This is a genomic window from Mesorhizobium sp. CNPSo 4670, assembly GCF_057784235.1.
Genome location: NZ_JBWJFQ010000004.1, coordinates 169,456 through 225,628 on the forward strand (window position 1 = coordinate 169,456; position 56,173 = coordinate 225,628).

Consider the following 56,173-nt stretch of genomic DNA (forward strand, 5'->3'; position numbering starts at 1 on the left):
TTATGTTTCGTATCAATTGTTACGTTATGCGGAGAGAGCGAGTCAACGGGTTTCGTATCGATCACTATGGAAAATTTGGAAAAGCCAAGGGGTGGCCGGCCACGCGCGTTCGATCCCGACCGGGCACTGGATGCCGCGATGCATCTGTTCTGGGAGCATGGCTATGAGGCGACGTCGCTGGCCATGTTGCGCGAGGCGATGGGGCTGACGCCGCCGCAGATCTACAACGCCTTCACCGACAAGGAGACTTTGTTCCGCAAGGCGCTGACGCGCTACCACCAGACCGAGATCGGTTTTGCGCTGGACGCGCTGAGCGCGCCGGTGCCGACGGAAGAGGCGATCCGGCGGTTGCTGCTCGGCGCGGCGCAGGCCTATTCCAGGCCCGGCAAGCCGGGTGGCTGCCTGTTCGTCAGCGGTGCGCTCGCAGTCTCGCCGCAGGCGCAGGCCATCGCCGATGAACTGAAGGCGTATCGCAAGACAAGTGAAGCGGCGATCGCCGAGCGGCTGGCCAAGGGCCGGGCAATGGGCGATTTTCCGAAAGGTCTCTCCGTCGAGGGCTTCGCCAAATACCTGGCCGGCGTCATGAACGGCATGTCGATCCAGGCGCGGGACGGCGCTTCGTTCGAAGAGTTGCGCACTTTGGCCCAAACCGCTCTTGCGGCGTTGCCGGCCGAAGGGCAAAAACAGGGCGCATCATCCAAGGAATGAAGCCGATGCTGGATCTCTTCCCCGAGGCTGAAAAGCCGATCGAAATCGTCCCGGCGCGAAAGCTTGCCGCCAAGGTGGCAGCGCTTTATCTGGCGCCATCGGATCATTTCGAAACGCGCCCGGTCGATGCGTTGCGGCTGGGCTTCGATGGCATATCAGGCGATTTCCACGCTGGCGCGACGCGGCGGTCGGGCGGGCGCGAGCCATGGTATCCGCGCGGCACCGAAATGCGCAACGAGCGGCAATTGTCTGTGGTGGCGGCGGATGAACTGGCCATCGTCGCCGAACGCATGGGCCTGGCCGAGATCAAGCCGGAGTGGATCGGCGCAAACCTTTTGATCGAGGGTGTGCCGCATTTGTCCATGCTGCCGGCCGGCACGCTGCTGTTCTTCAAGGACGGCGTGACCATCAAGGTCGACGCACAGAACGGGCCTTGCCGCCTCGCCGGGCGATCGATCGCCGAACATGCAGGGATGGCCGACGTTGAGGCCGGCGCGCTGCTATTTCCGAAATCGGCGAAGCGCCTGCGCGGCCTCGTGGCCTGGGTCGAGAAGCCGGGAACGATCAAGGCCGGCGAGGAGATATCGGTGCGCGTGCCGGAGCAGTGGATCTATCAGAGCTAGACTCTCGCCCGCATCGGAATAGGCATCTCCGCATGGGGGCTACGCCGCCGGGGGCGGCGTAGCAAAAAGCGCTGGCCTTAGGCCTTGCGGTTCTTCTTCGCGCCCTGCGCCATGATGGAAACGTCGTCCCATTTTTCCCAAGTGGCGATGCGGTTGGCGTATTCCTGCTTGATCATCGGCAGGCCGCCATCGCCGAAGAACACCCTGAGCGGCGGCTCGGCGGCGTCGACGATGGCCAGCATCGCCGGTCCGGTGGCCAAGGGATCGCCGGCGACCGAATTGGCGCGGCGCTCGGCCATCTTGGCGCGGGCGGGCGCGTAGGCCTCGATCGGCTTGGAGACCTTGGCCGACGGACCGGCCCAGTCGGTGGAGAAGCCGCCCGGTTCGACCAGTGTCACATGGATGCCGAATTCCGCGACCTCGATGCCGAGCGACTGGCTGAAGGCCTCCAGCGCCCATTTCGAGGCGTGGTAAAGACCGAGCGAGGCAAAGGCATTGACGCCGCCGATCGACGAGATCTGGATGATGTGGCCGGAGCGCTGCGCCCGCATGATCGGCAGCGCGGCCTGGGTGACCCAAAGGGCGCCGAACACATTGGTTTCGATCTGGTCGCGGGCTTCCTGTTCGCTGACTTCCTCGATGGCGCCGAAATGGCCATAGCCCGCATTGTTGATGACGATATCGAGCCGGCCAAAGCGCTTGTGCGCCTCGGCTATCGCGGCGTCGACGGCTTTCTTGTCGGTGACGTCGAGCTTTATCGCGGCGATATTGTCGCCGTATTTCTCGACGAGATCGGCGAGCGTGCCGGCATCGCGGGCGGTCGCCGCGACGCGATCGCCACGGGCGAGTGCGGCCTCGGCCCAGACCCGGCCAAAGCCCTTCGACGATCCGGTGATGAACCAAATCTTGTTTGTCATGATGTGGAGTCCTTGCCCCTGCGGGCGTGATTTCGGGTGAAAGCGGAGGCTTCTCCGCTTTGGGGCATATACGGACGATCCGGCGTTTTTCCAGAGGCGAAGGATATCTTTTTGAACAATCCGCCTTGTTGATCAGGGGTATTGCACCGGGCTCGACCATGCCGGGTCGTCGTGCTTTTGCCAATAGAGCGCCACCAGGCGGCTGGTGATCGGCCCGACCTTGCCGTTCGCGATCCGGCCGCCGTCGATCTCCGTCACCGGCATGATGCCGCCGGCGGTGGAGGTGATGAAGACCTCGTCAGCCTCGTGCAAAGCGGCGACACTGACATCGGTGGCGACGGCGACGAGACCTTGTTCGGCGCAGAGATCGAAAACGGTGCGCCGGGTGATGCCGGGCAGCACGCCAATGGCCGGCGTCGACAGTTTGCCATCCTTGACGCAGAAGACGTTGAAGCCCGGGCCCTCGGCGACATTGCCGTTGAAATCGAGAATCACTGCGGTCTCGGCGCCGCGGTCATAGGCATCGTAGAGGCCGCGCACCAGATCGAGCCAGTGATAGTTCTTGATCGCCGGATCGATCGAGGCCGGCGGGATACGCACCTTGTCGCTGATGGCGACGCGCAGGCCACGCTGCAACTGCTCGGCATTGGCGACCGAGCCGAACGGCACCGCGAACGCCATGAAGCGGTTGACCGCCTGGCGCGGGTCTCGGCTGAAGGTCGGCGAGGCGCCGCGCGTGCACAGCATTTCGACATAGGCGCTACGATGTCCCGACAACGCCACGCAATTGAGCAGGATCTCGGTCACGCCTTCACGGTCGAAGGGGATCGTCATGCGCAGTTTTTCGAGCCCGCTGAAGAAACGGTCGAGATGCAGGTCGAGGCGGAAGAAGCGGCCATTCCAGACATGCACGGTGTCGTAGGTGGCGTCGGAATGCAGAAAACCCCAATCCAGCACCGAGACCTTGGCTTGCGACATCGGCAGGTACTGGCCGTCGAGGAATGCGACCCCGTCGGGATAGGAATGCGGGTCTACGTGGCGGTCGCTGACCGTCGGTAGTGGGTTTGCATCCTGTCTTGCCTTCGTCTGGCTCATCGGGGCGTCCTGTCGCGCAAGGCGGATCAGCAGGCTATCGGCGCCACGCTGAAGGCATAGAGCCAGCCGAAAGGTGCTGTTCGTCCTCGATGGCGATCCGGCCGATACATTGGACTGGACTTGCCTTATGTTGCGAACTCTGACCGGGAGGGGGACATGGGCAGGTTCGGGACCGTCATCGCAGCCATGATGATTTTTGCCGCCACAGGCCAAGCCAGTGCCCAATGCGCTCGCGAAGGCGAGGAACTGTGCCAGAGCGGCCAGACCTATCGCTGCGAGAAAACCGGCAGCGAATTGACGCCGATCTTCCAGAACGTGCCTTGCGCGGTGAATGCGCCGACGCTGAGCGGCACCTGGGTCGGCAGCGGCCACCAGAGCCCGGCCGGGGCCACCGGCGCCGACTGGTCGATCGCCATGACGATCAATGATGGCGGTGCATCGATCGACTATCCGTCACTTGGCTGCGGCGGATCCCTGTCCCAGACGTCCAGGGACGAGACATCAGCGGAATACCATGAGAGCATCACTTACGGTCAGGACAAGTGCATCGACGGCGGCAACATCACCGTCAGGTTTTTCAAGGGAAATCTGTCCTGGACATGGACCGGCCAGGCCGACGGCCAGCCCTACAATGCGGTCGCCGTGCTGACGCGGCAATAACAGGCCTCTGCCTCATTCCTCCTCGTCGTCGGCGTCAAGCAGGCGTGTCGCGCGCCAGCGGGTGAGTATCATGTTGGTCTGTTCGATGACGAAAAAACGCGCCGAGTCGCGGTCGTAGCCTTCGCCCAGCAGTTTTTCGTAATCGGTGTGCACGTGGCGGATGTGGGCAATGGTCGCCAGCCATACGGCGATGGTCGGCGGCAATGTCTTCATGTGAACCGAGCCGGCATCGGCGCGGATCTTCTCCATGTCGGCATAGGGCGCCAGCGGCAGCAGTGCCGTCAGCGCCTTGGCGATGGCGCGGCGGCGTCCGGTCGGCGCTGCTTTCATCGCCGAATCCGATTGGGCTCGTCGCGCCCTGCGATGGTCGCGTCGGCGAAGGCATCGGTCGAGGCGAAGTAGGGTTTTATGTCGATGACCGGCGTGCCGTCGAGCACGTCGATGGCGTCGAGATCAAGGCGTCCGGCGCCGATGTCAAGCCCGACCAGCCTGGCCACATGCAGGCCGACCGGGTTCGGCCGGGCAGGCGAGCGCAGCGAAAATACGCCTTTGGCTTCAGCCGCATGGCGGGGTTTCTGCACAATCAGAGTCCTCGGCGCGTGGTGCAGCCAGGACAGGATGATGATGTGGCTGGCGCGCTCCAGCCCCTGCAGGCCACTGCGATAGGGTGCGTCGATGGTCAGCACTGCCGGCTGCCAGGTCTCGCGCGCGGCGCGCATATTCTTCGGGCAGGTCTCCCGTGTCGTCCATGGCGAGGTTATGCGGCCGATGAAGACGATACCGCCGTCGGCTGGCATCAGCGCCGGATCGGTATCCAGCTCCTGCTCTCCGTCGCGCACCTCGAACATCTCACGCGGTCCGGTCATTCCGCCCTCGCATCTGTTTGATCGGGATCACGCAAGCGGCATTTTCTTGTCCGGAAGCGACATAGCGCTTGCAAGGATGTGAAAATCGACATAAACATATGTTTATATCTTTTTCAAAGAGAATACGCTGATGCATGTCTCGCTCGACACCATGGTGGACACATTGAAGGCGGCGGCCGAATCCAGCCGCCTGCGCATATTGGCACTGTTGTCGCGCGGCGACCTCACCGTTTCCGATCTTACCGAAATTCTCGGTCAGTCGCAGCCGCGCGTTTCACGGCATCTGAAGCTGTTGCTGGAGGCCGGGCTGATCGGCCGCTACCAGGAAGGGTCGTGGGCCTTTTTCCGCCTGTCGGATACGGATTCGGCGCGCGACTTCGTGCTGGGGCTGGTTTCCAGCATTCGCGGCGCCGACCCCCAGGTCGAGCGTGATCAAGAGCGACTGGGCTCGGTCAAGCGCAAGCGGCAGGACCGCGCGGCTGAATATTTTTCGGTGAATGCGGCAAGCTGGGACCATATCCGCTCGCTGCATGTGCCGGACCGCGCCGTCGAGGCCGCGATGCTGAAGCTGGTCGGCAAGCGGCCGTTCCAGTCGATGCTCGACCTCGGCACCGGCACCGGGCGGCTGCTCGAAATCTTCTCGCCGCTCTACCGGCGCGGTGTCGGCATCGACATGTCGCGCGAGATGCTGACCGTGGCGCGCGCCAATCTCGACAAGGCAGGGGTTTCGAATGCGCAGGTGCGGCAGGGCGACATCTTCGCGCCGCCGGTCGAACGTGACGCCTTCGATCTCGTCACCATCCACCAGGTGCTGCACTACCTCGACGATCCCGCCCGCGCCATCCACGAGGCGGCCCGGCTTTTGCGGCCGGCCGGGCGGCTGGTCATCGTCGACTTCGCGCCGCACACGCTGGAATTCCTGCGCGACGAGCACGCGCATATGCGGCTGGGCTTTTCCGACCGGCAGATCGCCGACTGGTTTACGGAAGCCGGCCTCGATCTCGAGGACAGCCAGGAGTTCGAGCCACGCGGCGGCAACGAGGCCAGGCTCACCGTCAAACTCTGGCTTGGCCGCGACCGACGCCTGCTGATCGCCGATCCTTCCAACGACACAAGGCAGATAAGGGAAATTGCCTGATGAACCAGTTCCGCTTTTCCCGCCGCCCAGACATTGGCGACAAGGTCAGGGTTTCCTTCGAGTTCTTCCCGCCCAAAACCGACGAGATGGAGGCACGGCTGTGGGACACGGTGACCCGGCTGGAGCCGCTGAAGCCGAAATTCGTCTCGGTGACCTATGGCGCCGGCGGCTCGACGCGTGAGCGCACCGCACGCACGGTAAAGCGCATCCTGACGGAAACCGGCATTCCGGCCGCGGCGCATCTGACCTGCGTCGGTGCAACGCGCGACGAGGTCGACGCGGTCATCCAGGATTGCAAGTCGATCGGCATCAACCGATTCGTGGCGCTGCGCGGCGATCCGGCCTCGGGTGTCGGCGAATCCTATCGCCCGCATCCCGGTGGCTACGAGAATGGTGCGGAACTGGTCGCCGGACTCAAGAGGATCGCGGATTTCGACATCTCGGTCGCGGCCTATCCGGAGAAGCATCCGCAGAGCCCCGATTTCGCCACCGATATCGAGATGCTGAAACGCAAGGTCGACAATGGTGCGACGCGCGCCATCACCCAGTTCTTCTTCGACAATGATCTCTACGAGCGCTATGTCGAGCGCGTCCGCCGCGCCGGCATCTACATCCCCATCGTGCCGGGCATCCAACCGGTTCACAGTTTCAAGCAGGTCGCGAACTTTTCCGCGAGGGCGGGCGCGCATGTGCCCGGCTGGCTGGCGGAGCGGTTCGAGGGCCTGGACCAGGATCCGCAGACGCATGCGCTGGTGGCGTCGGCGGTGGCAGCCGAACAGGTCATGGACCTGGTCGAGCGCGGGGTCGGCGAATTCCATTTCTACACGATGAACCGAGCCGATCTGGTTTTTGCCATCTGCCACATGATCGGCATCCGCTCACACGAAGCCGAGCCGGCCGGTACCGCCGCAGCTTAGAGCAATTCCCCGTTCGGAATCGCGTCAAGCAAAGATATTCAAAAGGGCTTCCGAAATGCAAAAAGGCCGGGTAAAGACCCGGCCTTTTTCGATGGTTTTGACTATGTGGTGCTGGTCTTCCCCGTCTTGGCGGGTCAGGGAAGAAAGCCCATAATGAGGGCTCCGATGAAGGCGAACGCAGCACAGATCATCAATGCGTTGATAGGCCTCGTAAGTCCCATGACATAGCCTCCTCTTAAAGAGCTATATCCGAGAGTCTAGGTTCATTTGTGCCACAGGCAAGCGAAAAATGTGCTGCATTGCGACGTGATTGCTAGATTTGCGACCCGCCTTTTGCCGTTAGGCATTGAAACTCTTCGGCAAAAACCCGCTTCAGACCTGTGAACAAAATGTGGCGGCGATGTGTCACTATCGTGTCATGGCAGCGCTACCGCGGCGCTCTAACGCCTTCCGAACAGCCGTCCGTCGATGGTGACGAGGCCAAGTGCGATCAGCACCACACCGCAGATTTCGAACAGTTCGAGCCGTTCGCCGAGGAACAGGAAGCCGAGCAGCATGGCGCTGGCCGGCACGATGAGCGTGACCAGTGAGGCATTGGTGGCGCCGGCCGAGGCGACGAGGTTGAAATAAAGGATGTAGGCGAAGGCGGTGGACAAAAGCGCCAGCGCCAGCACCGCCGCCCAGACCGGAGGCGAGGCGGAGAACAGACCGGCCGGGCCATAAGTGAAGAGCACGATCGGGATCATGATGATGGTCGAGGCGGTCAATTGTCCGGTGGCGATGACTGGCGAGGGGACGGCCTTGAAGCGGCGGGCGACCATCAGCGCCACACCATAGGACAGCGAAGCGCCGATCAGCGCGAATTTGGCCCAGACCGGACCGCCGAGCCCGGCAAGCAGGCCGGGGCCGATCATCACCGCCGTGCCGGCGACGCCGAGCGCAATGCCGGCGAGCTTGTTCCAGGAGAGCTTTTCGTCTGATGTCAGCGCGTTGGCGAGGATCAAGGTCCAGAACGGTGTCGTTGCGTTGAGCACCGAGGCGACGCCGGCGCCAAGCTGGGTCTGGCCGGCGAAGATCAGCGAGAAGGGGATGACATTGTTGGTGAATGCCAGCAGGAAGAACAGGCCGGCATGGGGAAGCGCGAGGCGAAAGGACGGTCCGCGGAGAGCCAGATACAGTTGCAGCGCAATCGCCGCGATGGCGACGCGAAACAGCACCAGCACCAGCGGATGAAGTTCTGCCACCGCTATGCGGGCAAAGAAGAACGAGCCGCCCCAGATTGCACCGAGCAGCAGAAGCTGCCCCCAGTCCTTGAGCACCATCGGCCCGCGTGATGCGGATGTCGCGGCCATTGCCATGTCAATTGTCCTCCCCAGACGGCCTCAATGCCGGCCGGTCAGCCAGAACGCATATCGGGTCTGGCGACAAGGGCCACCCGAAACCTGACTAATGGCAAACGTTGCTGCCAAAAATCTAGCGCCGCTGCGTCAGTGCCACGAGACACAGAATTGTTTTCATTAGCCGCTAGCTTGGATTAATTGTGCGCAGCCGACATGAGGATTCGTCCATGCAGCGATTCGAGAATGCCCGCGAGGCGGCACTGGCGCTTCGCCCGGACGATCCGGTCTATTGCTTCCGACCGCAAGTGCTGATGGCGGATGCCAGGCAGTTCATGGGCATGTTCCCCGGCAAGACCGCCTATGCGGTCAAGACCAATGGTGAGCCAATCGTACTCAAGGCGCTGGTCGAGGCCGGCGTCTCCGCTTTCGACGTCGCTTCGCCCGGTGAGTTCGCCGCCGTGCGCGCGGTCTCACCCGATGCCGAAATGCTCTACATGCATCCGGTCAAGGCGCAGTCGGACATCAAGCTGGCGCTGGAAAAGTACGCCATCCGTGTCATTTCGCTCGACCATGAGGACGAGATCACCAAGCTGACACGGGTGGTGCGGGCGCTCGACATCGATCCGGGCGCAATAGCCGTGTTCGTGCGGGTCCAGACGAAAGGATCGGCCGCCTATGAACTGTCGAAGAAGTTCGGCGCCGGGCCGGCCTATGCGGTCGAACTGGCGGAGCGGCTGAACCGCACCGGGTACAAGGTCGGCCTATGTTTCCATGTCGGCAGCCAGATCGAGGATCCCGATACCTATGAGCGGGCGCTGGCGTCGGCCGACTGGGTGCGCAACCGCCTGACCTTCGACATTGCCGGGCTCGATGTCGGCGGCGGCTTTCCAGCCGAGTACGGCCACGACCCGAACCGCAAGCAGATCGAGATGCCGTCGCTCGGCCAGATCATGTCGCGGCTTTCCGGCGACCTGAAGGAATACCAATTCGACCAGATACCGCTGGTGGCCGAGCCCGGCAGGGTGATCGTGGCGCGCTGCCTGTCGCTGATCGTGCGGGTGCTCTTGCGCAAGGGCAAGCGGCTCTACATCAATGACGGCATCTGGGCGTCGCTGTCGGACTCATGGACCGGCAAGATCACGCTGCCGGCGCGTTTCATCCCCGATCCGGCGATTCGCTCGCGCAATGGCGAGGAAAAGAACATCGTGCCGTTCAAGGTCTGCGGCGCGACCTGCGATTCCGTCGACATCCTGTCGCGGCCGTTCTGGCTGCCGGAAACGGTCGACACCGGCGACTGGATCGAGATTGGCCATATTGGCGCCTATTCGTTGTCGCTCCGGACCCGCTTCAACGGCTTTTACCCCGACACCTTCGTCGAAGTGACGACCCCGTTCGACGAAGGCGACGCGCCGCAAGGATTTGCGAGTTTGGAGACGATGGCGAACTAGCCGTTTGTTTCCGCCCTTTGAAACGGAAGCCGCTTCACACTTTTTCCTGGAATTGCGCTAAGCAACGCCGCCTCCGGCCTGGATGTTCTCGCCGGTCAGCCAACGCGACTCCTCGCTGGCCAGGAAGACCGCGACATCGGCAACGTCGCGAGGCGCTCCGATACGGCCGAACGGCGACATGCCGGCCGCTACTGCCCGATCGCGCTCCGGGAGCAGATCGGTGTCCGTGAAGCCCGGCGACAGCGCATTTACCGTTACGCCGCGCGGCCCGAGTTCACGCGACAGGACGCGCACGAACTGTTCGATGGCCCCCTTGCTGCCGAGATAGAGGGCTGTCTGAGTGAAGAACATCTTGGTGCCACCAGTTGAGACGGCGATGATGCGGCCACCATCGCGCACGCGGTGCGCTGCCTCCTGAAGCGTGAAGAACGTGCCCTTGGCGTTGGTGCCGAAGACGAGGTCGAAATCGGCTTCGCTGGCCTCGATCAGCGGCTTGATGACAGCGATGCCGACATTGGCAACGACAAAATCGATCGCGCCCAGCTGACTTTCGGTCTCGTCGAACAGACGGCGGACATCGGAAACACTGGATATGTCGGCCTGGATGGCGACCGCCTTTCCGCCCCTGCCGGCGATGGCGGCCACCACCTCGTCAGCGGCTTTCCTGTTGGCGACATAGTTGATGACGACGGCCGCACCGCTTGCAGCAAGCCCCTCGGCGATGGCGCGGCCAATGCCGCGCGAACTGCCGGTGACGAGTGCGGTTTTGCCTTGCAACGACAGAGACATGATCCATTTCCTTCAACTATTTCTGGGCCATATCGGTTTCGTATGACGAGGCCTGCTGGGAAAATAGCGATATGCAATTAATCATGTAATAGCCTATTATTTGATTGGCTTGTTAATCCAGGAATACACAATGCGCGGATCCGAATTCACTGAGCTCAAGGCATTTTCGGCGATCGTGGAGGAGGGGAGTTTCGTTCGTGCGGCCGCCAGGCTGCGGGTGTCGCCGCCAGCACTCAGCCAGTCGATTCGGCAGCTGGAGGAGCGGGTCGGCGTCAGATTGCTCAATCGCACGACGCGCAGTGTTTCACCGACCGCCGCTGGCGATAAGCTGTTTGCCCGTCTTGCCGTAGCGTTCGGCGAACTCGACGGTGCAGTCGCCGACGTTCATGCAGCGCGTGACCGGCCGGCGGGCTCGCTGCGCATCAACGTGCCGCGCATCGCCGCGGTGCGCTTCATCGCGCCGATCCTCGGTGACTTCCAGCGCACATATCCCGATATCGCGCTGACGGTCATCGTCGACGACATGCTGACCAACATTGTCGAAGGGCGGTTCGATGCCGGCATCCGGCTCGGCGAACGGTTGGAAAAGGACATGGTGGCGGTCAAACTGAGCGGGGACCTGCAGATGGCTGCTGTCGCCGCTCCCATTTATTTCGAGAACCGGGCGATCCCTCGCCGTCCTCAGGATCTCCACCAGCACCAATGCATCAAATTCCAGTGGCCCGGCGGCAACATTTACCGATGGGAGTTCTCGCGCGGCAAACGGGCTCTGGAAATCGCCGTCGAGGGTAACCTGACTTTCAACGAAACCGACCTGATGCTCAACGCCGCGCTAGATGGCGCGGGTATTGCCTACATGATGGATTACCAAGTCCAGCCATGGATCGAGAAGGGCAAGCTGGTCCGTTTTCTCGAGGCTTGGTCACCAAGCTTTCCAGGTTTTTATCTATACCACCCAAGCGCACGCCACGTGCCGCCAGCCTTGCGAGCATTCATAGATTTTGTGCGGGAGAGGCGATGAATGCCGATGGCCTCTCGGTTGCGACGGGATAAGGTTAGGGTGTAGTTATTCTTTGGGTCGTAGAGGCTCATGTCTGACGTCTACAATACTTGGCGCCAACTTCAAAAATCATACCGGCAATTCACAGTTTCGCCAAAAGCTCCGGTGTCGGCCAGCCATCCACCGGTAGGCCAAGGCGCATCTGCTCCTTGCGGATGGCTTCGCGGGTGTTGGTGCCGAGGATGCCGTCGACCGTGCCGACATCGTAGCCCCTGGCTTCCAGCTTGGTCTGCAGCGCCTTCAGCTGCTCGTTGTTGAGGCCAGTCTCGGGATTGCGCGGATCGAACTGTGGCGCGCCCGCCAGCCTGGCGGCGAGGTTGGCAGCGGTCAGCGCGTAGGTGAAGGACTGGTTCCATTCGAGATAGACGTCGAAATTGTCGTAGGTGAGGAAGGCTGGCCCCTTGCGGCCCATGGGCAGCGCGAGGCCCGCTTTCAGGCCGTTGTCGACCAACGGCGCGCCGCTGGGGTAGGTGACACCCCATTGCGCCCATTGCGTCAACGGGAGCTTATTGGTGCGCCCGGTCTGGTCCCACGGCATGTCGTCGGGCACGCGGACTTCCTGGATCCAGGGCTCGTCGCGTTTCCAGCCACGCGACAGCACCTTGTTGGCGGTGGTCATGATCACATCCGGCACGCTGCCGCGCAGGTCGACCTTGCCGTCGCCATCGCCGTCGACGCCGCGCGCCAGATAGTCGGAAGGCAGGATCTGGGTCTGGCCGATCTCACCGGCCCAGGCACCCCTGACATCGGCCGGCACGACGCCGCGATCGATCAATTCCAGAAGTGGCACGAGTTGAGGCCGGAACAGTTGCGGGCGGCGGCAATCATGGGACAGCGTCACCAGGGCGCTCAGCGTGTGGAAATCGCCCTGCACGGCGCCGAAATCGGTCTCCAGCGCCCAGAAGGCGGCGATGATCGGTGCCTGGACGCCGAATTGCTGGTCGGCACGGGCGAAGACATCGGCGTATTTCTTCATGTTCGCCGCGCCTTGCTTCAGCCGGTAGGCCGAGATCATGCGATTGGAAAATTCGGTGAAGGTCTGGGTGAAGACGCCCTGGGCGCGGTCGCGCGCCAGGACCTTGTCGTCGATGGTGGCATCCTCCAGCGCGTCCAGGCCCACGGCACCGACACCGGCCGCCTTGGCTTCCGCCGCTACGCCCTGCTTCCAGGCTTCGAAGTCGCCGCCACATTCCTGCGCCATCGCCGGCAAGGCCGTGGCGCACAAGAACAGCGCCGCGAGGGCTTGGGAACGCAGTCGCATCAGCTTCCTTTCGAACGAATGAGGGCATTTGTCGTGCCCCCCTCGGAAGCCCCAATGCCCTTGATTACCGCCGGTTGCACTCTTTGCCGCCGGCTGTGTCGAAAAGCAAGCGGCAGGCCCGGTGTCAACGGTGTTCTGCCGAAGCCCCTTATTCCGCTCTGCCGTTACACTGGGGTCAGCGGGTGTTCTGCCGCAACCACTTGTTCCACGCGGCTTCGCTGCCATTGAAGACGTTGATGTCGGACTTGCCGGTCATGCCCGGAACGATGCCGGTTCCGGTGTATTGCCAGAAGGTGAAGGGGTGACTGCCGTATTTTTCGCGCGGATGGCCGGCGACGGAACGCAGCCAGTAGGGATAGCCGCGGAAGGTCGATAGCTGGTTGTCATCGAAGAAGTCGACCGAGGTGTAGATGATCGGCTTCTTGCCATAGTGCCGTTCGACGATTTCGAGGAAGGTGGTCATCTCCGCGCGTACCGTGGCGGCATCGGGACGCAACCTGCAGGTTGGCGATTTCGGGTTCCACTCCATGTCGAGGACCGGCGGCATCGCCGAGCGATCGACCGGGACGTTCTGGATGAACCAGCGCGCCTGCTGGGCGGCGGGCGTGCAGAAGTAGAAGAAATGGTAGGCCGCGCGCGGAACGCCGGCGGCTTTCGTGCGGGCCCAGTGTTCGTTGAAATATTCATCGAACCGGTCACCGCCCTCGGTCGCCTTTATGAAGGCGAAGGAGATGCCGTTGGCCTTGGCCGCCGGCCAGTCGACCGAAGTCTGGTATTTGGACACGTCTGTGCCGTGGACGGCATAGTTCCACGGTGCGCCGCTTTCCCATTCATGCGGCTTGGAATCGGCAAAGCGCGGCGCGCGCACGGCAACCGTCGTCGGGCTGCTGGACGCAGACGGTGACAGTGGCGAGAGATCGTCCACCGTCGAGCAGGCGCTAAGCAGCGTCAGCATGATGAGGCCCGCAAGACGGCGCATCGCAACTCCCGAGCCGGATTCAGCCGGTCGCTGATGGGTCTGTGCACTGATGGCCGGCGCTTTGTCTGGCCCCCGACGAGCGATCGCCCCACAGCATCGCCCGGTATCTTCGCTTTCGTGCGTGTCGTTGTCCCAAAACCGCTGCGCACTTTTGGGCGACATGCATCCAGTGATCGCCGAACATGGTTGATATCAGGTTGACGGCGCTCGACAAGCACTGCGATTTGCGGAAGCAATGTCGGCAAATCGATGACATGAGCGTCAGGCACGGGGCCTGGAGGAAACAAATGCGGATCGTCGCCAAGATCGTCAGATGGCTGCTTGGCCTGGTCGCGCTGGCGATCGCCGCGCTCTTCGCCTGGCTTTACATCGCGCCGCCGGAAATGATCCGCGTCGGCTCCGGCTATTCGGCCAAGATCGTCTGCTCGAACGTCTTCATCGCCGGTCGCGACGCCAACGAGGTGCTCGCGGTCGACGTGCAGGCGCCTGGGCACCCGCTGCTACGGCTGATGCGGGTCTCGGTGGACAAGAATAGGGGAACGGTCTCGGCGGGCCTGCTCGGCTTCCTTGGCAAGAGCCTCGCCGTCGCCCGTGACGGGCTGGGCTGCGCCTCGGTTCCCGATGGCGATGTCGGCAAGGCGCGACGGACGGCGGTCTATGCCGAACCGTCGGCGGTCAGCCAGGACGCGCTGTGGCCGGAGGGCGAACGGGTCGAGCCATCACAGGACCCGGTGATTGCCAAGCTGCTCGACGATGCGGCGCTGACCGGCAGCGGCATGCGCGCGGTGGTGGTGGTCAAGAACGGCCGCGTCGTCGCCGAGCGCTATGGCGCGGGCTTCTCGGCAAAGACGCCGCTGCTCGGCTGGTCGATGACCAAGACGGTGAACGCTGCGATCGTCGGCACGCTGGTCAAGGACGGCAAGATGGCGGTCGACAACAAAGGCCTGTTCGCGCCGTGGAAGGCGGATAGCCGCGCCGCGATCAGCCTTGCCGACATGATGGCGATGTCGAGTGGACTGGAGTTCAACGAGGACTATGGCGACGTTGCCGACGTCACGCGCATGCTCTACCTCGAACCCGACATGGCAGGCTTCGCCGAAGCCAAGCCGCTGGCAGCCGAGGTCGGCAAAGTGTTCACCTATTCGAGCGGCACGGCGGTGATGCTGTCGCGCCTCTGGCAGGACGCGATCGGCGACAAGGGCAAGGCGCTGACGTGGCCGCGCACCGCGCTGTTCGAGCCGCTCGGCATGCACAGCGCGGTGCTCGAGACCGATGAACAGGGCACCTTCGTCGGCTCATCCTATCTCTATGCCACGGCGCATGACTGGGCCCGCTTCGGCCAGTTCCTGCTGCAAGGGGGCGTGTGGAACGGCAATCAGGTGCTGCCGGCCGGCTTCGTCGACTGGATGCGGGAGCCGGCGCCAGCCTCGAAAGTCTACGGCAAGGGCCAGTTGTGGATCGAGGCACCGGGAGACGAGAAGAAGCCCGGCGCCGGCGTGGCGGCGGGCCTGCCCAAGGACACCTATTGGATGGAGGGCCATGACGGACAGACGGTCACCATCATTCCCTCGGAGCAACTGGTGGTGGTGCGGCTTGGGCTGACGCCAGCCAAGCTCGGCTACCGCCCTCAGGCGATGGTCGGGGCTCTGGTGACCGCGCTACATTAGCTTCTACGAACGCGGCCCGATCACGGCCAGCCAGGCATAGCCGCGATAAAGCGTGCGGAAACGGACGCTTGCGCCGGTTCGCCGAGATTCCGATTCCAGAACCTCGCGCAGGGTCGAGCGCGGCGCGACATGGAACTTCTTGAGCCAGCCGCGCAGCAAGGCTCGGAACCAGCCTGGCAGGCCTTCCTGCTGGCCGAAATCGACGACGTGCAGCGAACCATTAGGTGACAGCGCAGCAAGTGCCGCCGACACCGTCTTTTCCCAGCCAGGGATCATCGACAGCGAATAGGATACGAAGATGCGGTCGAACCGTTCGACACCGTAAAGCGCGCCCGCGTCGAAATCGGTGGCGTCGCCCCTCGCCAGCGTGACGCGGCCCGACAGGCCTTCGCGAGCAATGGCATTGCCGGCCGTCTCCAGCATTTCGGCAGAAATATCGAGGCCGAAGAAGCGGGCGTCGGGATAGCGACGGGCGGCCTGGATGATGTTGCGGCCGGTGCCGCAGCCGAGTTCAAGCACGGTGCCGCCGGCCGGTACGTCGAGCCCCGAGATCATCTGGTCGCGGCCGAGCAGGTAGTATTTGCGGGTCAGGTCGTAGATGTGGCGCTGCCAGCGGTAGACGCCGTCCATCAGTTCGGCATGGCTGGCCGGCAGCTCGGTGGTGCTCATGCGGCGCGCTTCACGTAGAGGTGAAAGCCGCCATAGATGGCCGAACGGTCGCGGGCCGAGAATTCGCGCGAGGCCTCGTCCTGATAATTCCACTGGTCAAGCAGCGAACTGGAGACCCGGCCGGGCAACAGGCTGGGCTCGGCGGCGGTGCGGAAGATGACGCGGGCGCCGGCCGACGCGGTGCGGGTGATTTCCGACCATAGCGCATTGAGCTGGTCGTCGGTCATCCAGTCCTGCGCATCAAGCAGGATGAAGCGGTCGACCGCGCCGGCATCCTTGCCGGCAAGGAACTCGATCAGGTTGGCATGGTGGATGGTGACGCGGTCGACATTGCCGCGAATCGTCTCGTAATTCTGCTTTTCGAGATAGGCGGGCAGGGCGGCCTCGCCGGGGTTCGGATAGCGCCGGGCAAAAGCCTGCCAGGCGAAGTAGTTGTTCTCCAGCGGAAAATCGCAAGCAAGCTTTTCCAGCCGGGCCTTGAGCACGCTGGCCATGGTGCCGTCACCCGACGTGATCAGCGAATCGTACTGCGTCGGCGGAATGCCGAGGCCGAACAGCGAGGCCTTGCGCGACGTCGCCCATTTCAGCAGCGGCTTGTCGAAGACCGGCGCCAGTTTCTCGTTGAAGAAGCGGCGCTGCTCGCCGATGTTGCGGGCCTGCATGATGCCGGCAGGATCGACACCGAAGAACTTTGCCGCGCGATGGCCCATGGCGATGAACAGGCCGAGCAGGCCGGTCTGGTAGAAATTGCGGTCGAAGACGGCGATGCGCCGGCGGCCGCGCCAGTTCCGGCGCTCCCAGTAGTGACGGCTGACCGGGTCGAGATGTGGCGCGATGAAACGGTCGTAGGCTTGCGAATTGTGGCTGGTGTCGGCGGCGCCGAAGAAGCGGAACAGATCGCCCTGCGCAGGCAGGTGGCGCACGGCTTCCAGCTTCATGCGGTTCAACGCGATATGCGCGGCGTTGAGGTCGACGGCGTCAATTTGTGCCGGCGAACGGGTCAGGTAGGCGAGGATGTTGCAGCCGCCGGAGGCGATGGTGACGACGCGATGGCCCTGGCCAAGCTGCATCGCCTCCATGTCGACATCGGGGTCCTCCCAGATCTGGGGGTAGACGAGGCCGGAAAACAGGAAGGCGAACAGCCGCTCCGAGATGCCGGCTTTCGACAGCGGGCGGTTCTGGTAGACGGCCTTTCCAACTTCCTTGCCGCGGCGAAAAACCAGATCTGCGGAAACGTCCGTCATGGCAAGGTGATTCCCCATTTGCTTTGGCGCAAGCGGGTAGCCCAAGGTCATGACAGGCCGGTGACAGCCTGTTGACGTAAGTTCAGGCCTTGCCAAACCCGCCCGGCGTCGGTGTGGTCAGGATGACGGCGTCACCCGCCTGAAGCACGGTCTGGTCGCAGGCTTTCAGCACGTCGATCGCACCGTCCTTCCGGCGGACCTTGGTCGAGCCGACTTCGCCGTCGCCGCCACCGTCCAATCCTTGCGGCGGGCGGTTGCGATGCGAGGACAGGATCGCGCATTCCATTTTCTCGAGGAAACGGATGGTGCGCTTGGTGCCGTCGCCGGCGCTCCATCTGCCCTTGCCGCCGGAACCTTCACGGATGTGGAAATCCTCCAGCAGCACGGGAAAGCGCAGTTCCAGCACTTCCGGGTCGGTGAGGCGGGAATTGGTCATGTGGGTGTGGACGCCGGAAGTGCCGGCAAAGCCGCGGCCGGAGTTCATCTGGCCGGCGGGTGAGCCGGAACAGATCGTCTCGTAATACTGGTACTGCTTGTTGCCGAAGGTCAGGTTGTTCATGGTGCCCTGCGCATTGGCCATGGCGCCCATGGCACCAAACAGCGCGTTGGTGACGTGCTGCGAGGTCTCGACATTGCCGGCGACGACGGCGGCAGGGTAGGCGGGTTTAAGCATGCAGCCGTCGGGAATGATGATGTTGATTGGCCGCAAACAGCCGGCATTCATCGGGATCATGTCCTCGACCATGACGCGGAAGGCATAGAGGACGGCCGCGCGGGCAACCGGCTCGGGCGCATTGAAATTGTTCTTCATGACCGGCGACGTGCCGGTGAAGTCGACAGTCGCCTTGCGCCTTTGCCGATCCACCGTGATCTTCACCTTGATGAGCTGGCCGGTATCGGTCGGATATTCATATTCGGAAGCGTCCGGCAGCCGCTCCAGCACGCGGCGCACGCTCTCGGCGGCGTTGTCCTGGACATGGCCCATATAGGCTTCGACGACATCGAGGCCGAAATGCGCGACCATCTTGCGGAGTTCGGCGACGCCTTTCTCGTTGGCAGCGATCTGCGCCTTGAGGTCGGCGATGTTCTGATGCGGATTGCGGGCCGGCCACCGGTGTTCGGTGAGCAGCGTTTCCAGTTCCTTCTCGCGGAAGCGGCCGCGATCGACGATGCGGAAATTGTCGAACAGCACGCCTTCCTCGTCGACCGTGGTTGCGAGGGGGGTCATCGAACCGGGCGCCGTGCCGCCGATATCGGCGTGGTGGCCACGCGAGGCGGCCCAAAAGAGGATTTTCTGCTGAGCGTCGTCGAAAACCGGCGTCACCACGGTGATATCGGGCAGATGGGTGCCACCATTGTAGGGGGCGTTGAGGGCAAAGACGTCGCCGGGGTGGATGTCGCCGGAATTCAATCGGATGATGGTTTCGACCGAACGATCCATGGACCCTAGATGCACAGGCATGTGCGGCGCATTGGCGACCAGCGCGCCGTCGCGGTCGAAGATGGCGCAGGAGAAATCCAGCCGCTCCTTGATGTTGACGGAATAGGCGGTGTTCTGCAGCGTCACGCCCATCTGCTCGGCGATCGACATGAACAGATTGTTGAAGACTTCCAGCATCACCGGATCGGCCTCGGTGCCGAGCGCTGCCTGCCGCTGCTTCTCCTCGACGCGGCGCAACAGCACATGGTTCTTGGCGGTGATCTCGGCCTGCCAGCCCGGCTCGACGACGATGGTCTGGTTCGGCTCGATGATCAGCGCAGGGCCGGCAATTCTATGCCCGGGCTTGAGCTCTTCGCGGCGAATGATGCCGGCGTCGCGCCAGATGCCGTCGGAAAAGATTTTTCGTACTTCCAAAGGGCTTGCGGCGATGTCTTCGAGCGCGGAATCGCTTTCGTCGCGTCCCGTGCCACCGGTATCGGTCCCCTCGACGCCGACGGTCTCGACGATCATCGGCTTGTTGTCATAGACGAAACCGAACTGCGCCTTGTGGGCAATTTCGAAATCGCGCTTGGCCTTGAAAATCGAGTCTTCCTCGAAATTCACCGGCAGTGTCGTGTCGGTGCCGTCATATCGAATGTGAAGCACCGGCTTAGCGGCAACCATGTCTTCGGCGATGCCCTGCACTGCGAATTCGGCGAAGACGGCTTTTCTCAAGGTGGCGATCAGGTTGCCGATCTCGGTTCTGGACTCTTCCGCCAGCGGCTTCAGCAGCGCCTGCTGGCGCGAGGCAAAAACCGAAGACAGGCCAATGCCATAGGCCGACAGCAGGCCGGAAAAGGGATGAATCAGCACCGCTTCCATGCCGAGCGCGTCGGCAACCAGGCAAGCATGCTGGCCGCCGGCGCCGCCGAAGCAATTGAGCAGATATTCGGTGACGTCGTAGCCGCGCTGGACGGAAATCTTCTTGATGGCATTGGCCATGTTTTCCACGGCGATGGTGACGAACCCTTCGGCGACAGCCTCGGGCGTGCGGCCATCGCCGATTTCGGCGGCCAGTGCGGTGAATTTTTCGCGCACCGTCTCGACGTCGAGCGGCTGGTCCTGGGCGGGACCGAAGATCCTCGGAAAGAAATCGGGCTGCAGCTTGCCCAGCATGACATTGGCGTCGGTGACGGCTAGCGGTCCGCCGCGGCGATAGGCGGTCGGGCCAGGGTTGGCGCCGGCGGAATCGGGCCCGGCGCGGAAACGGCCGGCCTCGTAGTGCAGGATAGAGCCGCCGCCGGCGGCGACAGTGTGGATGCGCATCATCGGCGCGCGGATCCGTACGCCGGCGACCTCGGTGTCGAAGGCGCGCTCATATTCGCCGTCATAGTGGGCGACATCGGTGGAGGTGCCGCCCATGTCGAAACCGATGACCTTGCCGAAGCCCGCAAGCTTCGCCGTCTCGACCATGCCGACAACACCGCCCGCTGGCCCGGATAGCAGCGCGTCCTTGCCCTGGAACATATCGGCGGCCGTCAGCCCGCCAGAAGACATCATGAACATGAGGTGGGGAGATTGGCCGGGCGCCGCGCCCAATTCCCCAGCCACCTTCTGCACATATCTCGACAGGATCGGCGACAGATAGGCGTCGACCACGGCGGTGTCGCCGCGGCCGACCAGCTTGATCAGCGGCGACACCTCATGGCTGACGGAAACCTGGCCGAAGCCCAGCTTTCGGCAGACTTTTGCCACCGCCTTCTCGTGGTCGGGATATTTCCAGGCATGCATGAAGACGATGGCGACGGCGTCGATGCCATCGGCTTTCGCCTGCTCGATCGCCGGCCGGCAAGCGGCGATGTCGAGCAGCCGTTCGATGCTGCCGTCGGCGCGCACGCGCTCGTCGATCTCGATGACGCGCTCATAGAGCTGTTCTGGAAGGATGATCTCCTTGGCGAAGATGTCCGGCCGCGCCTGATAGGCGATCTTCAGCGCGTCGCGAAACCCCTTGGTGATGAGCAGCAGAACCCGGTCGCCCTTGCGCTCCAGAAGGGCGTTGGTGGCGACGGTGGTGCCCATCTTGATGTCGCCGATCAGGCCCGGCGGGATTGCGCCGCCGGAGGACAGGCCGAGAAGGTCGCGAATGCCCTGGATGGCGGCATCGGCATAGGCTTCGGGATTTTCGGAGAGAAGCTTGCGCGGATGCAGCCCGCCTTGCGGGTCGCGGCCGATGACGTCGGTGAAGGTACCGCCGCGATCGATCCAGAAATCCCACGTCGCGGTCATGGCAGCTCCCGGCAGTTTCAGTTCGATTTGTTCAACACATCCTGTTAGTTCGCCGTTGTCTGGCCGGCAATCGCAAACGGGCCAGATGATGTTACATATGGAAACGCAACGTTACGAAACTCATGGCCATCTGATGCATTTCCCCTTCGACCGTTCACCGCAACGTGAACGTGTAGTGAAGGAGAGATGTTATGAAAAAGCTCATTCTTGCGTCCGTTTCCGCTTTGGCGTTGCTCGGCGTTGCTGCCTGCAGCGACAGCGGCACGGACAACACCACCACCCAGAGCACCAATCCGCCAGCCGCCGAGCAGCCGATGAAGCCGGCGACGCCGGAAGCCACGCCGCCGGCCGCAACGCCTCCGGCAACCGATAACTCGACCACCAAGAGCATCACACCCGAGAAGCCTGCCGAGCCGGCTCCGGCAACACCAGCTCCTGCGCCCGCGCAGTAGTCAGCAAAGCAGTACTCGTGTGATGATTGAGGAAGGCCGGCTGCGCGCTGGCCTTTCTCATATTGTCTGCGCCCCGTCACTACATCCCCTCGGCGTCTGGCCGATCGGTTGCGCCAAGGCTGCGGCACTGTCCCGGCTTGATAGCAAGAGGCCGTAGCCCTAAGAAGCAGGCCATGTCGATTTGGGATCGCCTTGGCGAGTTCATCACGCGCGTTTCATCCTCAACCTCGTCGGGCGTTGCCGACGTCGTGGAGGCCGTGCGCACGGTTTTCTCCGGCGACGCTGACCTGCGCCGGCGTGTCGCCTTCTCGGTGGCGATGATCGCGCTGTCGGCCAAGATGGCCAAGGCCGATGGTATCGTGACCCAGGACGAGGTGCGCGCGTTCCAGGAAATATTCGAGGTGCCGCCGAAGGAGACGCGCAATGTGGCGCGGCTGTTCGATCTCGCCCAGCGCGACGTCGCCGGTTTCGAAACCTATGCCGAGCGGATGGCGCAACTGTGCGGCTCGGGCCATTCCAACTGCGTGATGCTGGAAGACATACTCGACGGTCTGTTCCACATCGCCAAGGCCGATGGGCTGGTGCATGAGCGCGAAGGCCACTTCCTGCATCGTATCGCCGAGATTTTCCGCATCGACGAGGCCCATTACGAGAGCATCATGGCGCGGCACGTCAATCTCGGCGCCGGTGATCCCTATGTCGTGCTCGGCATCGAACGCGGCAAGCCGTTCGAAGAGGTCAGGAAGCGTTATCGCAAGTTGGTCTCCGACAATCATCCGGACCGGCTGATCGCGCGCGGCCTGCCGCAGGAGTTCATCAAGATCGCAACGACCCGGGTGGCGGCGATCAACGCCGCCTATGAGATGATCGAGCGGGGCCTGCGGCACGCATGAGCGGCTTCCTGCCCGACGAGCCTAGCGCCGAGGTCAGGGTATCGCCGAATTTCGGTCCGCGGCGCGACACGCTCAGGCCCGACATGATCGTGCTGCATTACACTGGAATGGCGACCGGTGCTGGCGCCGAAGCTTGGTTGTGCGATCCGGCCAGCGAGGTCTCGTCGCACTATCTTGTGCATGAGGATGGCGACATCGTGCAGATGGTCAGGGAAAGCGATCGCGCCTGGCACGCCGGCATGAGCTCGTGGTTCGGACGCGCCGACATCAATTCATGTTCGATAGGCATCGAGATCGTCAATCCGGGACATTCGCTGGGCTATCCCGGTTTTCCCAGGCGGCAGATCGATGCGGTGATCGGCTTGTGCGCCGGGATCGCAGGTCGGCACTCGATTGCTGCCGAGCGAGTGCTGGCGCATTCCGACGTGGCGCCAGGGCGCAAGATCGATCCGGGCGAGAAGTTTCCATGGCGGACGCTGTTTGCGGCCGGCGTCGGCCATCTAGTGCCGGCCGCACCCGTCAGGCGAGGGGCCGTGCTCAAGACCGGAGACACCGGCGCCGATGTCGAGGCGTTGCAGTCGATGCTGGCGCTCTATGGCTATGGCGTCGAGATATCAGGCATTTTCGACCGGCAGACGGAGATTGTCGTCGAAGCGTTTCAGCGACATTTCCGGCCGCGCAAAGTGGATGGTGTTGCCGATGGCTCGACACAGCGGACGCTAGAAAGGCTGCTTGCTTCCGTAAGGTCTTGACCAGGGGGGAAGCCGCTCCCAAAGTGCTCTTTCCAGTCCTTAAGTTACAAGCTGTCACTCAAAGTGACTTGCCTGGCCTTGTTTGGCACCAATTCGAGCTTCAAACGGCCGGCGTGCAAGTTGTCGGACCCCCAGCCCCCCGGATGTTCCGATATTGATTAAGCGTTGCTGCGTGAACACCTTCACGTGGTTCAGACAGAACAGGATCACATGCAGAAATTGACCGTTTTAACGGCAGCTGTTGCTGCCGGCGTAATGACTTTTGCCTTCGGTGTCGCGAATGCCAGCCCTCGGGCTGATCAAGGGCTCGTCGCGGTATCTGCAAAACCCAGCAAGGCAGGCCATGACGCCAAGGCCACGAAGCGGTCTTCCGTGAAAATGGAAAAGGCAAGTTTTGCCAAGCCGAAGAAATCCGCCAAAAGGCAGACGAAGCGCGGCCGCAAGGCCTTGGACATGGCGACAACGGCGTCGATCGGCCTCAGGAACGCGGCTGCGTCGACGGCAGCAGTGGCCGGCGGCGGTCAGTATTCGGCGATCGTCGCGCGCTATGCCGCGAGCTACGGCGTACCGGTTTCGCTCGCTCATGCAGTCATCAGCATCGAGAGCAACTACCGGCCGAACATGGTCGGCAGCGCCGGCGAGATCGGCCTGATGCAGATCAAGCCGGCGACGGCGCGGATGATGGGCTACAACGGTTCGGCAAAGGGCCTCTTCGACCCCGACACCAACATCAAATACGGCATGAAGTACCTCGCCATGGCGCAGGACCTCGGCGGCGGCACCACCTGCGGCACGATCCTGAAATATAACGCCGGCCACGCCGCAACGCGGATGAACCCGGTGTCGGCCGCCTATTGCAGCAAGGTCAAGGTGCAGATGGCGGCGCTTTAGCCGACTGGTTGCGTGGAGCCGGCCGGAGCGGCCGGCTTTTTCGTTTGCGTTTTCGAGCGTGAACCCCTTTATACGCCTTGCCAGCTGGCCGGGCGGCCGCACCCGCAACAGCCGAAAGGCCGCGGGTGAGGAAAGTCCGGGCTCCATGGAGACACGGTGCCGGTTAATGGCCGGCGGGGGCGACCCCAGGGAAAGTGCCACAGAAAGCAAACCGCCACGATCTAATCGTGGCAAGGGTGAAAGGGTGGGGTAAGAGCCCACCGCGCGACTGGCAACAGGAGCGGCACGGTAAACCCCACCGGGAGCAAGACCGAATAGGGGCGGTGCGAGGGGAAACCCTCGAGGGCTGTTTCCGGCTCACCGTCCGGGTAGGTTGCGTGAGGCGTATGGCAACATGCGCCCAAGATGAATGGCCGCCACGTTCTCGCCTCGCAAGGGGCGAGGGCCATACAGAACCCGGCTTACAGGCCAGCTGGCAACTCTCTCCACGACATCGAAAAGAAGTCTTTTGAGATCAGAAGGTTGCGCCCTCGGGCGCGCCTGCTGATTCAAGCCATTCGGCCATTTGACTTTGCAGCGGGAGCCGACCGATTGCTTGAGATTGGTGCGATCGACAGCAGGCCGGCATTGGATGGGCCGCCACTCATGGAACGATTGCGCGTCAAATATCTGAAACTGTAGTCAACTGGTCAGCCGCTGATCTTGTCCAGCGACGCTTCGATCGCCTTCCAGAGCTCTTCCACCGGCTCGCAGCCGACCGAGAGGCGAACGAAACCGGCGGCAACCGCATCGCCTCTCTTTGATCGGCGTTCGGCGGAGCTGTGGACGCCGCCGAAGGATGTTGCGGCCTGCATCAGTTCGCAGTTGTTGATGAAATCCTCGGCCTTGTCTTCAGAGGCGAGCTCGAAAGAGATGAGAAAGCCGAAGCGCTCCATCTGGGCGCGGGCAAGGTTGTGCGAGGGGTCGCTCTCCAGTCCGGGAAAACGCAGGCCGCTGATTGCCCGGTGGCCCTTCAGCCGCCGTGCGATCACTTCCGCCGAAGAGCACATGCGGTCGAAGCGCACATCCAGCGTTTCGAGGCCGCGATGCACCAGCCACGCTTCGAACGGCCCGGGAATGCTGCCGGAGATTTCGCGCCAGCCGGTCACGGCGGTGATGATATCGGCATTGCGGCTGGCGACATGGCCGAACAGCACGTCGGAATGGCCATTGGGCGCCTTGGTGTCGGCGGCAACGACGATATCGGCGCCATGGTCGAGCGGCCGCTGGCCGAATGGCGTCATCGTCGTGTTGTCGACCGCAAGGAGCGCGCCGGCACTGTGAGAGGCTTTTGCAACGGCCGCGATATCGCAGATATCCAGTCCCGGATTGGCGGGGCTTTCGACAAACACAAGGCGGTAACCTTCGAAGCCGCCGTCGAGGAAGGTCGATGTCGGCCTCACATCATAGGTGACGCCAAAAGGCTTCAGGAAGCGATCGGCCAGGGCTCTTGTCGTGTGATAGCCGTCCGAAGGCAGCAGGATACGGTCGCCGGTCTTGAGCAGGCCGAAAAACAGCGAACAGATTGCGGCCATCCCTGACGGAAAGGCGACGCAGGGTGCACCTTCCAGATGCGCCAGCATATGTTCGACCGCATCCCAGGTCGGGTTGCTGAAGCGGCCGTACTCATCGAAACCGCTGGCGTCGCCGGGTGTGTGATAGATTGCGGCCATGGTCAGCGGCAGGGGGATCGGGTCGCCCTTGGCAAGCCCACTGTCGCGCAGATGGGGAAGTGCCGCAGCGCGTGCGTTCGCTGTTTCAGACATCGATTCTCAGACCCTCTTGGCGACCGACCGGATGCGGCGAGACGCTATGCCGGGCTTTGGCTCGCGGCAAGGCGCGTCCGGTTGTGCCAGGCGGCTCTAAACGGTTCGTTAGGCTTAATAGACGATAAAGACGAGACGTGCCGTCAAGGCTGCTCTCATTGGTCGCGGCGCGTGTGTTTGTGAAGCCGTTCCCGTTGACGCCCATAGTGCCCCATGATATCCCATTTCAATACTCAAGCCTTCGTTCCGCGTCAGGGTAAAGCGTACGCCAATCGGGCAGCCGCGGCGGCTGCGCGTTTGCCGGTTTTTGTCCCTGTGGACGAGGCTGATACGGGGCAGGGAACGCGCCGGGGCGGCGCGTGCTACAAGATGGAGAGGGGTGCGGCGGCGCAAGCGGCTGTGACGTTTAATGGACCGGTTTCTGTCAAACACGGTGAGCAGGATCGATGCGAAGGGGCGGGTGTCCGTTCCGGCGCATTTCCGTGCCGTCGTGCAGAAGCGCGGCTATTCGGAGCTCTATGGGCTGCGCTGCCTCAACCAGCCGGCGATGGATGTCGGGGGGCTCGACCTGCTCGACCGCTACGAGCAGCGCATCGCGCTCGAAGATCCCTTCCTGCAGACGGCGGACGACATGTCGTTCTTCTGTCATGGCGATGGCACCTTCCTGAAGCTCGACCAGGACGGCCGTATCACGATGAGCGATTTCATTCGCGAGCATACCGGCATTTCGGCAGAGGTGGCCTTTGTCGGGCGTGGCAATTTCTTTCAGATCTGGGAGCCCGGACGGCTAGCCGCCTATGGGGCTCAGGCGCGGGCCCGGCTTTTGCAACTTCGGCAGGGGACGAAGCCTGGGGAGCGACCGGAATGACAGTGGGCCACGGCGATGACCTTCACGCCGTTGGCGGATCGGCCCGCCACATTCCGGTCCTCCTTGGCGAAGTGCTCGAAGCGCTGGCTCCGGTGGCGGGCGACATCATCATCGATGGCACGTTCGGCGCCGGCGGCTACACCAAGGCCATTCTGGCGACGGGCGCTTCCGTCGTGGCGATCGACCGCGATCCGGATGCCATCGCCGCCGGGCGCGATCTCGAGGCGCAATCCGGCGGCCGATTGAGGTTGGTGCAGGCGCCATTCTCGACGCTGGACGAGCATGTCGAGAGCGCCGACGGCGTCGTACTCGACATCGGCGTATCCTCGATGCAACTCGATCAGGCCGAGCGCGGGTTTTCATTCCGCGCCGATGGGCCGCTCGACATGCGCATGGCGCAAGCGGGGCTTAGCGCCGCCGATGTCGTCAATTCCTTCAAGCCGGGCGATCTCGCCCGCATCTTCGGCTTCCTCGGCGAGGAGCGTCACGCCGGCCGTATTGCCCGCATGATCGAGGCTCGCCGCGAAAAGCGGCCGTTCGAGCGCACGCTGGAACTGGCTGACGCCATCGAGACACATGTCGGCCGCGCACCAAAGGACAAGATCCATCCGGCCACGCGCGTCTTCCAGGCGTTGCGCATCTTCGTCAATGACGAGCTTGGCGAACTGGCGAAGGCCTTGTTGGCCGCCGAACGCGCGCTGAAGCCGGGCGGGCGGCTCGCCGTGGTGACGTTCCATTCGCTGGAAGACCGCATCGTCAAGCGCTTCATCGCCGATCGCGCCGACGCCGTGACCGGCTCGCGCCATATGCCCGAGGCACAGGCGCGCACCGCGACCTTCCGCAAGGCAGGCGGCGGCGTGACTGCCGGCGATGCCGAGGTCGCGGCCAACCCGCGCGCCCGTTCGGCCCGGCTGCGCGCGGCCATCCGCACCGAGGCGCCCGCACGCAGCAGCGACTTTTCGATTTTCGGCCTTCCAAAGCTTCCCGGCATCGACCGGCCGGGGGAGAGGTAAGCACGTGTTTCGTACCAGCGACATCGTCCTGATCGCCGTCATGGTTTCGGCGGCGGCCCTTACCTACAAGACCAAGCGCGAGGCCGAGGAACAATTGGCAGCGGTGCAGAAGATCCATGAGCAGATCCGCTATGAGGAGGACACGATCGACCTGCTCAAGGCCGACTGGAGCCTGCTCACCCAGCCGTCGCGGCTGCAGAAGCTGGCCGACCTCTACAAGTCGCAGCTCGAACTCCAGCCGGTCAGCGCCCGCCAGATCGTCGGCATCGGCGACCTGCCGGCCAAAGCCCTGGACATTCAGGACATCCTCAAAGGACGCGAGGGCGGCATGGCCGACAATTCCGACAAGGCGCCCCTAGACGAAAAGGATCCCGTTGTGACCGGAGGCATCGCCCAATGATCGGCAAACTGCTGAAGCGCAGCACAAAGGCCGGTGAAGGCGGATCGATCGTGGTCGAGGGCGCCCGCAAGGCGACCGGCGGCAAGGGCAGGACGCGCATCGTGATGACGATGGCGGTGTTCTTCGGCATCTTCGCGACCATTTCCGGGCGGTTGGTCTATCTCGGCTTCCAGACCCCCGACATGTCGGGCGGCCCGCAGAGCCGGGTAACCGCGTCGCGGCCCGACATTGTCGATCGCAACGGCGAAGTGCTGGCGACGGACATCAAGACGGCCTCGCTGTTTGCCGAACCGCGGCGCATCGTCGATGCCGACGAGGCGATCGAGAAGCTGTCGACGGTGCTGCCCGAGATCGACTACGAGCAGACCTACCACAAGCTTAAAAGCGGCGCCGGCTTTGTCTGGCTGCAGCGGCAGCTGACGCCCAAGCAGCAGTCCGACATCATGCAGCTCGGCATTCCCGGCTTCGGCTTCCGCACCGAAAAGCGCCGCTTCTATCCGAGCGGTGAGACCTCGTCCTATGTTGTCGGGCTCACCAACATCGACAACCAGGGCATCTCCGGCATGGAGAAATATGTCGACGAGCAGGGCTTGAGCGATTTGCAGGCATCGGGCCTGGCGGTCGCCAAGGATCTGAAGCCGGTGAGGCTTTCGATCGATCTGCGTGTCCAGCATGTGGTGCGCGACGAGATCGCCGCCGGCCTGGAGCGTTATCGCGCCATGGGCGCTGGCGCCGTTGTGCTCAACGTCAAGACCGGCGAAGTGGTGGCGATGGCCTCGGTGCCGGATTTCGATCCGAACAATCCCTATAATGCACAGGAGAAGGACCGGCTGAATCGGATGTCGGCGGGGCTCTATGAGATGGGCTCGACTTTCAAGAGCTTCACCTCGGCCATGGCGCTCGATTCCGGCAAGGCGACGATGGCGAGCCGCTTCGACGCTTCGCATCCAATCCGGGTCGGCCATCAGGCGATCCACGATTTCCACGGCAAGAACCGTGTGCTGTCGTTGCCGGAGGTGTTCCTCTATTCGTCCAACATCGGGTCGGCCAGGGAGGCCGAGATGGTCGGCATCGAGGGGCACCGCGAATTCCTCCATCGCCTTGGAATTTTGGACAAGATGCAGACCGAACTGCCGGAAGTCGCCCGCCCGACTGAACCGAAGGTCTGGAAACAGGTCAATTCGTTCACCATCGCCTTCGGCCATGGCGTATCGACGACGCCGCTGCAAGCGGCTGTCGGCTGCGCGGCGCTGATGAATGGCGGCTACCTGATGAACCCTACCTTCCTGGTCCGCACACAGGCAGAAGCGATGGCGATGGCCAAGAAAGTGGTCAGCGAAAAGACGGTCGATGGCATGCGCTATCTCTATACGCTCAACGCCGAGAAGGGCTCGGCCAGAAACGCCAGAGTCCCCGGCTACCGCGTTGGCGGCAAGACTGGAACGGCCGAGAAAGTCATCAATGGCCGCTACTCGAAGGAATTGAATTTCAATACCTTCGTCGCCGCTTTCCCGATGGACGATCCGCAATACCTCGTGTTTACGATCGCCGACGCCCCGCACCCGGAAAAGCCCGGCATGACGGACGTCGCAGCCGCGAATGCAGGGGTTATCGCCGGCAATATCATCAAGCGATCCGCGGCCATGCTTGGCGTGAAGCCAGATTTCAGCCATGAAAATGGTGCAACGCTGGTTTCCTATCAGTGATTCTTAGGGCGCGCCGGCAACTGCGCGCTATTTTGTTGTGGTGAACGGGACTCGATGAAGCTCAGAGATCTAGCCGGTATCCTGCCAGTCGAAGGAACAGCTTCCGCCGATCTGGAGGTTACCGGGATTTCGTCGGATTCCCGCCAGGTAAAACCCGGCGTCGTCTTCTTCGCGCTCGCCGGTACCAAGGCGGATGGCGCGACGTATGCCGCCGACGCCGCCCAGCGTGGCGCCGCCGCAATCGTGGCTGGCAGCGCCATCGCCGGGTTGCCGGTTCCAGTGCTGGCGGTCGATGATCCGCGCCTGGCGCTGGCGCTGAGCGCGGCCCGCTATTTCGGCAAGCAGCCTGAGACCATGGTCGCGGTGACCGGCACCAGCGGCAAGACGTCGGTCGCCGCCTTCACCAGGCAGATCTGGGAGCAGGCAGGCTATGCCGCGGCTTCGATCGGCACCACCGGCGTGGTGGCGCCGGGTCGCAACGACTATGGCTCGCTGACGACACCGGATCCGGTCGCCTTGCACCAGCTGCTCAAGGAATTGGCGGATGCCGGCGTCACCCACGCCTCGATGGAAGCCTCCAGCCATGGGCTCGACCAGCGCCGCCTCGACGGCGTCAGGCTGGCGGCGGGCGGCTTCACCAATCTCGGCCGCGACCATATGGATTATCATCCGACCGTCGAGGACTACCATCGCGCCAAATTGCGCCTGTTCGACACGTTGCTGCCGAAAGGCGCGCCGGCCGTCATTTTCGCCGACGATCCGTGGTCGGCGCCGACGATCCAGGCGGCGCAGGCTGCCGGGCTCGACGTGCTGACGGTTGGCCGCCATGGCGATTTCCTCAAGCTGAAGCGGGTCGAGCACGAGCGCCATCGCCAGCGCGCCGAGGTCGAGGCCGGCGGCGTGCTCTACGAGGTCGACCTGCCACTGGCCGGCGATTTCCAGATTTCGAACGCGCTGGTTTCGGCGGGGCTTGCCATTTCCACTGGAACACCTGTCGCCAAAGCTTTGATGGCATTGGAGAAACTGAAGGGCGCGCCGGGCCGTCTCGACCTTGTCGGCACCACCACCAACGGCGCGCCGGTCTATGTCGACTACGCTCACAAGCCCGATGCGCTGGAAAACGTGCTGGCCTCGGTGCGCCCGTTCACCACCGGTCGCGTCATCGTCGTGTTCGGCTGCGGCGGCGACCGCGACCGCGGTAAGCGGCCGATCATGGGCGAGATCGCGACGCGGCTCGCCGATGTCGTCATCGTCACCGACGACAATCCGCGCTCGGAAGTGCCGGAAACGATCCGCGCCGCTATTCTTGCCGCCGCGCCAGATGCCATCGAAATCGGTGACCGGCGCCAGGCGATCCACGAGGCGGTAGCCATGCTGCATGCCGGCGACACGCTGATCGTGGCCGGCAAGGGCCACGAGGAAGGCCAGACGATCGGCACTGAAACGCTGCATTTCTCAGATCATGAGGAAGTCCGCGCGGCGCTGCGGGAGCGTGCCGCATGAGCTTGCTGTGGACCGCCGAGGCGCTGGTTGCCGGCATGGACGGGCGGCCGCTCGGGCCGATGCCGGAAGGCATATCCGGTATTTCGATCGACAGCCGCAGCCTGCAACCGGGCGACGCCTTCTTCGCCATCAAGGGCGAGACGATGGACGGTCATGACTTTGCCACCGCCGCCATCAAGGCCGGCGCCGGCGTGCTGGTGGTGGCGGAAGGCAAGCTGCCGTCGCTCGGTCGGCTGACGGCACCGATCATCGTCGTCGAAGATGTGCTGGCTGCGCTTGAGAAGCTTGGTGTCGCGGCGCGCGTTCGCTCCGAGGCCAAGATCATCGCGGTGACCGGTTCGGCCGGCAAGACCACCACCAAGGAAGCGCTGCGCCACGTGCTGTCGGCCGTCGGCAAGGTGCATGCCTCGGCGCAGTCGTTCAACAACCATTGGGGCGTGCCGCTGACGCTGGCGCGCATGCCGGTCGATTGCGACTATGCCGTGTTCGAAATCGGCATGAACCATCCCGACGAAATTCGGCCGCTGGTCAAGATGGTGAGGCCGCATGTCGCCATCGTCACCATGATCGCGGCTGCGCATCTTGGCTTCTTCCGCAATCTCGATGAGATCGCCAGGGCCAAGGCCGAGATATTCGAAGGCCTGGAGCCTGACGGCGCAGCCGTCCTCAATCGCGACGATGGGCGCTGGAAGCTTCTGGACAAGATGGCGCATGCCGCCGGAGTCGAGCACGTGTACGGCTTCGGCGAGAATGCGCGCTCGACCTTCAAGCTGGTCAAATGCGAACTACATGCCGACCATTCCGACATCACCGCCAGGATCGGCGGCCACGAAGTGACGGCCCGGGTCGGTGCGCCCGGCCGCCACATGGTGCAGAACGTGCTGGCGGTGCTGGGTGCGGCGCATCTGGTCGGCGCCGATCTCGACAGAGCGGCGCTGGCGCTGGCCGATCTTACGGCCGAGCGCGGGCGCGGCAAGCGCCATTTGCTGCGCCACCCCGGCGGGCCGATCACGCTGATCGACGAGAGTTACAATGCCAACCCGGCGTCGATGGGCGCTGCCATGGCGCTGCTCAACGCGACGCCGGTGACAGGCGAGGGCCGCCGCATCGCCGTGCTCGGCGACATGCTGGAACTCGGCGACCATTCGGCCAAGCTGCATGCCGCCCTTGCCGATCTCATCGTCGGCTCAGGGACGCAGACAGTCTTTCTCGGCGGGCCGGAAATGCGGGCGCTGGCCGAGAGGCTGCCAGGCGAAATCAAGACGGAATACCGCGCCGGCGTCGAGGAACTGAAGCCGGTGCTGCTTGCCGCGCTGAAGCCGGGCGACGTGGTGATGATCAAATCGTCGAAGGGCATCGGTTTTGCAAAACTGGTCGATGCGCTGCTGGGCAAGTTCCCGGCTCAAACGACAAGCAAACAGACCTAGGTCGGGGGACGATAAGCGCATGTTCACACTGCTCGTCGATTTTGCGGACAAGATCTCGGTCTTCAATGTCTTCCGCTACATCACCTTCCGCACCGGCGGGGCGCTGATCACGTCGGCACTCATCGTCTTCATCTTCGGACCGACCATCATCAATTCGCTGCGGTTGCGGCAAGGCAAGGGCCAGCCGATCCGCGCCGACGGGCCGCAGACGCATTTCAAGAAGGCCGGTACCCCGACCATGGGCGGGTTGATGATCCTGTCGGGCATCATCGGGTCGTCGCTGCTGTGGGCGAACCTGTCGAGCATCTATGTCTGGGTGGTGCTGCTGGTGACGCTGGGCTTCGGCTCGATCGGCTTCTACGACGACTATCTGAAGGTGACCAAGCAGTCGCATCTCGGCTTTTCCGGCAAGGCACGGCTGGCGCTCGAATTCGTCATTGCCGGCATCGCCGCCTGGGTGATCATGCATAACGGCCAGGCGCCGTTCTCGTCGTCGCTGACATTCCCCTTCGCCAAGGAATTCATCATCAATCTCGGCTGGTTCTTCATCCCGTTCTCCTGCTTCGTTATCGTCGGCGCCGGCAATGCGGTGAACCTGACCGACGGCCTCGACGGGCTGGCAATCGTGCCGATCATGATCGCGGCGGCGTCCTTCGGCGTTATCGCCTATCTCTCCGGCAACGCCGTGTTCGCAGAATATCTGCAGATCCATTTCGTGCCCGGCACCGGCGAACTGGCGGTCGTGCTCGGCGCGGTCATCGGCGCCGGCCTTGGCTTCCTCTGGTTCAATGCGCCGCCGGCGGCGATCTTCATGGGCGACACTGGCTCGCTGGCCATGGGCGGCCTGATCGGCACGGTTGCCGTCGCCACCAAGCACGAGATCGTGCTGGTTATCGTCGGCGGGTTGTTCGTCGTCGAAATCCTGTCGGTCATCATCCAGGTCGGCTACTTCAAGATGACCGGCAAGCGGGTGTTCCTGATGGCGCCGATCCACCATCATTTCGAAAAGCTCGGCTGGACCGAAAGCCAGGTTGTGATCCGCTTCTGGATCATCGCCGTCATCCTGGCGCTGGTCGGCCTGTCCACCCTGAAGCTGAGATAGGAGCCCGCTTGATCCCCGCCGCATCCTTCGCAGGCAAGCATGTTTCGCTCTTCGGGCTCGGTGGCTCGGGGATCGCGACGGCGCGCGCGCTGATCGCCGGCGGGGCGGACGTGCTGGCCTGGGACGACAACCCCGACAGCGTTGCCAAGGCGGCGGCGGACGGCATCGCAACCGGCGATTTGCGCGGCGCCGACTGGGCAAAGTTCTCCGCTTTCGTGCTGTCTCCGGGCGTGCCGCTGACGCATCCCAAGCCGCATTGGACGGTGGAACTGGCGCGTGGTTCCGGCGTCGAGATCATCGGCGACATCGAGCTTTTCTGCCGTGAACGGATGCTAGCGGCGCCGGCAGCGCCGTTCATCGCCATCACCGGCACCAACGGCAAGTCGACGACGACCGCATTGACCGCGCATATCCTCAAAGCGGCGGGACGCGACACCCAGATGGGCGGCAATATCGGCCGCGCGGTGATGACGCTCGATCCGCCCGAGCCCAATCGGCATTATGTCGTCGAATGCTCGTCGTACCAGATCGATCTCGCGCCCTCGATCAACCCGACGGCCGGCATCCTGCTCAATTTGACGCCGGACCATCTCGATCGGCACGGCACCATGCAGCACTACGCCTCGATCAAGGAGCGGCTGGCGGCCGGCAGCGAGACTGCGATCATCGGCATCGACGATTCCTGGTGCGCTCAGATAGCCGAGCGGCTGGAGCGGGCAGGGCGGCATGTCATCCGCATTTCCAAGCGGCTGCCGCTGACCGACGGCTATTTCGCCGACGGCGGCAACCTGATGGAGGCGGTGAACGGCCGCTATAGCCGCGTCGCTTTCCTCGAAGGCATAGGCTCGCTGCGCGGCCAGCACAATGCGCAAAACGCGTTGGCGGCGGTCGCTGCTTGCCTCAAGGTCGGGCTAGACCTTGGCGAAATCCAATCCGGACTGGAAAGTTTTCCCGGCCTTGCGCACCGTATGGAGCAGGTCGGCCGCAAGGATCATGTGCTGTTCGTCAACGATTCCAAGGCGACCAATGCCGACGCGGCGGCACCAGCTTTGTCGAGCTTTCCGCGCATCTACTGGATCGCCGGCGGCCTGCCCAAGGAGGGCGGCATCGAGCCGTTGCGTGGCTTCTTCCCACGCATCGCCAAGGCCTATCTGATCGGCGAGGCGGCGCCCGCCTTTTCGGCGACACTGGGCGAGGCCGTCCCCTACGAAATATCGGGCACGCTGGCCGCTGCGGTCGATCATGCCGCGCATGATGCGGCTCAAGACGGTACGAGCGAAGTGGTGGTGCTGTTGTCGCCGGCCTGCGCCAGTTTCGACCAGTTTAAGAATTTCGAAGTCCGCGGCGAAGCCTTCAGGCAAGCTGCGAATGCTATCGAGGGTGTGAAACCCATCGGAGGGGCACGATAATGCAGAGCCGTCTCGATAAAAGTCCGGTCGCGACGTGGTGGTGGACGATCGATCGCTGGTTCCTGGCGGCGTTCCTGTCGCTGATGGGGCTCGGTATCGTGCTGTCCTTCGCTGCCAGCCCGGCGGTTGCCGAACGCATCGGCCTCGACAGCTTCCATTTTGCCACAAGGCAGATCATCTTCACCGTGCCGGCGCTCGGCGTGATGCTGGCGGTGTCCTTCCTCGAATCCAGGCAGATCCGGCGCATGGCGCTGATCATGTTGTGCCTGATGCTGGTGCTGATGGTGGCGGTGCTCTACATCGGCGTCGAAGTGAAGGGCGCGCGCCGCTGGGTGTCGCTAGCCGGCCTGTCGATCCAGCCGTCGGAATTCCTCAAGCCCGCCTTCGTCATCATGTGCGCCTGGCTGTTTGCCGAGCACAAGCGCCAGCCCGACATCCCGGGCAATCTGTTTGCCATGCTGCTGCTGGCGCTGGTCGTCTCGCTGCTGGTGGCGCAGCCGGATCTCGGCCAGACGATGCTGGTGACCGGCACCTGGGGTGTGATGTTCTTCATGGCCGGGCTGCCATGGCTGTGGATCATCGCGCTTGGTGGTGCGGGCGTCGGCGGCGTATTTGCCGCCTATTCGGTGTTTCCGCACGTCGCCTTGCGCATCGACAAGTTCCTCACTGGCGAAGGCGACACGTTCCAGGTCGACATGGGCCGCGAGGCGCTGATCAATGGCGGCTGGTTCGGCGTCGGGCCGGGCGAGGGCACCGTCAAGCGGGTCATCCCGGACAGCCATGCCGACTTCGTCTTTTCGGTCGCCGGCGAGGAATTCGGGTTGATCATGTGCTTCTTCATCATGTCGATCTTCGCCTTCATCGTGCTGCGCGGCCTCAACACGGCGCTGAAGGAACATGACGACTTCACCCGCTATGCGGTCGGCGGCCTGGTCACCGTGTTCGGCCTGCAGGCCGTCATCAACATGTGCGTCAACCTGCAGCTGGTGCCTGCCAAGGGCATGACGCTGCCTTTCATCTCCTATGGCGGCTCCTCGCAGATCGCCATCGCCATCTCGATGGGCATGGTGCTGGCGCTGACGCGCAAGCGGCCCGAAAAGCGCAAGCAGATGGGCTTTGCCCTGCCGCAACGCGCCTTGCCGGCGGAGTGATATGGCGAGAGGCGTCATCCTTCTCGCAGCAGGTGGAACCGGAGGGCATCTGTTTCCGGCCGAGGCGCTGGCGCATGAGCTGAACGAGCGCGGCTGGACGGTGCATCTGGCAACCGACGACCGCGCCGAGCGGTTCGCCGCCCATTTCCCGGCGGCCGCCATCCATCCGATCCAGTCGGCGACAATGGGCTCGAAGAATCCCATCGCCCTGCTTGGTGCCTTCTGGAAAATCTGGCGCGGCGTGCGCCAGGCCTCCGCGGTCATCGCCAGGATCAAGCCGGATGCGGTGGTCGGCTTTGGCGGCTACCCGACCTTGCCGCCGCTCTATGCGGCGACACGGCGCAAGGTGCCGACGCTGATCCATGAGCAGAACGCAGTGATGGGGCGCGCCAACCGGGCTCTGGCCGGGCGTGTCGACGCCATCGCCGGCGGCTTCCTGCCACAGGACGCCAGTGCCGCCGGCGCCAAGACGGTGACGACAGGCAATCCGGTCCGGCCTCCAGTGCTGGAAGCGGCCAAGACGCCTTATGCGGCATCGTCCGGGGAGCAGCCGTTCAGGCTACTGGTGTTCGGCGGCAGCCAGGGCGCCCAGTTCTTCTCGGACGCGGTGCCGGCGGCGATCGCGCTGCTTTCCGACGCCCAACGCAAGCGGTTGGTGATCACGCAGCAGGCGCGCGCCGATGACGTAGCGCGGGTGAAGGCGGCCTATGCCGCACTTGGCGTCGCCGTCGAAGTCTCGCCGTTCTTCACCGACATGGCGCAGCGCATGGCGGCGGCGCATCTGGTGATCTCGCGCTCCGGCGCCTCGACCGTTTCGGAGATCGCCGTCATCGGCCGGCCGGCGCTGCTGGTGCCTTATCCCTACGCGCTCGACCACGACCAGGCGGCGAACGCGGCGGCCCTTGCCGCCGCCGGCGGTGGCGAGGTGCACCCGCAATCCTCGCTTTCGCCCGAGCGCATCGCGGCCCTCATCGGCGGGCTGATGGACAGCCCCGAGCGGCTGGCGGCCATGGCGGCGGGAGCGAAATCGGCCGGCCGGCCCGACGCGGCACGGTTGCTCGCCGATCTCACAGAGGCTATTGCGTCCCAAAAAACCGTTTCAGACTTCAGGAAGGGGACGCACGCATGAAGATGCCGCAGACCATCGGCCTTGTGCATTTCATCGGTATTGGCGGCATCGGCATGAGCGGCATCGCCGAAGTGCTGCACAATCTCGGCTACAAGGTGCAGGGGTCCGACCAGGCCGACAGTGCCAATGTGCAGCGGCTGCGCGACAAGGGAATCGAATGCTTCGTCGGCCACCAGGCCGAAAATCTCGGCGATGCCGAGGTTGTCGTCGTTTCAACGGCGATCAAGAAAACCAACCCCGAACTGAAGGCCGCGCGCGAAAAGCTGCTGCCGATCGTGCGCCGTGCCGAGATGCTGGCCGAACTGATGCGTTTTCGCCAGGCGGTAGCGATCGGCGGCACGCATGGCAAGACGACGACGACCTCGATGGTGGCGACCTTGCTCGAAGCCGGCGGGCTCGACCCGACCGTTATCAATGGCGGCATCATCAATGCCTACGGCACCAATGCGCGCATGGGCGATGGCGAGTGGATGGTGGTCGAGGCCGACGAGAGCGACGGCACCTTCCTCAAGCTGCCGGCCGAGATTGCCGTCGTCACCAACATCGATCCCGAGCATCTCGACCACTATGGCAGCTTCGACAAGGTGCGGGAGGCGTTCCGCCAGTTCGTCGAGAACGTGCCGTTCTACGGCTTCGGCGTGATGTGCACCGACCACCCGGAGGTGCAGGCGCTGGTCGGCCGCATCGAGGATCGCCGCGTCATCACCTATGGCGAGAATGCGCAGGCCGACGTGCGCTTCACCAACCACCGCATGGCGGGTGCCATATCTGAGTTCGACGTGATGATCCGCAACCGCAAAGGCGGTGGCCAGACGACGATCGCCGGTCTGCGCCTGCCGATGCCCGGTCGCCACAACGTCTCCAACGCGACAGCGGCGATCGCTGTCGCGCATGAGCTTGGCCTGTCCGCCGAGGCCATCAAGAAGGGCCTGTCGTCCTTCGCCGGCGTCAAGCGCCGCTTCACCCATACCGGTTCGTGGAACGGCGTCGATGTGTTCGACGATTACGGCCATCATCCGGTCGAGATCTCGGCGGTGCTGAAGGCGGCGCGCAGCGCCACCAAGGGCCGCGTCATCGCCATTGCCCAGCCGCATCGCTTCACCCGGCTACACGACCTGTTCAACGAGTTTTCCACCTGTTTCAACGACGCCGACACGGTGATGGTGGCGCCGGTCTACGCGGCCGGCGAAGAACCGATCGAAGGCGTGACATCCGACGCGCTGGTGTCGCGCATCCGCGCGGGTGGCCATCGCGACGCGCGCTACATCGAGGGTCCGGCAGCAATCGCGCCAATCATCCGTGATCTGGCCAAGCCCGGTGACTTCGTCGTCTTCCTCGGCGCCGGCAACATTACCCAATGGGCCTATGCGCTGCCCAAGGAGCTTGGCGGGACAGTCTCATGATCATGATGCACGGCCAGGCCCTGATCGACAGACTTGGCGACCGGCTTGCCGGCCTGCGTGGCCGCCTGACGCCGAATGCCGAGATGGACAAGATCACCTGGTTCCGCGCCGGGGGGCTGGCCGAGGTGCTGTTCCAGCCGGCCGACGAGGAGGACCTGGCCGCGTTCCTCAAAGCCGTTCCCGAAGAGATCCCGCTGACCATCGTCGGCGTCGGCTCGAACCTTCTGGTCCGGGACGGCGGCATTGCGGGTTTTGTTGTCCGGCTTTCGGCCAAGGGGTTTGGTGAGGCCGAAATTGTTTCGCCGACCACGATCAAGGCGGGCGCGGCGACACCCGACAAGCGCGTTGCCGCCGTGGCGCTCGAAGCCGGCATTGGTGGCTTCCATTTCTATCACGGCATTCCCGGCGCCGTCGGTGGCGCGCTGCGGATGAACGCCGGCGCCAACGGTGTCGAGACGCGCGAACGCGTCGTCGAGGTGCGTGCGCTCGACCGTGCGGGCAATGTGCAAACGCTGAGCAATGCCGACATGGGCTACGCCTACCGCCATTCGGCGGCACCTTCCGGGTTGATCTTCACCTCGGCCTTGTTCGAGGGGTTTGCCGAGGACAAGACAGCGATCAAGGCGGCGATGGACGCGGTGCAGAACCACCGCGAGACCGTGCAGCCGATCCGCGAAAAGACCGGCGGCTCGACCTTCAAGAATCCCGAAGGCACGTCAGCCTGGAAGGAGATCGACAAGGCGGGCTGCCGCGGCCTGATGATCGGCGGTGCGCAGATGTCGCCTATGCATTGCAACTTCATGATCAACACGGGAACCGCGACCGGCTACGACCTTGAATATCTCGGTGAGACGGTGCGCACGCGGGTGCTGGAAAATGCGGGCATCCGGCTGCAATGGGAAATCAAGCGCATCGGCAATTTCCGACCTGGGCATGCCGTCCAGGAGTTTCTCGGGCAACTCCTGTAGCGGGTATTGAAGTTCACGTGATGCATGAACTTCAACGGGGCCGAAATGGTCCACGACCGTTGCTGTAAAGACTCAGCGGCACGGTTTTCGCATCCATTTTCTCAGAAAGTGAATCTCTCGGAATCGTAAGTACTTGCCAGTGAATCAACTCTCTGATTCTCTGCTCCAAAGCGTTTCCTGATTTGAGTCGTTCGACGCGTTTTCAGCGTTTTCCGTCTGGGGGGCAACCTGCCGGGAGACTCGGACTCAATGTTGCGGAAATCTTGGTTTTTGGTCCGCCGTGAGAGGGGATGACGGGGAATGAAAAACAAGCATGTGGCCGTCCTGCTGGGTGGTTTCTCATCCGAGCGGCCCGTGTCCTTGTCCTCGGGAAAGGCTTGTGCCGATGAGCTCGAGAAGGAAGGCTACCAGGTCACGCGCGTCGATGTCGGGCGCGATGTCGGCTCGGTGCTTGCCGAACTCCGGCCGGATGTCGCCTTCAATGCGCTACATGGTCCGTTCGGCGAGGATGGCACTATCCAGGGCATCCTCGAATATCTCGGTGTTCCCTATACGCATTCAGGCGTGCTCGCCTCGGCGCTGGCCATGAACAAGGAGCAGGCCAAGCGGGTTGCCAAATCGGTCGGTGTCCCGGTCGCCGAATCGAAGGTCGCCAGCCGCTTCGCCATCCAGAACAAGCACCCGATGAAGCCGCCCTATGTGGTCAAGCCTGTCAACGAGGGGTCGAGCTTCGGCGTCGTCATCGTGCATGAGGGGCAGTCGCATCCGCCCCAGGTCATCGGTTCGTCCGAGTGGAAATATGGCGATACCGTCATGGTCGAACGCTACATCCATGGCCGCGAACTGACCTGCGCCGTAATGGGCGATGTGGCTCTGGGGGTCTGCGAGATCATCCCGACCGGCCATTCCTTCTACGACTATGATTCAAAATATGTCGCTGGGGGATCAAAGCACGAATGCCCCGCAAAAGTTTCACCGAATATTTACCAAAAAATACAAACACTGGCGCTCAAGGCTCATCAAGCGATCGGCTGTCGGGGCGTTTCCCGGTCGGACTTCCGTTATGACGATCGGCATTCCGAAAACGGCGAGGTTGTCTGGCTCGAGGTCAACACCCAGCCGGGTATGACGCCGACGTCCTTGGTGCCTGAAATCGCCGCCCAGGCCGGGCACTCGTTTGGCGATTTGTTGAGTTGGATGGTGGAGGACGCTTCGTGTCTGCGTTGAAATGGGGACAAGGTAAGGGGAAGGGCGCGGCCGGGCCGGCGCTGTTCGGCCTGCCATTGTCATCAGGCCATTTCGTGCTGCCGCGTGTGCTTCGCCGCCCGGTGCGCGTTCTTGCGCGCCTGGGCGTGGGTGAATTCCAGGCGCCGCGCTTCTCCGCGGCCATGATGTCTGCCGTGCTGCTTGTCTCGAGCAGTGCCTATGGCGCCTATCTCGGCGGCCATGTCGACGGCATCGTGCAAAGCATCACTGCCCGCACCGGCTTTGCCGTCGATCAGGTCAAGGTGGTCGGCAATCGCCAGACCTCCGAGATCGACATCCTCGACAGGCTCGAGCTCGATGGCTGGACCTCGCTGATCGGTTTTGACGCCGAGGCGGCGCGGGAGCGCATTTCTACCTTGCCCTGGATCGAGGTCGCCGCGGTGCGCAAGGTCTATCCGCACACGCTGGAAGTGCGTGTCGAGGAGCGCGAGCCCTTCGCGCTCTGGCAGCAGGGCGATGAGCTCTCGGTTATCGAGAAGAATGGTGCCGTGATCGCGCCGTTCTCCGGCGGCAAGCAGGTGCTTTTGCCTTTGCTGATCGGCGGCGGTGCGCCGGCCAAGGCGCCGGACTTCCTGGTCAAGGTCGAAAAGTATCCTGAACTCGCGAGCCGGATCAAAGGCTATGTCCGCGTTGGTGAACGGCGCTGGGACCTGAAGCTGGACAACGGCATCACCGTCAAGCTTCCCGAGGATGGCGAGGATCAGGCGATCGCCGAGCTCGTCAAGATGGACCAGGACAAGGGGCTGTTGTCGCGCGATATCGCCGCCGTCGACATGCGCCTGACGGACAGGCTGGTCGTGCAGTTGACGCCCGAGGCGGCGACGCAGCGCGAAGCGGCCCTCAACGAAAAACCCAAAAGCCTGAAGCGCAAGCCGGAGACAAAAATATGAGCTGGCTTGGCGGTCATGGCGACGCCGCGTCGCGCCGATCCGGCACCCTGACGGTGCTGGATGTCGGTTCGAGCAAGGTCTGCTGCATGGTGGCCAAGCTGAAGCCGAGCGAAGACGGCAAGCTGTTGCGCGGCCGCTCGCACCGGATCCAGGTGATCGGCATCGGCCATCAGAAGTCGCAAGGCGTGAAGTCGGGAGTCGTCGTCGACCTCGATCGCGCCGAGCATGCCATTCGTCTGTCCGTCGATGCGGCCGAGCGCATGGCTGGGCTGACGGTCGATTCGCTGATCGTCAACATGACAGCCGGCCGGCTGAAGAGCGAAGCGTTCTCGGCCACCATCAACCTTGGCGGCCACGAGGCCGACGAGGCCGATATCAAGCGCGTTCTCGGTGCCGGCGCCAAGCAGGCGCTGAAGGCCGAGCGCGAGGTGATCCATTCGCTCCCCGTCGGCTTTTCGCTGGATGCCGAGCGCGGCGTGCGCGATCCGCGCGGCATGGTCGGCGACGCACTTGGCGTCGACATGCATGTCTTGACCGGCGACGCCGCGCCGATGCGCAACCTGGAGCTTTCCATCAACCGGTCGCACCTGTCGGTCGAGCGCATGGTCGCGACGCCCTATGCCAGCGGGCTGGCCGCCCTGGTCGACGACGAACTAGAAATGGGCGCCGCCTGCATCGACATGGGCGGCGGCACGACCACGATCTCGGTGTTTTCGGAAGGCAAGTTCGTCCATGGCGACGCCATCGCCATCGGCGGCAACCATGTCACGCTGGACATGGCCAAGGGCCTGTCGACCTCGCTCGACGCCGCCGAGCGGCTGAAGGTGATGCATGGCTCGGCATTGCCAGGCAGTGCCGACGACCGGGACCTGGTCTCGATCCAGCCGATCGGCGACGACGGCGACGTGCCTTTGCAGATCCCGCGCTCGGTGATGACGCGCATCGTGCGCGCCCGCATCGACGAGACGCTCGAATTGCTGCGCGACCGGCTGAACAAGTCCGGCTACGGCAATGCGGTGGGCAAGCGCGTCGTCTTGACCGGCGGCGCCAGCCAGCTTGCCGGCCTGCCGGAGGCGGCGCGCCGGATCCTCGGACGCAATGTGCGCATCGGCCGCCCACTTGGCGTGGCCGGCCTGCCGGAAGCGGCAAAGGGACCGGCCTTCTCGGCTGCGGTGGGGCTTCTGATCTATCCGCAGATGGCGAGCTTCGAGAGCCATCCGGCGAAAGGAATTTCCGGTCTCAGAATGACTGGAACGGGTGGAAAACTGCATCGCATGAGTCAGTGGTTGAGAGACAGTTTCTAATTGACGGGGACAGCCCCATAGGCGGCCGCGGCGGCGAAGCGGCGTGAAAGGCAAAGGACGGAGACAATGACGATCAATCTGCAGAAGCCGGACATCACCGAGCTTAAGCCGCGGATCACCGTGTTCGGTGTCGGCGGCGGCGGCGGCAATGCTGTCAACAACATGATCACCGCCGGTCTGCGCGGTGTCGAGTTCGTGGTGGCCAACACCGATGCGCAGGCGCTGACCATGTCGAAAGCCGATCGGCTGATCCAGCTCGGCGCACATGTCACCGAAGGCCTTGGCGCCGGGTCGCAGCCGGAAGTCGGCCGCGCGGCGGCGGAAGAATGCATCGACGAGATCATCGATCATCTGTCCAACACCCATATGTGCTTCGTCACCGCCGGCATGGGCGGCGGCACCGGCACCGGTGCGGCTCCGGTCGTGGCGCGTGCCGCACGCGAAAAGGGCATCCTCACCGTCGGCGTCGTCACCAAGCCGTTCCATTTCGAAGGCCAGCGCCGCATGAAGACGGCGGATTTTGGCATCGAAGAGCTGCAGAAATGCGTCGATACGCTGATCGTCATCCCCAACCAGAACCTGTTCCGGCTGGCCAATGACAAGACGACCTTCGCCGACGCCTTCGCCATGGCCGACCAGGTGCTCTATTCCGGCGTTGCCTGCATCACCGACCTGATGGTCAAGGAAGGCCTGATCAACCTCGACTTCGCCGACGTGCGCTCGGTCATGCGCGAGATGGGCAAGGCGATGATGGGCACCGGCGAGGCTTCGGGCGAGGGCCGCGCGATGGCCGCCGCAGAAGCGGCGATCGCCAACCCGCTGCTCGACGAGACCTCGATGAAGGGCGCCAAGGGCTTGCTGATCTCGATCACAGGCGGCCGTGACCTGACCCTGTTCGAGGTCGACGAAGCGGCGACCCGCATCCGCGAGGAAGTCGACCAGGATGCCAACATCATCCTCGGCGCCACCTTCGACGAAGAACTCGAAGGCGTCATCCGCGTCTCGGTGGTTGCCACCGGCATCGACAAGTCGGCGGCGGAAATCGCCGCAGCGCCGATCTCGATCCGCACCGCTCCGCAGAAGCCGGTCAGCCGCCCGGCCGTTGCCGCTGTGGAAAGCCGCCCCGCGCCGGTCCAGCAGGCAGCTTACGAACCGCGCGCCGCCGACCCGGTCGCCGAAGCCATCCAGCTGGCGGAAGCAAATGCAGCGGCGATGGCGCAGGCTCGTCCGGCTCCCGTTGCCCATGCGGAGGATTTCCGCCCGCAGAGCAAGATCTTCCAGGCGCCGCCAGCACAGCCGATGCCGCAGCCCGTGGTGCAGCCGGCGCCGCAGCCGCGCGAAATGCTGCGTGAAGCGCCGCAGCCGGTTGCTATGGCGCCGCAGCGGATGCCGCGCGTCGAGGACTTTCCGCCGGTCGTCAAGGCCGAGGTGGATGCCAAGAGCCGCCCGGCCGACCACGAGAACAACAGCGGACCGATGGGCCTGCTGAAGCGCCTGACCAACGGCCTGACCCGTCGCGAGGAAGAGCCTGCACGGCTGCAGCCGGCGCAGCCGCGCGAACCCAAGCTGCGCCAGGCAGCGCCTGAAGTGCGCCGTCTTGCCAGCCAGGACGCGCAGCTCTACGCGCCGCGCCGCGGTCAACTCGACGAGCAGGGCCGTTTGACGCCGCAGGTGAGGGCGACTCAGGACGATGATCAGCTGGAGATTCCGGCGTTCCTGCGCCGCCAGGCCAACTGATCGGTAAACGGGCTTTAAGAATTGTTAACAGGCAAGCAAGAAATTGCTTGCCTGTTAACGTTTGAAATGATGAGATTTCAATGACTTATCAAGCTCAACTGAATCCGGCTCGCGGTTACAAAGAGTAAGAAACCGTGATTTGGAGTCTCCAACCCGCGACATTATCTTCCGGCCACCATAGTCGGTTTGTCAGGATTTCGGGGGAAGTCGCCCTGCCTGCCGATTTCAACAAGAGCCGCGCCCTCGGGCTGGAGAAGCGGACCTTAGGCATTGCGGGCTTATGGGGATTGTCTTGCACGACTATCAGACGACAGTGAAGACGCGCGCGTCGCTTACCGGCACCGGCGTCCACAGCGGCAAGGAAGTTTCCATCAGCTTCATGCCGGCAGATGCCGATACCGGTATCGTGTTCCAGCTTTTGAACGGCGCCGAGCAGGGCCGTGAGGTCCGCGCCCTGGTTTCCGAAGTCGGCGCCACAGACCTGTGCACCATGCTTGGTGATCCCGCTGGCGAGCACATCGCCACGGTAGAGCACATCATGGCGGCGCTGTTCGGGCTCGGCATCGACAATGTCGCCATCGAGATCGACGGTTCCGAGGTTCCCATCTTCGACGGCAGCGCCATGGCGTTCGTCGAAGCCATCGACCAGGCCGGCGTCGAGACGCTGTCGGTCAAGCGCCGTTATATCAGGGTCATCAAGCCGGTTCGCATCGAGAACGGCGCCTCGTGGGCGGAGTTCAAGCCTTACGACGGCACCCGTTTCGAGATCGAGATCGACTTCGAAAGCCCGGCAATCGGCCGGCAGTTGTTTGCGTCGGACCTCAACGCCGATATTTTCCGCCGCGACCTTGCGCGCGCCCGCACCTTCGGCTTCATGAAGGATGTCGAGCGGCTGTGGGCCGCCGGCTATGCGCTCGGCTCCTCGCTGGAGAATTCGCTGGTGATCGGTGACGACAACCGCGTCATCAACATGGGCGGCCTGCGTTATCCCAACGAATTCGTTCGCCACAAGACGCTTGACGCCATGGGCGACCTGGCGCTGGCCGGCGCCCGTTTCATCGGCTGCTTCCGTTCCTATCGCGGCGGGCACAGGATGAATGCCGCCGCGCTGCGCCGCCTGCTGTCGGATCGCACGGCATTCGAGATCGTCGAGACGACACGCCGCGAGCGTGGCCGCAGCGCCGAGATGAACGCCGTCAACGCGCCGCTCTACGCGCCCTGGATGATCTGATTTACTTAACTTTTTCGGATTCCATGGCCGATAGAGGTGTTGCACGAATGCATCACCTGTTGGTGAAATTGCACGGATTTTCAAGCCGCGTCCGACCGCCACAAAAATGTGCGATTGGCCGGCGATAGCGTTGCCGGGCAAGGCGGTTATGGTTTATGGCTGCTGACGTCGATTAGGGCATGTCGCTCAAAAGTGGGGATCAAGTTTGGGACCACGGCATGCAACACGCATTGAAATAACGCCGAAAGGGCGGAATCCAATCATGTTCTTCAAGCGAGTTGGTCAATCGAAAGCGCCGCAGCGGGCTGTTTTCCTGGCGCTTTCGGTGGTTGTTCCATCGCTCTTCCTGTCAGCCTGCATGTCGTCGGAGAAAGATATCGACCTGTCGACCTATGTCGACCAGACCGAGCCGGCCGATGTTCTCTACAATCAAGGCCTTGCCAATCTGAACGCCGGGCGCCTGCAGGAGGCGAGCCGCAAATTCGATGCCGTCGATCGCCAGCATCCCTATTCGGAATTCGCCCGCAAATCGATGGTGATGGGCGCTTTCGCCGACTATCGACAGGGCAATTACGACGAGGCGATCGGCTCGGCCAAGCGCTATCTCACGCTCTATCCGTCGACCGATGACGCCGCCTACGCGCAGTACATCATCGGCTTGAGCTACTATCGCCAGATCAAGGACGTGACGCAGGACCAGAAGGAAGCGCGCCAGACCCTTCAGACGATGCAGGACCTGGTGACGCGCTGGCCGACATCGGAATATGTCGACGACGCCAAGGAAAAGATGCGCTTCGCCAACGACCAATTGGCCGGCAAGGAAATGCAGATCGGCCGCTATTATCTTGAGCGCCGCGAATACATCGCCGCCGTCAAGCGCTTCCGCACCGTGGTGGAGAACTATTCCAACACGCGCCATGTCGAGGAGGCGCTCGCCCGCCTGACCGAAAGCTACTACGCGATGGGGCTGACCTCGGAGGCACAGACCGCCGCCGCGGTGCTCGGCACCAACTACCCCGACAGTTCGTGGTACAAGGATTCCTACAAGCTGCTGCAGAGCAACGGGCTTGCGCCGCGCGAGAATGCCGGCTCGTGGATATCCAAGGCCGGGAAGATGATCACCGGCGGTGCCTGACCCCAGAGCATTGGACCGAAGCGCGCGCAGCGCTTTTTCGGATTGATCCGGCGCTCAAACAAAAAGATAGTGCGGCGCTGCGACTCCAGATGGTCGCGTGCCGCTTTAGAGCGCGTCGCGCTTTAATCCTTTGTTTTTGTGCATGTCGTTATCCCAAAACCGGGTCCACTTTTGGGCGACATGCAATAGGTCCGGGTTCTGATGCTTTCCAGACTGTCGATCCGCGATATCGTCCTGATCGAGAAGCTGGATATCGACTTTCAGCCGGGTCTTTCCGTGCTGACCGGTGAAACCGGCGCCGGCAAATCCATCCTGCTCGATGCCCTGTCGCTGGCGCTCGGTGCGCGCGGCGACGCGTCGCTGGTACGCCATGGCGCGGCGCAGGGCCAGGTGATCGCCGTCTTCGACGTGCCGCGTAACCATCCGGCCCGCACACTGCTTGCCGAAAACGCCATCGACGATGACGGCGATATCATCCTGCGCCGCCTGCAAACGGCCGATGGCCGCACCCGCGTCTTCGTCAACGATCAACCCTCGAGCGTCACCCTGATGCGCGATGTCGGCCGCGCGCTGGTCGAAATCCATGGCCAGCACGACGAACGCGCTTTGGTCGATCCCGGTGCGCATCGCGATGTACTCGACGCCTTCGGTGGCCATCTCGGCGCTGTGCGCTCGACCGGCGAGGCATGGCGGCACTGGCGCGCCTGCGAGCAGGAGCTTTCCCGCCACAGCGCCAAGGTGGCGGCGGCCGCGCGCGAGGCCGACTATCTGCGTGCGGCGGTGGCGGAACTGACGAAGCTCGATCCGCAGCCGGGCGAGGAGACCGATCTCGCAGAGCTGCGCGCATCGATGATGCGGGCGGAGAAGATCGCTTCCGAAATCCACGACGCGCAAGATGTGCTGTCCGGTCCGTCCTCGCCCTTGCCGCAACTGGCGAGCCTGCTCAGACGGCTGCAGCGCAAGGTGACGGAGGCGCCAGGCCTGCTCGACGACGTGGTCAAGTCGCTCGACGAGGCGATGCTGTCGCTCGACGCCGCGCAATCGGGCGTCGAGGCCGCACTGCGCGCCACCGAATATGATCCGCAACGGCTGGAGAAGGCGGAGGAGCGGTTGTTTTCGCTGCGCGCCGCTTCGCGCAAGCACATTGTCGCCGTCGACGACCTGGCGCAATTGCGCGACACGATGTCGGCCGATCTCGCCGATCTCGATGCCGGCGAGGAACGCTTGCACGGGCTGGAAAAGCAGGCGGCCGCGGCGCGCGAGACCTATGACATTGCCGCCGCACAGTTGTCCTCGCTGCGCCATGCGGCGGCGGTCGGCCTGACCAAGGCGGTCATGGCCGAGTTGCCGGCTCTAAAGCTCGAACGCGCCGCCTTCATCGTCGAGATGAAGAGCGAGGCCGAGGGCCGCATGGAAGAAGGCATCGACCAGATCGAATTCTGGGTGCGCACCAATCCAGGCACACGACCCGGGCCGATGATGAAGGTCGCTTCCGGCGGTGAGCTGTCGCGCTTCCTGTTGGCGCTGAAGGTGGCGCTGGCCGACCGTGGCTCGGCGCCGACGCTGGTTTTCGATGAAATCGACACCGGCGTGGGCGGCGCGGTCGCCGACGCCATCGGCCAGCGGCTGGCGCGATTGTCGAAGCGCGTCCAAGTGCTGTCGGTCACGCATGCGCCGCAGGTAGCGGCGCGTGCGGCGACGCATTTCCTGATCTCCAAGTCGGGCAGCACCGACCGCGTCGCGACCGGCATTGCCGAGATGGACCGGCCGGCGCGGCAGGAAGAGATCGCGCGCATGCTGGCCGGCGCCACCATCACCGACGAGGCTCGCGCCGCCGCCGAGCGGCTGCTGCGCGAGAACACCGCCGCGTCCTGACGATGCACGGTTCGCCAGGCCGGCAAAAATTCCGGCTTCGCAACAGAGTCAGCTTGTGGCGCCATCCCGCTGTTTCGGCGCGGTTTTATCAGAATTTTGCTCCCTTGAATCCGAAAGCTGATCTATGGTCGCGGACCACCAAAGCGCGTCGCGTCGAATCGGATTTGCGCGACGTGCTCTGGGTCTTTGTTGCTATGCGTGTCGTTGTCCCAAAACCGCTGCGCATTTTTGGGTGGCATACATCTATGAGCCGGGTCTGAAACCATGTCCGAAAAACCAGTCGATGCCCTGACAAACGGCGAAGCCGAAGCCGAGCTGAAGCGCCTGGCGGAAGAGATCGCCGAGCATGACCGGCGCTACCATACCGAGGATGCGCCGATAATCTCCGATGCGGAATATGATGCACTGACACGGCGCAATCTTGCCATCGAGGAGCGCTTTCCGGCGCTGGTGCGCGAGGATTCGCCGTCGCGCAGGGTCGGCGCGGCGCCGGCGGAAGGCTTCGCCAAGGTGCGCCATGCGGTGCCGATGCTCAGCCTCGCCAAGGCCTATACGGACGAGGATGTCGCCGACTTCATCGAACGCGGCCGGCGGTTCTTCGATCGCGACAAGGATCTCGACATCGCCTTCACGGCCGAGCCGAAGATCGACGGTCTGTCGGCTTCGCTGCGTTATGAAAGCGGCGTGTTCGTGCAGGGCGCAACGCGTGGCGACGGTGCCGTCGGCGAGGACATCACCGCCAATCTCAGGACGATCGCCGACATCCCCGCGAAGCTGAAGGGCTCGGGCTGGCCAGAAATCATCGAGATACGCGGCGAGGTCTATATGACCTACGCGGAATTCGAGGCGCTGAAGCAACGCTCGGCGGCGGTTGGCGGCCAGGACTACGTCAATCCGCGCAACACGGCGGCCGGTTCCCTGCGCCAGAAGGATCCATCCGTCACCGCCAGCCGCAACCTCAAATTCTTCGCCTATGCCTGGGGCTATACGTCTGAGGATCCCGCTCCGACCCAGTACGGCGCTGTGCAGAAGTTCAAGGATTGGGGTTTCGCGATCAGCCCGCTGATGGTGCGGGCGAAGTCGGCCGAGGAGCTGATCGCGCATTATCATCGGATTGAGGAGCAGCGCTCCTCGTTGGGCTACGACATTGACGGGGTCGTCTACAAGGTCGACCAGTTGGAACTGCAGCGCAGATGGGGTTTCGTCACTGGTGAGCCGCGCTGGGCGGTTGCGCATAAATTCCCCGCCGAACAGGCGATGACGACCGTGCAGAAGATCGACATCCAGGTCGGCCGCACCGGCACGCTGGCGCCGGTTGCGCGGCTAGCGCCGGTCACGGTCGGCGGCGTCGTGGTTGAAAACGTCACGCTGCACAATGAGGACTACATCAAGGGCCTGGACAGCACAGGCCAGCCGATCCGCGACGGCATCGACGTGCGCATCGGCGATACGGTGGTGATCCAGCGGGCAGGGGATGTCATTCCGCAGATCGTCAGCGTCGTCATCGACAAGCGTCCACCCGACGCCGTGCCATACGAATTCCCCCACACCTGTCCGATCTGCGGCTCGCCGGCGACGCGCGAGATCAACGAGAAGACCGGCAAGGAAGATTCCCGTCGACGCTGCACCGGCGAACTGATCTGCCCCGCGCAGGCGGTGGAGGGATTGCGGCACTTCGTGTCACGCGGTGCCTTGGACATCGAAGGCCTGGGCGCCGAGAACATAGACACTTTCTTCAACGCGGGATTGATCAAGACAGCCGCCGATATCTTCACGCTCAGGGATCGCCGCCCCGCCGTCACCAAGGCGCTGGCCGAGCGGCGTGAGGAGCAGGCCAGGCAGCGCGAGGCGGCATCGGGCAAGACGCGCAAGAATGTGCGCAGCGTCGAGGATCGCAATTACGAAGGCCTCGACAAACTGTTTGCTGCCATCGACTCGCGCCGCGAACCGGAACTGGACCGCTTCATCTTCGCGCTCGGCATCCGCCATATCGGCGAAACCACGGCCGCGGTGCTTGCCAAAACCTTCTCGACCATCGAGGAACTGATCCGCGTCGGCAAGGAGACAGCGGCGGCCGACGATCCACACACCGTTTTCCCATCGGTCAACGGCATCGGCGACACAGTCATCGATGCGCTGCGCGACTTCTTCGGCAATGAACGCAACGACGACGTGCTGGACGCGCTGCTCAAACAGGTCAAGCCGAAGCCTTATATCGTGACCATCTCGGCTGACAGCGCGGTGGCCGGCAAGACGATCGTGTTCACAGGCACGCTGGAAAAGATGACCCGCCCCGAAGCCAAGGCGATGGCCGAACGCCTCGGCGCGAAGGTCGCGGGTTCTGTTTCGGCCAAGACGGATCTGGTGGTCGCCGGGCCGGGTGCCGGCTCCAAGCTCAAGCTTGCCAGCGAGCTCGGCGTCGAAGTGATCGACGAGGACGCCTGGCTGGTGCGGATCGGCAAGGAATGATGGAAGGTGCATTCAAGGGTTTCGGGCTGAAGGCCATTCCGTTCCTGAAGGCGCTGGATTTCCATCAGAGCCGGGAGTGGTTCCTGGAAAACCGCGCCTTGTTCGAAAAGGAGTTGCGCGACCCCTTCGGCGATCTGGTCGAAGCGCTCACGGAGCGTTTCACGCAAGCTGGGCTCGGCCTGCGCGGGGATCGCAAGAAGTCGCTGTTCCGCATCAACCGCGATGTGCGCTTCGCCAAGGACAAGCGGCCCTATAACCGGCACCTGTCGGCGATCCTGTCGCCCGACGGCACCAAGATGGTGCAGGGCGTGTTCTATGTTCATGTCGGGCTTGAGGGCTGCTTTGCCGACGTCGCCTGGTGGCAGCCGGAGCCGGCGCTGCTGCTGGCGATGCGCAAAGCCATCGCGACGCAGCCTGACAAGTTTCGCGCCATGGCAAAGGCGCTGAAGAAGAACGGCCTTGAACTCGAGACGGAAGGCCGCATGAAGCGTACGCCACGCGGCTTCGAGCAGATCAGCGAACCCGATCTAGCCGACGCCATCCGCAACCGGCATTTTGTCGTCCAGCATGTGATTGATCCGGCGGGGATCCATGGTCCGGCGTTGGTCGATGAGCTCGTCGATTTCACCTTGCGCGCCAGGCCGCTGCTTGACTGGGGCAGGGCGGTCGAGGGCAAAGTCCTCGCCGCCTAGCCTGCGACAAGGTATCACGACGATCATTTCCGCTGATCATTTGGCTCAAGCGAATTCGTGTGACAGACCGGGCTGCGCCACCTACATACCGCCCTTCGCAAGGGAGTGGTTGATGGCGACGGACGCAATCTCCGAGAGCGGCGCAAGGAGCGATTTCTGGCAGGGCGTGCGGCTCTCGATGCCTGTCGTGGTGGCGTCGGCGCCGTTTGCGGTGCTGTTCGGCGCACTCGCCGTCGACAATGGCTTCTCGGTCGTCGAAGCCTTTCTGATGAGCGCGCTGGTCTTCGGGGGCGCCAGCCAGATGGTTGGCATCCAGCTGTTCGGCCAGCATGTAGCGCCATGGCTGATCGTGCTGTCGATCTTCGCCGTCAATTTCCGCCATGTGCTCTATTCGGCAGGCATCGGCCGGCGCATCGCGCACTGGCCCATCATCGAGCAGGCGCTCGGCTATTTCATCCTCACCGATCCGCAGTTCGCGGTGGCCGAGGCGAGGGCGCAATCCGGCCAGACGGTCGGCTTCGCCTGGTATCTCGGACTCGGCCTGCCGGTCTATGTGTTCTGGGTGATTGAAAGCGCGCTAGGCGCGGTGTTCGGCAAGCTGATCCCCGACACGCATGCGCTGGGCATCGATTTCCTGCTGCCTATCTATTTTCTCGGCCTTGTCCTGGGCTTTCGCAAGCGGCCGCTGTGGCTGCCGGTGGTCATTGCCAGCGCTGCCGCCTCGATCATCGCCTACAAGACCGTCGGCTCGCCCTGGCACGTCTCGATCGGCGCAATTGCCGGGGTGCTGCTCGCCGTCGTCCTGCCTCCCCACCACAGCGGCGTGAAGGCACGGCCATGAGCACGACATTCTGGATCATCATCGCCGGTGCGATCGCGACCTACCTGACGCGCATCGGCGGGCATCTGGTGATCTCCCGTTTCGAAAACATCCATCCGCGCGTCGAGGCCGGCCTCAATGCCGTGCCGGCGGCGGTGCTGACGACGCTGGTCGCGCCGGAGCTGCTGAACGCCGGACCGGCAGAATGGGCGGCATTGGTCGTCACCGCCGTGGTTTCGTTGCGCGGCGGGCTGATGTCTATGTTTCTGGCGGGCGCAGCGGTGTTGATACTGGCGCGGCAGTTCGTCGGGTAGTTTCACCGGCGCGATCGTGTCGAACGTCGGCGCTGCCCCTCATTGCCCTGCCGGGCATTTCTCCCCGTAGAACGGGGAGAAACACGCCTGCTTTGAAGCTTTCGCCAATCGTCAGATCTTCGCATCATGCGGCAGCGGCGCGGTGGCCTTTTCCAGCCAGGCCAGCGTTTCGCCGTCGAGCATCGGTCCGATCTCAGCCAGCACGCGGGCATGGTAGGCGTCGAGCCAGTGCAATTCGTCGCGCGTCAGCAGATCGGTGCGCACCAGGCGGATGTCGATCGGCGCCAGCGTCAGCGTCTCGAAGCCGTGCATGGCGATGTCGCCGCCCTCGACCTCTTCCGCCGGCGTCACCAGGATCAGGTTCTCGATGCGGATGCCGTAGGAGCCTTCCTTGTAGTAGCCGGGCTCGTTGGACAGCATCATGCCTTCGAGCAGCTTTTCAGTGCCGGTGCGGGCGATGCGCTGCGGTCCCTCATGCACGGCCAGGTACGAGCCGACGCCGTGGCCGGTGCCGTGCGCGAAGTCGCAGCCGTGCTTCCACAGCGCCATGCGGGCGACGGCGTCGATTTCCGAGCCGCGTGTGCCGGCGGGGAAGCGCAGCGTTGAAATGCCGATCATGCCCTTCAGCACCAGCGTGAAGCGTTCGCGCATTTCCTCGGTCGGTTGGCCGATCGGCACGGTGCGGGTGATGTCGGTGGTGCCGTCCTGATACTGGCCGCCGGAATCGAGCAGGAACAATTCGCCGGCCTGCAGCTTGCGGCTGGTGGCGCGCGACACACGGTAATGCATGATGGCGCCATTCGGCCCGGCACCGGAAATGGTGTCGAAGGAGATGTCGCGCAGAGGCATCTGGGTTTCCTCGCCCGTCTTCCGGCGCGTCTCTTCCAGCCTGGTGACGACGGCGATCTCGTCGAGCGAGCCGGGTTTTTGGCGCTCCAGCCAGCACAAGAGCTTGGCCACCGCGGCGCCATCGCGGCGATGCGCGGCGCGGGAACCGTTGATCTCGGCCTGGTTCTTGGTGGCGCGTGGAATGCGGGCAGGGTCGGCTGCGGCAATCACGGTGCCGCCATTGTCCTCGACCAGCATGCGCAGCCTGTCGGCCGCCAGCACCGGGTCGAGCGCGATCTTCGCGCTACCCTTGGCAAGGGCCACGATCGCCGCTTCGAATTCGCCGGGCTCATGCGGCTCGGCGAGCTGCGTGAGATAGGCCTCGACCTGGCGCGAGAATTTGCGCCGGTTCATGAACAGCTGGTGCGATCCGTCGGCGGCGAGGATGGCAAAGCCGAGCGCCAGCGGTGTATGCGGCACGTCGCCGCCGCGGATGTTGAAGGCCCAGGCGATGGAGGAAGGGTCGGTCAGCACCGCATGGGTGGCGCCGTCCTTGGTGATCGCCGTTGCCAGCCGCGCCAGCTTGTCCTTGGCGAGTTCGCCGGCAAAGCCGATCGGGTGGAGCTCGACCGGCGAAACCGGCGCCTCGGGCTGGTCCGTCCAGATGAGGTCGATCGGGTTCTTGTCGAGCGGCACGAGCACCGCGCCGGTCTTGTCAGCCGAAGCCTGCAGCGCCTTGACCTCGCTGATCGTGTGCAGCCACGGGTCAATGCCGAGCCGCGCGCCCTTGCCGATGGCGTCTCTCAGCCAGACGGCTGGCGGGTTGTCGACCAGGCTTTCGATCGAAAAGATGTCGAGATCGACCTCGTGACGCACCTGCAGCGTGTAGCGCCCGTCGACAAAGACGAAGGCGCGGTCGCGCAGCACGATGGCGACACCGGCCGAGCCGCTGAAACCGGTCAGCCATTTCAGCCGCGCCGAGCGATCGGCGACATATTCCCCCTGATGTTCGTCGGCGCGCGGCACGATGAAGCCGTCCAGCCCGTTGGCCGCCAGCCATTGGCGCAACAGCGCGACGCGCGGCTTGCCGACTGCCGGATCGCCCGCGGAATCGAAGGTCTGGAACATTGTGGCCTCCCTGAATTCCGCGCGACCGTAGCGCACGGGCTTGAAAATCGAAATCGATTGTCGGCTGGCGCAACCTGCTACAGCATCGCTTGACTGACAACCGGCTGGCCTTGGTCCAGCTTGGGTCGTTGCCGGCTCGTCTGCCTCAATGCTTGAGGTGGATCGTCACCCAACCCTCGCGGTGCAAGGTGCGCACGTGGCGGAAGTTCTGGCCGACATAGGCCGAGACGACAGCGTCGCGCTGGCGCTCGAGGATGCCTGACAGCACGATCGAGCCGCCCAGTGCGATGTGAGCGGCCATTTGCGGTGCAAGCCGCATCAGCGGCCGCGCCAATATGTTGGCGACGATAAGATCGAAGGGCGCGCGCTTGCCAAAGATCGGGTGGTGAAAGCCCGGCGCGGTCACCGTCTCCACCAGTGCCTTGACGTTGTTGAGTCGTGCGTTGGCGGCAGCCACTCTCACCGCCACCGGATCGATGTCGGTGGCCAGTACCGGAATGTGCGCCAGCTTGGCAACGGCGATGG

Annotated in this window: 49 protein-coding genes and 1 other RNA gene (1 of these 50 cut by a window edge); 36 read left to right on the forward strand and 14 right to left on the reverse strand. The window is 63.6% G+C overall.

The features are described from left to right. The first annotated feature begins 66 nt into the window (after window positions 1-66). Together AC0ZT5_RS09465 and AC0ZT5_RS09470 are read left to right on the forward strand one after the other, a co-directional pair. A complete protein-coding gene (locus AC0ZT5_RS09465) occupies window positions 67-708 on the forward strand; it encodes a TetR/AcrR family transcriptional regulator (protein WP_488496234.1) in 642 nt (213 codons plus the stop codon). A gap of 5 nt (window positions 709-713) precedes the next feature. Continuing rightward, window positions 714-1,331: an MOSC domain-containing protein gene (locus tag AC0ZT5_RS09470; protein ID WP_488496235.1), complete on the forward strand. Its 618-nt coding sequence runs from the start codon at window positions 714-716 to the stop codon at window positions 1,329-1,331. A gap of 77 nt (window positions 1,332-1,408) precedes the next feature. Here AC0ZT5_RS09470 and AC0ZT5_RS09475 read toward each other — a convergent pair whose 3' ends face one another. Both AC0ZT5_RS09475 and AC0ZT5_RS09480 read right to left on the reverse strand, forming a co-directional pair. Continuing rightward, window positions 1,409-2,248 (reverse strand): SDR family oxidoreductase, encoded by an 840-nt coding sequence (locus AC0ZT5_RS09475; protein WP_488496236.1) that lies wholly within the window; start codon window positions 2,246-2,248, stop codon window positions 1,409-1,411. A 132-nt stretch (window positions 2,249-2,380) separates the two neighbouring features. Next, window positions 2,381-3,343, reverse strand: a complete 963-nt coding sequence (locus AC0ZT5_RS09480) for a D-amino acid aminotransferase (protein WP_488496237.1) — start codon at window positions 3,341-3,343, stop codon at window positions 2,381-2,383. A 156-nt stretch (window positions 3,344-3,499) separates the two neighbouring features. Here AC0ZT5_RS09480 and AC0ZT5_RS09485 point away from each other — a divergent pair, with 156 nt between their 5' ends. After that, the gene (locus AC0ZT5_RS09485; protein ID WP_488496238.1) at window positions 3,500-4,003 is read left to right on the forward strand and encodes a hypothetical protein; all 504 of its coding nucleotides are present in this window, start codon (window positions 3,500-3,502) and stop codon (window positions 4,001-4,003) included. Window positions 4,004-4,015: 12 nt separating this feature from the next. Here the strand turns inward: AC0ZT5_RS09485 and AC0ZT5_RS09490 are convergent, their stop codons facing one another. Together AC0ZT5_RS09490 and tsaA are read right to left on the reverse strand one after the other, a co-directional pair. Further along, window positions 4,016-4,333, reverse strand: a complete 318-nt coding sequence (locus AC0ZT5_RS09490; protein WP_477286830.1) for a DUF2293 domain-containing protein — start codon at window positions 4,331-4,333, stop codon at window positions 4,016-4,018. Then, window positions 4,330-4,869, reverse strand: a complete 540-nt coding sequence (tsaA, locus tag AC0ZT5_RS09495; protein ID WP_488496239.1) for a tRNA (N6-threonylcarbamoyladenosine(37)-N6)-methyltransferase TrmO — start codon at window positions 4,867-4,869, stop codon at window positions 4,330-4,332. The genes AC0ZT5_RS09490 and tsaA overlap by 4 nt, the downstream gene beginning before the upstream one ends. A gap of 130 nt (window positions 4,870-4,999) precedes the next feature. On the opposite strand from tsaA, the gene AC0ZT5_RS09500 reads away from it, so the two are divergent. Further along, window positions 5,000-6,007 carry an ArsR/SmtB family transcription factor gene (locus AC0ZT5_RS09500; RefSeq protein WP_488496240.1) on the forward strand — a complete coding sequence of 336 codons (1,008 nt, stop codon included), beginning with the start codon at window positions 5,000-5,002 and terminating at the stop codon, window positions 6,005-6,007. Then, on the forward strand, window positions 6,007-6,924 hold the full coding sequence (metF, locus tag AC0ZT5_RS09505) for a methylenetetrahydrofolate reductase [NAD(P)H] (protein ID WP_488496241.1): 918 nt from the start codon (window positions 6,007-6,009) through the stop codon (window positions 6,922-6,924). Before AC0ZT5_RS09500 ends, metF begins: the two co-directional genes overlap by 1 nt. Before the next feature lie 440 nt (window positions 6,925-7,364). On the opposite strand, the gene AC0ZT5_RS09510 is transcribed toward metF, so the two are convergent. Continuing rightward, window positions 7,365-8,282, reverse strand: coding sequence for a DMT family transporter (locus AC0ZT5_RS09510; protein WP_488496242.1), 918 nt, complete (start codon window positions 8,280-8,282; stop codon window positions 7,365-7,367). Between the two features lie 209 nt (window positions 8,283-8,491). Between AC0ZT5_RS09510 and AC0ZT5_RS09515 the strand changes: the two genes are divergently transcribed. Continuing rightward, entirely contained in the window at window positions 8,492-9,712 is a 1,221-nt protein-coding gene (locus tag AC0ZT5_RS09515) for an alanine racemase (protein ID WP_488496243.1), read from the forward strand. Window positions 9,713-9,769: 57 nt separating this feature from the next. Here the strand turns inward: AC0ZT5_RS09515 and AC0ZT5_RS09520 are convergent, their stop codons facing one another. Then, complete coding sequence (locus AC0ZT5_RS09520; RefSeq protein ID WP_488496244.1) at window positions 9,770-10,501, reverse strand: SDR family oxidoreductase; 732 nt, start codon at window positions 10,499-10,501, stop codon at window positions 9,770-9,772. A 130-nt stretch (window positions 10,502-10,631) separates the two neighbouring features. Here AC0ZT5_RS09520 and AC0ZT5_RS09525 point away from each other — a divergent pair, with 130 nt between their 5' ends. Then, a complete protein-coding gene (locus AC0ZT5_RS09525; RefSeq protein ID WP_488496245.1) occupies window positions 10,632-11,522 on the forward strand; it encodes a LysR family transcriptional regulator in 891 nt (296 codons plus the stop codon). 121 nt (window positions 11,523-11,643) lie between these two features. Here the strand turns inward: AC0ZT5_RS09525 and AC0ZT5_RS09530 are convergent, their stop codons facing one another. Both AC0ZT5_RS09530 and AC0ZT5_RS09535 read right to left on the reverse strand, forming a co-directional pair. Beyond that, window positions 11,644-12,822 (reverse strand): lytic murein transglycosylase, encoded by a 1,179-nt coding sequence (locus tag AC0ZT5_RS09530; RefSeq protein WP_488496246.1) that lies wholly within the window; start codon window positions 12,820-12,822, stop codon window positions 11,644-11,646. Between the two features lie 175 nt (window positions 12,823-12,997). Beyond that, window positions 12,998-13,801: a glycoside hydrolase family 25 protein gene (locus tag AC0ZT5_RS09535; protein ID WP_477286844.1), complete on the reverse strand. Its 804-nt coding sequence runs from the start codon at window positions 13,799-13,801 to the stop codon at window positions 12,998-13,000. 287 nt (window positions 13,802-14,088) lie between these two features. Here AC0ZT5_RS09535 and AC0ZT5_RS09540 point away from each other — a divergent pair, with 287 nt between their 5' ends. Further along, window positions 14,089-15,468 (forward strand): serine hydrolase domain-containing protein, encoded by a 1,380-nt coding sequence (locus AC0ZT5_RS09540; protein WP_488496247.1) that lies wholly within the window; start codon window positions 14,089-14,091, stop codon window positions 15,466-15,468. Window positions 15,469-15,471: 3 nt separating this feature from the next. On the opposite strand, the gene AC0ZT5_RS09545 is transcribed toward AC0ZT5_RS09540, so the two are convergent. Genes AC0ZT5_RS09545 through AC0ZT5_RS09555 form a run of 3 tightly spaced genes read right to left on the reverse strand, consistent with a single transcriptional unit; the run spans window position 15,472 to window position 21,087 of the window. Then, window positions 15,472-16,137 carry a class I SAM-dependent methyltransferase gene (locus tag AC0ZT5_RS09545; protein ID WP_488496248.1) on the reverse strand — a complete coding sequence of 222 codons (666 nt, stop codon included), beginning with the start codon at window positions 16,135-16,137 and terminating at the stop codon, window positions 15,472-15,474. Further along, the gene (locus tag AC0ZT5_RS09550; protein ID WP_488496249.1) at window positions 16,134-17,432 is read right to left on the reverse strand and encodes a BtaA family protein; all 1,299 of its coding nucleotides are present in this window, start codon (window positions 17,430-17,432) and stop codon (window positions 16,134-16,136) included. The genes AC0ZT5_RS09545 and AC0ZT5_RS09550 overlap by 4 nt, the downstream gene beginning before the upstream one ends. Window positions 17,433-17,463: 31 nt before the next feature. After that, the gene (locus AC0ZT5_RS09555; protein ID WP_488496250.1) at window positions 17,464-21,087 is read right to left on the reverse strand and encodes a hydantoinase B/oxoprolinase family protein; all 3,624 of its coding nucleotides are present in this window, start codon (window positions 21,085-21,087) and stop codon (window positions 17,464-17,466) included. Between the two features lie 191 nt (window positions 21,088-21,278). On the opposite strand from AC0ZT5_RS09555, the gene AC0ZT5_RS09560 reads away from it, so the two are divergent. The 5 genes from AC0ZT5_RS09560 (at window position 21,279) to rnpB (ending at window position 24,555) form a co-directional block, all read left to right on the forward strand. Next, window positions 21,279-21,539, forward strand: a complete 261-nt coding sequence (locus tag AC0ZT5_RS09560) for a hypothetical protein (protein WP_109668284.1) — start codon at window positions 21,279-21,281, stop codon at window positions 21,537-21,539. A gap of 173 nt (window positions 21,540-21,712) precedes the next feature. Then, window positions 21,713-22,432, forward strand: coding sequence for a TerB family tellurite resistance protein (locus tag AC0ZT5_RS09565; RefSeq protein WP_477302015.1), 720 nt, complete (start codon window positions 21,713-21,715; stop codon window positions 22,430-22,432). Continuing rightward, window positions 22,429-23,184, forward strand: a complete 756-nt coding sequence (locus AC0ZT5_RS09570) for an N-acetylmuramoyl-L-alanine amidase (protein ID WP_488496251.1) — start codon at window positions 22,429-22,431, stop codon at window positions 23,182-23,184. The genes AC0ZT5_RS09565 and AC0ZT5_RS09570 overlap by 4 nt, the downstream gene beginning before the upstream one ends. Window positions 23,185-23,394: 210 nt before the next feature. Next, the gene (locus AC0ZT5_RS09575) at window positions 23,395-24,075 is read left to right on the forward strand and encodes a lytic transglycosylase domain-containing protein (RefSeq protein WP_488496252.1); all 681 of its coding nucleotides are present in this window, start codon (window positions 23,395-23,397) and stop codon (window positions 24,073-24,075) included. Window positions 24,076-24,155: 80 nt separating this feature from the next. After that, window positions 24,156-24,555: RNase P RNA component class A (gene rnpB, locus AC0ZT5_RS09580), an RNA gene on the forward strand. A gap of 209 nt (window positions 24,556-24,764) precedes the next feature. Here the strand turns inward: rnpB and AC0ZT5_RS09585 are convergent. Beyond that, the gene (locus AC0ZT5_RS09585) at window positions 24,765-25,880 is read right to left on the reverse strand and encodes a cystathionine gamma-lyase (protein ID WP_488496253.1); all 1,116 of its coding nucleotides are present in this window, start codon (window positions 25,878-25,880) and stop codon (window positions 24,765-24,767) included. A gap of 409 nt (window positions 25,881-26,289) precedes the next feature. Between AC0ZT5_RS09585 and mraZ the strand changes: the two genes are divergently transcribed. From mraZ to AC0ZT5_RS09700, 23 genes are all read left to right on the forward strand, one after another. After that, on the forward strand, window positions 26,290-26,748 hold the full coding sequence (gene mraZ, locus AC0ZT5_RS09590) for a division/cell wall cluster transcriptional repressor MraZ (protein ID WP_488496254.1): 459 nt from the start codon (window positions 26,290-26,292) through the stop codon (window positions 26,746-26,748). Then, complete coding sequence (gene rsmH, locus AC0ZT5_RS09595) at window positions 26,745-27,761, forward strand: 16S rRNA (cytosine(1402)-N(4))-methyltransferase RsmH (protein WP_488496255.1); 1,017 nt, start codon at window positions 26,745-26,747, stop codon at window positions 27,759-27,761. The genes mraZ and rsmH overlap by 4 nt, the downstream gene beginning before the upstream one ends. A 4-nt stretch (window positions 27,762-27,765) precedes the next feature. After that, on the forward strand, window positions 27,766-28,161 hold the full coding sequence (ftsL, locus tag AC0ZT5_RS09600) for a cell division protein FtsL (protein WP_488496256.1): 396 nt from the start codon (window positions 27,766-27,768) through the stop codon (window positions 28,159-28,161). Beyond that, window positions 28,158-29,867, forward strand: coding sequence for a peptidoglycan D,D-transpeptidase FtsI family protein (locus AC0ZT5_RS09605; RefSeq protein ID WP_488496257.1), 1,710 nt, complete (start codon window positions 28,158-28,160; stop codon window positions 29,865-29,867). The genes ftsL and AC0ZT5_RS09605 overlap by 4 nt, the downstream gene beginning before the upstream one ends. Window positions 29,868-29,921: 54 nt before the next feature. Then, complete coding sequence (locus tag AC0ZT5_RS09610; RefSeq protein WP_488496258.1) at window positions 29,922-31,370, forward strand: UDP-N-acetylmuramoyl-L-alanyl-D-glutamate--2,6-diaminopimelate ligase; 1,449 nt, start codon at window positions 29,922-29,924, stop codon at window positions 31,368-31,370. Next, entirely contained in the window at window positions 31,367-32,797 is a 1,431-nt protein-coding gene (locus AC0ZT5_RS09615) for a UDP-N-acetylmuramoylalanyl-D-glutamyl-2,6-diaminopimelate--D-alanyl-D-alanine ligase (protein WP_488496259.1), read from the forward strand. Before AC0ZT5_RS09610 ends, AC0ZT5_RS09615 begins: the two co-directional genes overlap by 4 nt. Window positions 32,798-32,816: 19 nt before the next feature. After that, window positions 32,817-33,899, forward strand: a complete 1,083-nt coding sequence (gene mraY, locus AC0ZT5_RS09620) for a phospho-N-acetylmuramoyl-pentapeptide-transferase (protein ID WP_023765130.1) — start codon at window positions 32,817-32,819, stop codon at window positions 33,897-33,899. A gap of 8 nt (window positions 33,900-33,907) precedes the next feature. Continuing rightward, a complete protein-coding gene (murD, locus tag AC0ZT5_RS09625) occupies window positions 33,908-35,308 on the forward strand; it encodes a UDP-N-acetylmuramoyl-L-alanine--D-glutamate ligase (protein WP_488496260.1) in 1,401 nt (466 codons plus the stop codon). Next, window positions 35,308-36,459 carry a putative lipid II flippase FtsW gene (gene ftsW / locus AC0ZT5_RS09630; RefSeq protein ID WP_095086935.1) on the forward strand — a complete coding sequence of 384 codons (1,152 nt, stop codon included), beginning with the start codon at window positions 35,308-35,310 and terminating at the stop codon, window positions 36,457-36,459. The genes murD and ftsW overlap by 1 nt, the downstream gene beginning before the upstream one ends. Window position 36,460: 1 nt before the next feature. Next, window positions 36,461-37,588, forward strand: a complete 1,128-nt coding sequence (murG, locus tag AC0ZT5_RS09635; RefSeq protein ID WP_488496261.1) for an undecaprenyldiphospho-muramoylpentapeptide beta-N-acetylglucosaminyltransferase — start codon at window positions 36,461-36,463, stop codon at window positions 37,586-37,588. After that, the gene (murC, locus tag AC0ZT5_RS09640) at window positions 37,585-38,991 is read left to right on the forward strand and encodes a UDP-N-acetylmuramate--L-alanine ligase (protein WP_488496262.1); all 1,407 of its coding nucleotides are present in this window, start codon (window positions 37,585-37,587) and stop codon (window positions 38,989-38,991) included. The genes murG and murC overlap by 4 nt, the downstream gene beginning before the upstream one ends. Before the next feature lie 2 nt (window positions 38,992-38,993). Continuing rightward, on the forward strand, window positions 38,994-39,959 hold the full coding sequence (gene murB / locus AC0ZT5_RS09645; RefSeq protein ID WP_488496443.1) for a UDP-N-acetylmuramate dehydrogenase: 966 nt from the start codon (window positions 38,994-38,996) through the stop codon (window positions 39,957-39,959). A gap of 300 nt (window positions 39,960-40,259) precedes the next feature. Then, entirely contained in the window at window positions 40,260-41,186 is a 927-nt protein-coding gene (locus tag AC0ZT5_RS09650; RefSeq protein ID WP_184874916.1) for a D-alanine--D-alanine ligase, read from the forward strand. Continuing rightward, the gene (locus tag AC0ZT5_RS09655; protein WP_488496263.1) at window positions 41,174-42,115 is read left to right on the forward strand and encodes a cell division protein FtsQ/DivIB; all 942 of its coding nucleotides are present in this window, start codon (window positions 41,174-41,176) and stop codon (window positions 42,113-42,115) included. Before AC0ZT5_RS09650 ends, AC0ZT5_RS09655 begins: the two co-directional genes overlap by 13 nt. Further along, complete coding sequence (gene ftsA, locus AC0ZT5_RS09660; protein ID WP_184874914.1) at window positions 42,112-43,419, forward strand: cell division protein FtsA; 1,308 nt, start codon at window positions 42,112-42,114, stop codon at window positions 43,417-43,419. The genes AC0ZT5_RS09655 and ftsA overlap by 4 nt, the downstream gene beginning before the upstream one ends. Before the next feature lie 66 nt (window positions 43,420-43,485). Next, window positions 43,486-45,156, forward strand: coding sequence for a cell division protein FtsZ (gene ftsZ, locus AC0ZT5_RS09665; protein ID WP_488496264.1), 1,671 nt, complete (start codon window positions 43,486-43,488; stop codon window positions 45,154-45,156). A gap of 280 nt (window positions 45,157-45,436) precedes the next feature. Beyond that, a complete protein-coding gene (gene lpxC / locus AC0ZT5_RS09670) occupies window positions 45,437-46,387 on the forward strand; it encodes a UDP-3-O-acyl-N-acetylglucosamine deacetylase (RefSeq protein ID WP_488496265.1) in 951 nt (316 codons plus the stop codon). A 262-nt stretch (window positions 46,388-46,649) separates the two neighbouring features. Next, window positions 46,650-47,522, forward strand: coding sequence for an outer membrane protein assembly factor BamD (locus AC0ZT5_RS09675; protein ID WP_095086961.1), 873 nt, complete (start codon window positions 46,650-46,652; stop codon window positions 47,520-47,522). A 201-nt stretch (window positions 47,523-47,723) separates the two neighbouring features. Continuing rightward, entirely contained in the window at window positions 47,724-49,397 is a 1,674-nt protein-coding gene (gene recN, locus AC0ZT5_RS09680) for a DNA repair protein RecN (RefSeq protein ID WP_488496266.1), read from the forward strand. A gap of 264 nt (window positions 49,398-49,661) precedes the next feature. After that, window positions 49,662-51,866: an NAD-dependent DNA ligase LigA gene (ligA, locus tag AC0ZT5_RS09685; protein ID WP_488496267.1), complete on the forward strand. Its 2,205-nt coding sequence runs from the start codon at window positions 49,662-49,664 to the stop codon at window positions 51,864-51,866. Further along, window positions 51,866-52,558 carry a DUF2461 domain-containing protein gene (locus AC0ZT5_RS09690; protein WP_488496444.1) on the forward strand — a complete coding sequence of 231 codons (693 nt, stop codon included), beginning with the start codon at window positions 51,866-51,868 and terminating at the stop codon, window positions 52,556-52,558. Before ligA ends, AC0ZT5_RS09690 begins: the two co-directional genes overlap by 1 nt. Before the next feature lie 112 nt (window positions 52,559-52,670). Next, a complete protein-coding gene (locus tag AC0ZT5_RS09695) occupies window positions 52,671-53,399 on the forward strand; it encodes an AzlC family ABC transporter permease (RefSeq protein ID WP_488496268.1) in 729 nt (242 codons plus the stop codon). Continuing rightward, window positions 53,396-53,692: an AzlD family protein gene (locus AC0ZT5_RS09700; protein ID WP_184874906.1), complete on the forward strand. Its 297-nt coding sequence runs from the start codon at window positions 53,396-53,398 to the stop codon at window positions 53,690-53,692. The genes AC0ZT5_RS09695 and AC0ZT5_RS09700 overlap by 4 nt, the downstream gene beginning before the upstream one ends. Window positions 53,693-53,803: 111 nt before the next feature. Here AC0ZT5_RS09700 and AC0ZT5_RS09705 read toward each other — a convergent pair whose 3' ends face one another. Beyond that, on the reverse strand, window positions 53,804-55,648 hold the full coding sequence (locus AC0ZT5_RS09705) for an aminopeptidase P family protein (RefSeq protein WP_488496269.1): 1,845 nt from the start codon (window positions 55,646-55,648) through the stop codon (window positions 53,804-53,806). Between the two features lie 145 nt (window positions 55,649-55,793). Beyond that, window positions 55,794-56,173: the final stretch of a 50S ribosomal protein L11 methyltransferase gene (locus tag AC0ZT5_RS09710; protein ID WP_488496270.1), read on the reverse strand. The gene runs 493 nt beyond the window's last position; 380 of the gene's 873 nt are visible here — the last part of the coding sequence; its start codon lies off the right edge, out of view; it ends in the stop codon at window positions 55,794-55,796.

What these genes read in the sequence shown, in the direction of transcription:
- AC0ZT5_RS09650 (WP_184874916.1), top strand. Translation starts at nt 40,260, where the DNA reads ATGAAAAACAAGCATGTGGCCGTCCTGCTGGGTGGTTTCTCATCCGAG.
- ftsZ (WP_488496264.1), top strand. Translation starts at nt 43,486, where the DNA reads ATGACGATCAATCTGCAGAAGCCGGACATCACCGAGCTTAAGCCGCGG.
- AC0ZT5_RS09705 (WP_488496269.1), bottom strand. Translation starts at nt 55,648, where the DNA reads ATGTTCCAGACCTTCGATTCCGCGGGCGATCCGGCAGTCGGCAAGCCG.
- AC0ZT5_RS09500 (WP_488496240.1), top strand. Translation starts at nt 5,000, where the DNA reads ATGCATGTCTCGCTCGACACCATGGTGGACACATTGAAGGCGGCGGCC.
- AC0ZT5_RS09555 (WP_488496250.1), bottom strand. Translation starts at nt 21,087, where the DNA reads ATGACCGCGACGTGGGATTTCTGGATCGATCGCGGCGGTACCTTCACC.
- mraZ (WP_488496254.1), top strand. Translation starts at nt 26,290, where the DNA reads ATGGACCGGTTTCTGTCAAACACGGTGAGCAGGATCGATGCGAAGGGG.
- AC0ZT5_RS09575 (WP_488496252.1), top strand. Translation starts at nt 23,395, where the DNA reads ATGCAGAAATTGACCGTTTTAACGGCAGCTGTTGCTGCCGGCGTAATG.
- recN (WP_488496266.1), top strand. Translation starts at nt 47,724, where the DNA reads ATGCTTTCCAGACTGTCGATCCGCGATATCGTCCTGATCGAGAAGCTG.
- AC0ZT5_RS09475 (WP_488496236.1), bottom strand. Translation starts at nt 2,248, where the DNA reads ATGACAAACAAGATTTGGTTCATCACCGGATCGTCGAAGGGCTTTGGC.
- ftsA (WP_184874914.1), top strand. Translation starts at nt 42,112, where the DNA reads ATGAGCTGGCTTGGCGGTCATGGCGACGCCGCGTCGCGCCGATCCGGC.
- AC0ZT5_RS09530 (WP_488496246.1), bottom strand. Translation starts at nt 12,822, where the DNA reads ATGCGACTGCGTTCCCAAGCCCTCGCGGCGCTGTTCTTGTGCGCCACG.
- AC0ZT5_RS09565 (WP_477302015.1), top strand. Translation starts at nt 21,713, where the DNA reads ATGTCGATTTGGGATCGCCTTGGCGAGTTCATCACGCGCGTTTCATCC.
- AC0ZT5_RS09570 (WP_488496251.1), top strand. Translation starts at nt 22,429, where the DNA reads ATGAGCGGCTTCCTGCCCGACGAGCCTAGCGCCGAGGTCAGGGTATCG.
- AC0ZT5_RS09585 (WP_488496253.1), bottom strand. Translation starts at nt 25,880, where the DNA reads ATGTCTGAAACAGCGAACGCACGCGCTGCGGCACTTCCCCATCTGCGC.
- AC0ZT5_RS09465 (WP_488496234.1), top strand. Translation starts at nt 67, where the DNA reads ATGGAAAATTTGGAAAAGCCAAGGGGTGGCCGGCCACGCGCGTTCGAT.
- ligA (WP_488496267.1), top strand. Translation starts at nt 49,662, where the DNA reads ATGTCCGAAAAACCAGTCGATGCCCTGACAAACGGCGAAGCCGAAGCC.
- AC0ZT5_RS09490 (WP_477286830.1), bottom strand. Translation starts at nt 4,333, where the DNA reads ATGAAAGCAGCGCCGACCGGACGCCGCCGCGCCATCGCCAAGGCGCTG.
- AC0ZT5_RS09540 (WP_488496247.1), top strand. Translation starts at nt 14,089, where the DNA reads ATGCGGATCGTCGCCAAGATCGTCAGATGGCTGCTTGGCCTGGTCGCG.
- AC0ZT5_RS09690 (WP_488496444.1), top strand. Translation starts at nt 51,866, where the DNA reads ATGGAAGGTGCATTCAAGGGTTTCGGGCTGAAGGCCATTCCGTTCCTG.
- metF (WP_488496241.1), top strand. Translation starts at nt 6,007, where the DNA reads ATGAACCAGTTCCGCTTTTCCCGCCGCCCAGACATTGGCGACAAGGTC.
- AC0ZT5_RS09610 (WP_488496258.1), top strand. Translation starts at nt 29,922, where the DNA reads ATGAAGCTCAGAGATCTAGCCGGTATCCTGCCAGTCGAAGGAACAGCT.
- AC0ZT5_RS09470 (WP_488496235.1), top strand. Translation starts at nt 714, where the DNA reads ATGCTGGATCTCTTCCCCGAGGCTGAAAAGCCGATCGAAATCGTCCCG.
- AC0ZT5_RS09605 (WP_488496257.1), top strand. Translation starts at nt 28,158, where the DNA reads ATGATCGGCAAACTGCTGAAGCGCAGCACAAAGGCCGGTGAAGGCGGA.
- murG (WP_488496261.1), top strand. Translation starts at nt 36,461, where the DNA reads ATGGCGAGAGGCGTCATCCTTCTCGCAGCAGGTGGAACCGGAGGGCAT.
- tsaA (WP_488496239.1), bottom strand. Translation starts at nt 4,869, where the DNA reads ATGACCGGACCGCGTGAGATGTTCGAGGTGCGCGACGGAGAGCAGGAG.
- AC0ZT5_RS09675 (WP_095086961.1), top strand. Translation starts at nt 46,650, where the DNA reads ATGTTCTTCAAGCGAGTTGGTCAATCGAAAGCGCCGCAGCGGGCTGTT.
- ftsW (WP_095086935.1), top strand. Translation starts at nt 35,308, where the DNA reads ATGCAGAGCCGTCTCGATAAAAGTCCGGTCGCGACGTGGTGGTGGACG.
- AC0ZT5_RS09545 (WP_488496248.1), bottom strand. Translation starts at nt 16,137, where the DNA reads ATGAGCACCACCGAGCTGCCGGCCAGCCATGCCGAACTGATGGACGGC.
- murB (WP_488496443.1), top strand. Translation starts at nt 38,994, where the DNA reads ATGATGCACGGCCAGGCCCTGATCGACAGACTTGGCGACCGGCTTGCC.
- AC0ZT5_RS09535 (WP_477286844.1), bottom strand. Translation starts at nt 13,801, where the DNA reads ATGCGCCGTCTTGCGGGCCTCATCATGCTGACGCTGCTTAGCGCCTGC.
- AC0ZT5_RS09560 (WP_109668284.1), top strand. Translation starts at nt 21,279, where the DNA reads ATGAAAAAGCTCATTCTTGCGTCCGTTTCCGCTTTGGCGTTGCTCGGC.
- AC0ZT5_RS09525 (WP_488496245.1), top strand. Translation starts at nt 10,632, where the DNA reads ATGCGCGGATCCGAATTCACTGAGCTCAAGGCATTTTCGGCGATCGTG.
- rsmH (WP_488496255.1), top strand. Translation starts at nt 26,745, where the DNA reads ATGACAGTGGGCCACGGCGATGACCTTCACGCCGTTGGCGGATCGGCC.
- AC0ZT5_RS09520 (WP_488496244.1), bottom strand. Translation starts at nt 10,501, where the DNA reads ATGTCTCTGTCGTTGCAAGGCAAAACCGCACTCGTCACCGGCAGTTCG.
- AC0ZT5_RS09550 (WP_488496249.1), bottom strand. Translation starts at nt 17,432, where the DNA reads ATGACCTTGGGCTACCCGCTTGCGCCAAAGCAAATGGGGAATCACCTT.
- AC0ZT5_RS09480 (WP_488496237.1), bottom strand. Translation starts at nt 3,343, where the DNA reads ATGAGCCAGACGAAGGCAAGACAGGATGCAAACCCACTACCGACGGTC.
- lpxC (WP_488496265.1), top strand. Translation starts at nt 45,437, where the DNA reads ATGGGGATTGTCTTGCACGACTATCAGACGACAGTGAAGACGCGCGCG.
- AC0ZT5_RS09515 (WP_488496243.1), top strand. Translation starts at nt 8,492, where the DNA reads ATGCAGCGATTCGAGAATGCCCGCGAGGCGGCACTGGCGCTTCGCCCG.
- murC (WP_488496262.1), top strand. Translation starts at nt 37,585, where the DNA reads ATGAAGATGCCGCAGACCATCGGCCTTGTGCATTTCATCGGTATTGGC.
- AC0ZT5_RS09700 (WP_184874906.1), top strand. Translation starts at nt 53,396, where the DNA reads ATGAGCACGACATTCTGGATCATCATCGCCGGTGCGATCGCGACCTAC.
- AC0ZT5_RS09510 (WP_488496242.1), bottom strand. Translation starts at nt 8,282, where the DNA reads ATGGCAATGGCCGCGACATCCGCATCACGCGGGCCGATGGTGCTCAAG.
- AC0ZT5_RS09695 (WP_488496268.1), top strand. Translation starts at nt 52,671, where the DNA reads ATGGCGACGGACGCAATCTCCGAGAGCGGCGCAAGGAGCGATTTCTGG.
- AC0ZT5_RS09485 (WP_488496238.1), top strand. Translation starts at nt 3,500, where the DNA reads ATGGGCAGGTTCGGGACCGTCATCGCAGCCATGATGATTTTTGCCGCC.
- AC0ZT5_RS09615 (WP_488496259.1), top strand. Translation starts at nt 31,367, where the DNA reads ATGAGCTTGCTGTGGACCGCCGAGGCGCTGGTTGCCGGCATGGACGGG.
- mraY (WP_023765130.1), top strand. Translation starts at nt 32,817, where the DNA reads ATGTTCACACTGCTCGTCGATTTTGCGGACAAGATCTCGGTCTTCAAT.